This window comes from Lysinibacillus sp. NPDC097868 (genome assembly GCF_044761135.1).
GTDB lineage: Bacteria > Bacillota > Bacilli > Bacillales_A > Planococcaceae > Lysinibacillus.
The window spans coordinates 375,304-423,836 of sequence record NZ_JBIWBS010000002.1; the positions used below are offsets into that span (position 1 = coordinate 375,304).

Sequence of the window (48,533 nt, forward strand, 5' to 3'; positions counted from 1 at the left end):
TAATATGGTGAAATCTCCATAATTGATACCTCTTTCATAGATGTAATTAAAACTATTATACCAATTCATATGTTTTGTACATGAATAAAAAATACTAATTAAGTGAATAAATCGGGAATTTTTGCTAATAATCTACTTGAAGCTGAATGTTTGTCATACAATAGTCAAAATTGATATGATAAGTAAGAAGGAAGGTGATTGGGATGACAAGTTTAAAACAAGTAATAGAAGTGACTGAGGCAGCAGCTTTTCATATTAATGAAATGATGGAGCATAATGAGGAGCAAGGTTCTTTTTTACGCGTAGCTGTTAATGGTGGCGGATGTAGTGGTCTATCGTATGGAATGCATTTTGATAAAGAGAAAAAAGAAGACGATTTTGAAGATGTACAATATGGTTTAACGATTCTTGTTTCCCGCGAAGATGCGCCTATTTTAATGGGAACAAAAATTGACTATAAACAATCGCTTATGGGCGGTGGCTTCACCATCGATAACCCAAATGCAATCGCATCTTGCGGCTGTGGCACAAGCTTTAAAGCGGCAAAGCGTGAAGGTACGCCTGAAGTTTGTGATTAATTAAACCTTTTGAAGTAGCATTGTTAAAAAAGGAATGTAGATACTAAGCCTTTTTAATTTGTATGTTGCAACAACATCACAAATTGGGGAGGCTTTTTTGTATGGATTTTGAAAAGAAGTGATGCACTTCTATTGGTAAAAGGACAAGGTGGAAAGAGCATTGATCTAGCGCTGTATTTTCCGAGGATATCCCGAAGTTGTAAAATTAGTGGTCGGTTTCTTCAACAATAATATTAAAATAATCTAGGTTTTTGATGATTTCAAGTGAAAGCAAGTAATCAGTCATTTTGAGTATCAGTTAATCAGCGAATTATGTAAATATAATATCTATATATGGATCAATAAAACTTCTATATATTTGTGTTAAGTCTATAGGTAAATTAGTATAAGCAAAAAATTGAAGACTTTCTGATTCCTTGTAGTCGATCTGCATTTCGCCATTAAATTCCATTGTGTAATAAACAGCTGTTACAGAATATAAATCATCACCATTTGATACTTTTAAAGAGTATTCTGATCCTGAGAAAACATTCAGTAATTTTAGGTTGTGGACTAATAATCCGGTTTCTTCGAAAACTTCTCTTTTGGCTACTTCTTCAAAACTTTCTCATAAATCCATTAAGCCCCCTGGTAAGCCCCAAGTACCATCATTTTTTTGGAGCAATAACTCATTTTTATCATTTAATATAATGACAACCGAACCTGGCAATATTATTGGTTTATGACCTACATAATGTCTAAGATATTTAAAATACTCCATGTATTAACCGCCTTTTTGAGTTGTATGCATAAACGATTCGTCTTTAAAGAGTGGGAAGTCGCTCCGTTTATAATAATAGAGACATATAATACTCATCTACATATTGATCGTTAATATATAAAGAGTGTCTTTTAACTCCTTCAATTTCAAATCCCATTTTTGTGTATAAATGAACGGCAACTTCATTTAATGCTATAACGGTTAAATCTAGTCGGTGCAATCCCACTTGTTGTGCCCATGCCATTACATGCGTAAAAAGAGCTTTTCCTATGCCTTGGCCACGACTTTCACTATGTACGCCAATTACTATATTTGCTCGATGTGCTATACGCTGAGGCTTTTCATTTTGGACAATTAAATAACCTACAATTCTTTCATCTACACATGCCACAAAAACTCCTGATTTCTCATTACTATGAGTTGCATCAATAAATTTAGCGAACTTTTCAGGATGCACTACTCTTTCTTGAGGAGAAAATAACATAAAACCAGATTCTTCTGCATTTGTCATTACACTTACTATTTTTTCACCCTCACTGGATAAGGCTTTTCTTACTTCAACCATGAATACTCCCCACCTTTTTCTAACTTTAATATGAGTGTATGATTAATTTCTTTTTTTCTACAAATAATTGTAGCACTTTAAATGATAATTCAGTATATATATGGAAAATTATTAGGGGGAATTATTGTTATATTCATATTAACTATCTGAAGTTGAGGTAAGTCTAGGGTTTTTGAATAATAAAAATGTTTGTTAGAGTAGTTTTAATTGAGGTAAATTAGTACGAAAAAAAAGAAGCCTCGATTATCTTCTTAATTGTGGGCTTCTTTATGTACCTTTAAGGAATGTTTAGCTAAGTTTAGCTAATACATCTTCATAAATTTCTTCTGAAGGTTTATCGAGTGCAATGGAAAATTCGGAAAATATAGTTTCTTGTAAAGAGTGCAATAATTTTTCTTCTTGATTTGGGAATTTTTTTTCGTTTGCCTCATATTCAAATTTTTTGCGTAGCAATGTATTTAAAAGGTTCGCCTGTTTTTGCCGATCACCTGTTTTAATAATTTCTACGTGAAATCTCATCCGATGTGTGTTTTGTTCAATCCATTCAATACCGGGAGACGTAAATGAACTTAAAATTCTAATGGCATCATCTTTTTTAATAATATCTCTAAGCTGTTTTTTTGCATTATCGATAGGAGTACGAATTGTTAATTTTGAATCGTTTAGTGGTTGTAAAACGTAGTAAGTTTTAGTAATGTCGCTAAAGGTTTGTTCACAAATATCTTCAACTGAACAAAGTCCATGTGATGAATAAATGACTACATCGCCAACATTGTACATGTATAATCCCTCCATCAAACATCATTGTCAACTTGGTTGACTAAATTAATTGTAAACAATAAAAGAACTTTTGTCAACTTAGTTGACGACTGGGTCGTTTTTTTGTATAGTAATTACGAAATTATGGAATGAAGGTGAACGAGTTGAAGGACGAATTGCAAAATCGAGATGTCATTGATTTGTTGAGCGAACGTCATGAAATACTTCGACGACTTGCTGAAGAGAAATGGAATAAATATAATACAATCCATATATCTAACTCAGAATGGCACATTTTAAGTAAAATATATAAAAACCAACCTACTATTTCAGAGGTAACGAAAGTTGTCGATTTTTCCCGTCAGGCTACACACAAATTTATTAAAAGTTTAGAAGCAAAAGGCTTGGTAGAGGTTAGCAATGCTGAGCATAGTAAAAAACACAAATTGATCCGAATGACGAATTTCGGTGAAGTTTGCTATGAACAAAACGAACGTAACAAAGCGGAAATTGAACAGCAATTGGTTCGCACAATTGGAGAAGAATCAGTAACGAAATTAAAAAATATATTACAACTTAATTGGAGTATTGAGCAGTTAGAGGCGTAAGAGCGGGTAGTTTTAAACAATGAACACCTACTATTTCTTAATTCTTCAAATTGTCGACAAAAGGAATCAAGAAGTTTATTCTTGATTCCTTTTGTCTTTTTTATTACCTATCCAGTTGATGGAGCGGAGGGCGGCGACCTCATGCGGGAAAGTACAGAACGTTAGACGCAACAAACCACGCGTAAGCGAGGGTTGCGGCTTACGTATGTGCCCACCGAAAGCGTAGTGAATTTTAACGATTTAGAGTCAGCCGATTACTAAGTGCCAGGCACTCAAACAAGGCACTCAAACAATTAGAATGCGATACTAGTTGATTGGAGCGGAAGGCGGTGACTCCTGCGTGAACAGCACAATACGTAAGTCGCAGGCACCTCCCTTGCTAGCGAGGGTTGTGGATTACGGTGTGCCCGCGGAAAGCGTCTGTCCATAGCGGAAATCAACGGTAATAGTAGTCATCTACAGTTATTTGAATTCATCTTTTTCCATCTACGCACCCTTTTTTATAAATTATTGCTTCTAAGAATAGAAATGAAAAAGCTATAATATGGACATAGAGGTGAATGGATATGAAAAAAGATCGTAGCAAAGTTTGGTTAGGCGTTGCGGGTTGCACTGTCAATGATATTGGGCAATGGCTCGTTGTAAAAAAAGCCTATAGTGGTTTAAAAGGACGATGGTCATTACCAGCTGGTTTTGTTAATGCAGGAGAAACAGTTGATGAGGCAGTTGTTCGAGAATTGAAAGAAGAAACTGGCATCGATTGTTATGTTTCGGGCTTAATCGGCTTTCGTACAGGTGTTATTCGCGGTGAAATTAGTGATAATATGGCTATTTTTTATTGCAAGATGAAGGATGAACAACAACAGCTCTTTATTCAAGAAAATGAAATATTAGAGGCCAAATGGCTGTATCCTAGTGAGCTGGCACAGGATGAAATGACATCTGTTATGTTAAAGGAAATGGTGTCTAATCAATTTGAACAGCATCAATTAGATGCAATTGATGGTATCAATCCAGGCGACGTGTTTGGTTACTCCTCCTATCGACTATTTTTTAAAAAATAATATGGTGAATAATAGCAGGTTGCTTTTACTAGAAGTTGGTTTTTTACTAAAATATGTCGAACATGCGAAATGAAGGATATGTTCATTGAAAGCACCCTCATAATCATGTAAACTAATGAGAGGAAAACGGAGGTTATACATACATGGGTGGTTCAGTTTCAATCGTGCAGTTAATCATTTCAATTGTGTTATTTTTCGTCATGTTTTTTGGTATCGGATTTCTATTGAATATGTTACTGCGGATGACTTGGTTAATGGCAGTTGTATATCCAATTGTAGTTGTCTTTATTGTTGATGATGTAAGCTTTTTAGATTATATTTTTAAACCTGGTTCAGCCTTTCCAGCGCTGTTAGATAAATTGCAAGCACTACAAGTAGTAGATATTTCGATTTTATCCGGTGGCTTTGCAGGGGCAATAGTAGCAGGAATTGTTATGATTTATTTAAGAAAAAGTGGATATCGGATGTTTTAACTTTAAAAAGACAAAATGGATATATAAAAGGAGCTGGTTCGAGGATGTGAACCAACTCTTTTTTTATTGAATGAATTGATAGGTGATGATAGCGATAAAGATGCCTGTTAATGCTCCGAAGAACACCTCGCTACGCTTATGACCAAGCAAAGTTTTCAACTCTTCCATTTTTTCTTGCCCATCCATCTGTGGCCAATCTTTAATATCACGTAGCAACGTCTGAAAATCTTTGCGAAGTTGATTTAATACAACTGCGTGTTGCCCTGCTTGGAAACGAACACCACTTGCATCATACATAACAATGAACGAAAACATTGCGGCTATCGCAAAAACAGGTGAATCCAAACCTGTTTCATACGCTATCGATGTTGTTAATCCCGTAACAGAAGCAGAGTGAGAGCTAGGCATTCCTCCTGTGGATGTAAATAGGCCCCACTTTATTTGTCTCGTCATTAAAAAGTGTATAGGAATTTTTACAAACTGTGCAAAGAGAACAGAAAAGAGGGCGACGAGTAGAGGGGTATTTTGAAGTATCGCCAAATCATCACAACCTTCACTTATAATTGCTTTTATTATAACATTCATTATTTTCTAAAAGAAGAAATAGCTAAATATTACGCGCTTTTTTGAAAGTTAGGTATAATAAGAATATTGAATGGAGGAATAATTATGCATATTGTTAAAGAAGCAAAAACATTTGAATCGATTTCTACAGAAGTATTAGTTGTAGGGGTTACAAAACATCGTGAACAAATGCAAGATTGGGCAAGTTTTTCGGCGTTTTATGGAGAATCACTAAATGTCTGGCTTAGTGCAGGTGATGTTTCGACTGAATTAAAATCTATAACTAAATTGCCATTCGTGAAGGAACATGACAATTTAAAACGTATTTTATTTGTTGGCTTAGATGAGCGTAAAAACTTAACAGAAGGTGACTTACGTGCTGCCTTTGGGTTAGTCGGTAAAGAGCTTAAAGCATTAAAAGTAAAAGACTATTCAATTTGGCTTGAATCATTTACAACAGAAGCAATAACTGTAGATGATGTTGCATTTTTAGCGGGTGAAGGAACAACGCTAGGCTATTATTCTATTCCTCATTATAAAACAACTTCAAATGAAGTAGATAAACGTATTGAAGCAGTAAATTTAGTGACTACTGCTGAGGATTTAGATGAAGTTGTGGCTAGCTTTGAAGTCGGTATCATTTATGCAGATGCAGTTAACGAAGCGCGTAGCTTAATTAATCTACCACCAAATCTATTAACTGCAACAGACTTAGCAAATTATGCACAGTCCCTTGCAATCGACTATGATTTTGAAGTGGAAATTTTAGATAAAGCACAACTTGAGGAACTAGGTATGGGCGGTATTTTAAGTGTCAATCAAGGCTCATATGAGGAACCTCGTTTAATCACGTTAAAATATAAAGCAACAGAAGACTTCGCTGATCCAATTGGTCTTGTTGGTAAAGGCGTTACGTATGATACGGGTGGTTATTCATTAAAACCTAAAGATTCTATGGTTGGTATGAAAGGCGATATGGGCGGTGCAGCAGCAGTGCTTGGTGCTATGAGAATTATCGGTGAATTACGCCCTAATAAAAACGTAGTTGCAGTTATTGGATCTACTGATAATATGGTATCTGATACAGCCTTTAAACCTGATGATGTAATTACAACGTATAGCGGTAAAACGGTTGAGATTTTAAATACTGATGCTGAAGGACGTTTAGTTTTGGCAGATGCTACTACATATGCTAAACAACAAGGAGCAACAGCACTTATCGATGTTGCTACTTTAACAGGTGGTGTTATTACAGCACTTGGCCTAGATAAAACGGGTGCACTTTCTAATGATGATGAATTCTATGCTAGTTTCATGGAAGCAGCACAAGAGACAGATGAATTTGTATGGCGTATGCCATTAACAGAAAGTGATAAAAAACGGATTCGTAAATCAGATGTTGCCGATTTGAACAACTCTCCTGGTCGCGATGGTCATATGATTTTCGGTGGTGGCTTCGTAGGCGAATTTGTTGGTGATTTACCTTGGATTCATTTAGATATTGCAGGTACATCGGATACAGTAGCCGCACATGATTTAGGACCAAAAGGTGGTACGGGTGTCATGGTGCGTACATTAGCAAACTTTGTGCAACGTTTAGGTGAAGAAAAATAGAGTAGGCAAAGGACTCGCGGGGTATGTATCTCCCTTCATACGATAGAGAAGAAGGGAGGGAGCCTATGCGAAATTTCGGAGGTTATCCAGGAGGCTTTGGTGGCGGTGGCTTCTTTTGGCCAATAGGTGCACCATTTTTTGGAGGGTTATTAGGGGGTTTTCTTGGGTCACAATTTAACCAATATCCATACTACCCGAATTATCCTAACTATCGTCCATATCCACCAGGTCCATATTACGGACCACGTAGACGACCATATCCACGGTATAGACCATACTAATTTGATTTCTATGAATGAACAAAAGCTCAGCTTGTGGCTTGACCCAAAAATAAAAAGTATGCTAGGAGTACACGCTCCTCGCATATTTTTTTTGTATTGTTAACTTTTATTGCTCTGTTTTAACGTCTAGCATTTTTAAAATGAATAAAACAACTGTTGACAGAATATACTAAATTGTTTATTATCCTTATTATATTACTAAGAATTGAAAATGGAAGCTGACTAGCAAACTAGAGGCTCTTATTATTCACAGGCATTGCTTTGCCTATGGATAGTATGAGTCTCTTTTTTTATCTATAGAAAGGAGTGACATGACATGGGGAAGGTGTACATTGTAGGAGCCGGTCCGGGCGATATTGATTTGATTACACTAAGAGGATTACGCTGCATTGAACAGGCTGATGTCATCTTATACGACAGACTGATTAATAAGGACTTATTAGCGTATGCGAAAAAAAGTGCCAAGTTGATATTTTGTGGAAAGTTACCAAATCGACATGCCATGATTCAGGATCATATTAATCATTCCCTCGTAAGCTATGCACAGCAAGGCTTTATTGTCACAAGGTTAAAAGGGGGTGACCCATTCGTTTTTGGAAGAGGTGCTGAGGAAGCAGAAGTGCTTGCAAAACATCATATACCATTTGAAATCGTACCTGGAATCACCTCGGGTATAGCCGCGCCAGCTTATGCGGGTATTCCTGTTACACATCGGGATTTAAGTTCAAGCTTTGCAATGGTCACTGGGCATATGCGAGAGGGAAAAGATGATGCTATTCAATGGGAAAGTCTTGCTAAAGGAATAGATACGCTTGCGATTTATATGGGGGTTGGAAATTTACCTTATATCCAACAGCAGTTAATGAAATACGGACGTGACGAGCAAACGCCTGTCGCACTTATTCATTGGGGAACATGTCAGCAACAAAAAACTGTCATTGGAACATTAGGGAATATTGTGGATGTGGCACAGCAAGAAAATATTCAAAATCCAAGCATGATTGTAATTGGTGAAGTGGTGACATTACGGGAAAAAATCCAATGGTTTGAGGAGACTTGTCCTGAAATGCCTTTAAAAGAAATTTCAGTATAGGGAAGTGTTTTGATGCAGGCTATTTTATATGTGGCACATGGTAGTCGTGTAAAGGCTGGTGTGGAGCAAGCAGTTGCATTTTTACAACGTGTGCAACAGGACATTGATTTACCGATTCAGGAAATTTGTTTTTTAGAGCTAGCCCAGCCAACGATTGCACAAGGTATAGAAAATTGCGTACGCCAAGGGGCTACAGCCATTGCAATCATGCCAATTCTTTTGTTAGCTGCTCAGCATGCGAAGCACGATATCCCTCAGGAGATTGAAAAGGCAAAAAAGCGATACTCAACAGTACGCTTTACATACGGAGAGCCACTTGGAGTACATGAGCTATTAATTGACACACTACAAACGCGAATTTTAGAAACAGAGCTTTATGCTAGCAATGCAAGCGTATTACTCATTGGTCGTGGCAGTAGTGATCCAGCAGTTAGAGAGGATTTAGCTAAAATTGCGTTACGATTACGTGAAAAATATGGTTATGTAGCAGTCGATACGTGCTTTTTATACGGAGCGGGTCCGAGCTTGGAAGGGTGGATAAAGCAAAGGCAACAATTCAATCATCGTGTATTTATCGTGCCGTATTTATTGTTTACTGGCATTTTACGTCAAAGTATTGCCAAGCAATTGCAAGGGTATGAGGAAAACAACATGATTTTATGTAATAGCTTGGGCTATGACGACAATGTAAGGAAAGTATTAGTAGAACGTATCGTTCAATTAGTACAACTAAATTATTTGGAGGAAGGGTGTTTTTCGTAATGGTAGATAAGAGAAAAGAAAATGTCAATCTAGCATTAGATAATGTCCAACAAATTTTAAATACAGTTAACCATGGTTCGATTACTTTAATTGTACAAAATTATTACGTTGTACAAATTGAAAAGAAAGAAAAAATAAGACTTAGATAATTTTAAATTATACGTGAGGTGGCATAGTTTGAAACTGCAAGTAATTAACAGTCCTTTTAATGAGGAGCAGGTGAAACTTTTAAATGAGCTTCTACCTAATTTAACAAGAGAACAAAAAATTTGGCTAAATGGTTACTTAAGTGCGCCACTAGCAATCATTGATACAAACGTAGTAGAAGAAGCAAAATTGTCAGTTAGCCCAACAACGAAAACAGTAACACTGTTATATGGTTCACAAACAGGAAATAGCCAAGGCTTAGCAGAAAAATATGCAGCTGCATTAAAAGCCAATGATGTTGAGGTGACAGTTACATCTTTAGCGAAGTTTAAGCCGAATAATTTAAAGAAAATAACGAATCTATTGCTCGTAGTAAGTACGCATGGTGAAGGGGAACCACCCGATCAAGCAATTCAATTTTATGAATTTTTACACAGTAAACGTGCACCCAAACTAGAGCATCTGCACTTTTCCGTATTGGCATTAGGGGATAGCTCATATGAATTTTTCTGTAAAACAGGTCAGGATTTTGACGCGCAATTTGAAAAGTTAGGCGCAACACGTATCGTTCCACGAACAGACTGTGATGTTGATTACGATGAACCGGCTGCCAAATGGTTTACGGATGTTCAACAGGCATTGATACAGCATACAGATACAGCGATTAAAACGGAGCAAATTCAAATATTAGAAGGAGATGCTACATATTCCCGTAAAAATCCGTATGATGCTGAAGTATTGGAAAATATCAATTTAAATGGTCGTGGCTCTAATAAAGAAACGCGTCATATCGAGTTATCGATTGAAGGAGCAAATTTTCATTTTCAGCCTGGAGATAGCATTGGTATTCTTCCAGAAAATGATGAAATATTAGTGCATGCATTAATAACAGCATTACAGTTTAATCCCCAGGCACAAGTAACTGTATTTGATGAAGCAATGCATTTAAAAGATGCGCTTCAAAAAAAGTTAGAAATTACGGTTTTATCAAAACCTCTTTTACAAAAAATAAGCGCATATACGGTGCATAAGGAATTTGCAAAGCTATGTGAAAGTTCTACAGCTTGGAAGGACTATGCAAGAGGAAGAGATTTACTAGATATCGCTGAAGATTTTGCTCCATTTACTTGGGATGCACAACAGTTTGTTGACCTTCTTCGCAAAATACCAGCTAGACTTTACTCCATCGCGAGTAGCCAATTGGCAAATAGTGATGAGGTCCATTTAACAATAGGAAAAGTAAGCTATGAAACGAATGACCGAGTGCGTTTTGGGGTGTGCTCCGGAAGTGTTGCAGGGCACGTCAAGATTGGGGATACATTGCCGATTTATGTTCATAAAAATCCTAACTTTAGATTGCCTGAACAAGCGGACACACCGATTATTATGATTGGCGCTGGTACAGGAGTTGCGCCGTATCGTGCATTTTTAGAGGAGCGAGAGGAATTAGGTATATCAGGAAAATCTTGGTTAATTTTTGGCGATCAGCATTTTGTGACTGATTTCCTTTATCAAACAGATTGGCAGCGTTGGCTTGCTTCAGGAACATTAGCTCAAATGGATATAGCCTTTTCTCGTGATACAGATAAAAAAATATATGTCCAACATAAAATCGAGGAAAAGGCACAAGCATTTTATGAATGGCTTGAGCAAGGGGCTATTATTTACGTATGTGGCGATGAAAAATCGATGGCAGCTGATGTTGATCAAACAATTCGTCAAATTATTGAGCAGCAAGGAAACAAAACACCTGAGGAAGCGAAAGCTTATATCAATGATTTGAAACAGCAAAAGCGCTACCAACGTGACGTTTATTAGTAAAGGAGCGAAAAAGATGACTGGAAAAATTATTTTACCTCCACAACCGGGGACACCTAGTGATGTAGAGCGTATTAAAAGCGATAGTAATTACTTACGTGGGACACTTGAACGGACTATGAACGATCCATTAAGCTCAGGAATTCCTGAGGATGACAATAGATTAATGAAATTTCACGGAAGTTACTTACAGGATGACAGAGATTTGCGAAATGAACGGCAACGTCAAAAACTAGAACCAGCGTACCAGTTTATGGTGAGAGTAAGAACACCTGGTGGGGCTGCAACACCTGCACAGTGGCTTGTGATGGATGAGATGGCTAGAAAATATGGCAATGGTTCATTAAAATTAACGACACGTCAGGCATTTCAAGTACATGGCATATTAAAATGGAATGTTAAAAAATATATGCAAGAAATTAATGACGTACTGTTGGATTCACTCGCTGCATGTGGAGATGTGAATCGAAATGTGATGTGTAATGTCAATCCGAACCAATCGGCGTTACACGAGGAAATTTACAATTGGTCAGCAAAGTTAAGTGAGCATTTATTGCCAAGAACACGTGCCTATCACGAGCTATGGCTTGATGGCGAAAAAGTAGTAGATAGCCAAGAGGAAGAAATCGAGCCTATTTACGGTGCACAATATTTACCGCGTAAATTTAAAATTGGGATGGCAATTCCACCAAGCAATGATGTCGATGTTTATTCCCAAGATATTGGTTTTATCGCGATTATTGAAGAAGACCAGCTAGTAGGCTTTAACGTAGCTGTTGGAGGAGGTATGGGGATGTCACATGGTGACCATGAAACATATCCACAGCTTGCTCGTATTATTGGTTTTATTACACCTGATAAATTGCTTGAAACGGCGGAGAAAATTATTACGATTCAGCGTGATTATGGTAATCGTTCAGTTCGTAAAAATGCACGTTTTAAATATACCATTGATGCGCGAGGACTCGACTGGTTTAAAGCAGAATTACATCGTCGTTTAGGATGGGAACTGCAAGAGGAGCGTCCATTTACATTTGAACGTACTGGTGATGAATTTGGATGGATTAAAGGTGCTGATGGCAAATGGCATTACACAATATTTATTCAAAATGGGCGTATTAAAGATTTTGAGGATTACGAGCTGTTAACTGGTTTACGAGAAATTGCCAAAGTGCATACTGGAGATTTTCGTTTAACACCAAATCAAAACTTAATGATTAGTAATGTATCGCAACAGAAGAAGAAGCAAATAGCTACGCTTATTGAGCAGTATAAGCTTACAGATGGCGCGCATTACTCAGCACTGCGCCGCAATTCAATTGCTTGTGTATCGTTACCTACTTGTGGTTTAGCAATGGCAGAGGCAGAGCGCTATTTACCTTCACTCATTACGAAAATTGATACGATTATTGATGAAGCAGGTTTACATGACACTGAAATTGTTATTCGTATGTCTGGTTGTCCAAATGGCTGCTCACGTGCAGCAATGGGCGAAATAGGCTTTATCGGCAAAGGTCCAGGAAAGTACAATATGTATCTTGGCGCTAGCTTTACAGGTAATCGTTTGAATAAAATTTATCGTGAAAATATAGGGGAAGAAGAAATTTTAGCGGAGTTACGTCCAATTCTTTTGCATTTTGCAAAGGACCGTATAGAGGGTGAGCATTTCGGAGACTTTGTTATTCGTGCGGGCTATGTAACAGCAGTCTTTGATGGACGAGAATTTCATAACTAAAATATATGGAATGTAGAAAAAGTGTTAGATTGACTGCCATCAATCTAACACTTTTTATGCTGTGTCGTTGTTGTACGCTACGGCGGTGCTTTCCGCGGGCACACCGTAAGCCGCAACCCACGCTAACGCGCAGCTTGTTGCGTCTTACGTTGCGTGCGTTCCCGCAGGAGTCACCGCCTTCGCTACCAACAACTAGTACTCTCTGCTAATTTATTTCTTCCAAAAGAAAGAATTGCTGATCCCAGACCATCTACCACTTTTTAGCTATGCCGTTGTTGTCCGCTACGGCGGTGCTTTCCGCGGGCACACCGTAAGCCGCAACCCACGCTAACGCGCGGCTTGTTGCGTCTTACGTTGCGTGCGTTCCCGCAGGAGTCACTGCCTTCGCTACCAACAACTAGTACTCTCTGCTAAGTTATTTCTTCCAAAAGAAAGAATTGCTGATCCCAGACCATCTACCACTTTTTAGCTATGCCGTTGTTGTCCGCTACGGCGGTGCTTTCCGCGGGCACACCGTAAGCCGCAACCCACGCTAACGCGCGGCTTGTTGCGTCTTACGTTGCGTGCGTTCCCGCAGGAGTCACTGCCTTCGCTACCAACAACTAGTACTCTCTGCTAATTTATTATTCTTTCAAAAGTAAGAATTGATAATTTTTAACATAATTGAATAGCAATAGTTAGTGAATAGCTTTGTATCTTTTTATAAAATTTGAGTGAGCCTTGTTTTTTAAATAGAAAAATCTTCTGGAATAAATACTTTTAATTGTTTTGGTCGTACAAATACATTGTCGCCTACTTTTAGTTGAAGATTTGTAAACTGATCTTTTGTCAGCTCTGCCTCTAAAAATTCATCAATATCAAGACGGCGCAGTTCAATTTGTACAATTGGTCCTAGCAAATGTATGTGGCTTATTTGAGCAGGAACAGTGCCTGACACCGCTGTTTTTTCAATTTGTATATCGTGTGGTCGAACGTAGCCTACAGCATCATCCTGCGTATGAGCATGCGTGTCTGGCACATCAATGGCAAATTCTCCATGTGTCAGCTTTCCGTTATGTAAACGCCCTTTGAAGAGGTTGACATTACCTAAGAAATCATAGACAAATGGACTTTTAGGGTGGGTGTAAACTTCATCTGGACTGCCAATTTGCTCAATTTTACCGTTGTTCATCACGACAATTCGATCAGCCACATCAAGCGCTTCCTCTTGGTCATGCGTCACAAAAATACTCGTTATTTGAAAATCATCATGTAGCTTTCGCAACCAACGCCGTAATTCCTTACGCACTTTAGCATCAAGTGCACCGAATGGTTCATCTAATAAAAGTACTTTAGGTTCGACAGCGAGAGCGCGAGCGAGTGCGACACGTTGACGTTGTCCACCAGATAGCTGAGTTGGATAACGATCCGAGAAATTTTCTAGTTTAACAAGTCGTAGTAATGTCATTACTTTATCGGTTATTTCTGCTTTGGATGGTCTTGTTTTACGTGGCCGTACTTTCAGCCCATAAGCTACATTATCAAAAACAGTCATATGGCGAAAAAGCGCATAATGTTGGAAAACAAAGCCTACATTACGTTCCTTTGGATGACGATTAGTAATCATTTGGCCGTCAAATAAAATTTCGCCAACATCGGAGGCTTCTAGTCCTGCAATCACACGTAGTAATGACGTTTTGCCAGAGCCAGAAGGACCGAGCAGTGCTACCAATTCACCAGATTGGATATCGATGGATACATCTTGTAGTGCTTGAAAGGAACCAAATTTCTTTGATACATTTTGTATTTGTATACTCAAGCAAGTATACCCCCTTTAAACTGATTTTGATTTCCAAGCAACAATATCTTTTATAATAAGCGTAATAATGGCTAGCACACTCATCAATGACGCAACAGCAAAGGCTGCTGAAAATTGATATTCATTGTATAAAATTTCGATATGAAGCGGCATTGTATTCGTCATGCCACGAATATGACCTGATACAACAGAAACAGCTCCGAATTCGCCAATTGCACGAGCATTACATAAAATCAAACCATAAAATAATCCCCATTTAATATTTGGTAATGTGACATACCAAAAGGTTTTAAAGCCATTAGCGCCGAGAGAAATAGAGGCTTCTTCTTCCGATGTCCCTTGTGCCTGCATTAATGGCACGAGCTCTCTTGCTACAAAGGGCAATGTGACAAAAATGGTAGCAAGCACAATGCCCGGCAAAGCAAAAACGATCTTAATATCATTGGCAAATAGCCAGTTCCCAAACAGACCTTGTGCACCGAATAGCAATATAAAAACTAAACCTGCGATAACTGGTGACACAGCAAAAGGTAGGTCAATCACTGTAAGTAATAGATTTTTTCCCTTGTAGTTAAATTTCGTTAGTGTCCAAGCTGCCATAATGCCGAAGATTGCATTTAAAGGAACTGCGATTGCCACTACTGTTAAGGTTAGTTTTATAGCAGCTAATGCATCTGGATGAGTAATTGCGTCAAAATAGACGTCTGCTCCTTTTTGAAAGGCTGTTATAAAAATTGATACGAGAGGAAGAACGATAAAACATGCTAAAAAAGCAAGCGCAATAAATGTTAATACATAACGAACAATGCGAGGCTCCTGTAGGGCAGCGGGCTTTGCCGTTGCAATGTGTGATTCAGGAGCAATAGGTTCGATTACCGTAGACTGATCCATAAATACCTCCTAATGTACAAAGCGACGATTTGCCAGCCACTGTATTAAATTAATGGTGAACAATAAGACAAATGATGTAATCAGCATGACGGCAGCAATAGACGTAGCGCCTGCATAGTCATATTGTTCAAGCTTTGTCATAATGATTAACGGTGTAATTTCCGTCTTCATCGGCATATTCCCAGCAATAAAGACAACTGATCCATATTCCCCTAGGGCACGTGCAAAGGCTAACGAAAAGCCTGTTAAAATGGCAGGTGCTAGTTCAGGGAAAATAATTTTTATGACTGTTTGGAGCCTTGTTGCTCCAAGACTTGCTGAGGCTTCTTCGACTTCAGTACTAATGTTTTGTAAAACAGGTTGCACAGTGCGCACTACAAAAGGAAGTCCAATAAAGGTTAGTGCAATAATGATACCAAGTGGTGTAAAAGCGATTTTAAAATCGAAAAATTGACCGATCCAACCATTCGGGGCATAAAGAGATGTTAAAGCAATTCCTGCTACTGCTGTAGGTAAAGCAAATGGTAAATCTACAAGACCGTCAATGATGCGCTTAAACGGAAAATGGTAACGCACGAGTACCCAAGCGATAATGGTGCCAAAGACAACATTAAGTAAACCAGCAGCTAGTGCTGTGCCGAAACTGAGCTTATAGGAGGCAACTGCACGAGGATCGGTTATAATTGTCACGAATTCAGCCCAACTCAAGGACATCGTCTGAATAAAAATCATTGCTAAAGGCAAGAGCACAAGCAAACTAACGTATAGCATTGTATAACCAAGAGAAAGATGGAAGCCGGGAATAACACGTGCCGGCTTCTTTTTTAATGTTAGGCTACTCATCATATGCCTCCTTATTGTGGAACGTAAATTTCATCGAACGTGCCACCGTCTTTAAAATGCTTCGACTGTGCTTCTGCCCAACCGCCAAAGTCTTCAATTGAAATGAGCTCAAGCTTTGGAAATTGATCTTGGTATTTTGCTAATATTTCTTCATTGCGTGGTCGATAGTAGTTTTTTGCAGCAATTTCTTGCCCAATATCGCTATATAAATGTTGTAAGTATGCTTCTGCCACTTCGCGCGTCCCTTTTTTATCTACAATTTTGTCAACAATTGCAACAGGAGGCTCTGCTAAAATACTCAATGAAGGTGTAACGATTTCAAATTCATCTTCCCCTAATTCATTGCGTGATAAATAAGCTTCATTTTCCCAAGCAATTAACACATCACCTATTTTTCGTTCAACAAACGTCGTCGTTGCGCCGCGAGCCCCAGAATCAAGTACCTCTACATTGCTATACAACGCCTTCATGAAATCCTTTATTTGCTTCTCGTCATTGTTATACAACTTTGCAGCAAATCCCCAGGCAGCTAAGTAATTCCAACGTGCACCGCCTGAAGTTTTTGGGTTTGGTGTGATGACTGATACATCATCTTTTGTTAAATCACTCCAGTCTTCTATAGCTTTTGGATTGCCTTTTCGTACTAAAAAAACAATTGTAGAAGTGTAGGGTGTAGAATTATTTTCAAATTCAGTTTGCCAGTCTTTGTTTAGCAGATCGCGAGCTTGGGCGATTTCATCAATATCATAGGCGAGTGCTAGTGTCACAACATCGGCCTCTTGACCATCAATGACCGCTCGCCCTTGTTTACCCGAGCCACCATGCGATTGATGAATCTTCACATCTTGACCTGTTTCGTCTTTCCACTTTGCGATAAAGTCTTTATTAAATTCATCATAAAGCTCCCGCGTTGGATCATAAGAAACATTTAGTAGCTCAACTGACTTTTTTGTGTCTTCCGTACTTGTATCGTTGTCTGTGGATGTGCTATTACATCCTGTTAACATTAAAGTTAAGCCAGATAAGAGTACAAATGATTGAAAAATATGCTTTCTTTTTTTCATCAAAAATCTCCCCTTTTTTCTCAAAAGAACACAAAAGACCATCTCTCAAAAAACGTGTACAAACACATTTTGAGTAGATGGCCTTCAGATCCTCTGATCAGCATTTTTGTTATTAATTAGCTTAGTACCACATTAAACATATATTTCCTATTAGTCAACAAGGAATTATGAAAAAAATTCTTTTTTTCAGATAATTAGCTGTTGTGCAGACGGTGAGTAGCAAAAGACAAATTATTTGAATAAAATTATTTGTAAATGCTGAGCGTGACATTCAAATGGGAGATAAAATGATACTGCTGAAATAAGTTTAGTTTTTTTATAAAACCTAGTTGACTGCTAGGTGTAATTTAGTATATATTTGGTAATAAGAAGTATGATTGCTAAATGAGGTACAAGATTACTAGTTTACAATCATCCATAAAAGCTGGCTAGTCAAACTAGAGGCGTTTTAACGAAGGCACAATGCAATTGTTGTGTCTGTTGTTAAAACGCCTTTTGCTATATCCGAAAATGTTTCGAGGGGGATTACATGTTAACGTATGCAACTTGGCAGGAGCCAACGGTTAATTTTGGAGTGGATGAATCCTTTAAAGGTGCAGTAGAGGTTTTACAATGGAGCTATGCACAATATGGCGATAACATCGTTTATGCCTGTAGCTTTGGTATAGAGGGAATCGTATTAATCGATCTTATCTCAAAGGTTAAGCCAAACGCTACTATCGTTTTTTTAGACACAGATGTCCATTTTAAAGAAACATATGAAACGATTGAACGCGTAAAGCAAAAATATCCACAGCTCAATATAATTTTGCAGAAACCTAAGCTTACACTTGATGAACAAAAGGCTCAATATGGAGATGAATTATGGAAGTCCAATCCTAATAAGTGCTGCGATATTCGAAAAATTAAGCCATTACATGAGGCATTATCAGGAGCTACAGCTTGGATTTCAGGTTTGCGCAGGGAACAATCCCCGACACGACAGCAGACGAATTTTATCAATCGTGATGATAAATTTAAGTCGATTAAAATTTGTCCGCTCATTCATTGGTCGTGGAAAGATGTATGGCGTTATGTTTCAAAGCATGATTTAACTTACAATCCGTTACACGATCAAGGCTATCCGAGCATTGGCTGTGAACACTGTACACAACCAGCCTTTACAATGGATGACCTACGCGCAGGCAGATGGCAAGGATCTGCTAAAACTGAATGTGGGCTACATGAATAGGGGCGTTTAAATTATGCTGGAATATATTGCAATAGCCATTAGTTTATTTTTTGCAATGAATATTGGTGCAAGTGGAGCAGCCGCTTCAATGGGTGTAGCCTACGGAGCGGGGGCAATTAAAAAAGCTTGGCATGCACTACTAATTTGTGCAGTAGGGGTTTTTGCAGGCGCGATTCTAGGTGGTGGGGAAGTTGTAAAGACAATAAGCTCAGGAATTATGCCACAAGAGTATATTACGGTGAAAATCGTCATGATTATATTAATTTCTGCCACAAGCTCATTGTTTCTTGCCAATCTATTAGGCATTCCATTATCGACAAGTGAAGTAACCGTAGGGGCAGTAGTCGGTGTAGGAATTGCCTATCGCGTGCTCTATGTCAAATCATTGCTTGTCATTATGTCCTTTTGGGTAATCGTTCCTCTAATAGCATTTGTCATTGCACTTGTATTTGGTAAGGTACTAAATAAATTTCAAGGAAAGGGATTATTAGCAAACCATCCGTTGTTAACAGTGCTACTCGTGCTTGCAGGGTTTTTTGAAGCCTTCTCAGCAGGTATGAACAATGTTGCTAATGCAGTTGGCCCACTTGTTGGTGCTGGGATGATAACTGTCTCAAATGGCATTTGGCTTGGGGGTGCATTTGTTGCTATAGGAGCGATGCTATTAGGAAAACGTGTACTCGAAACGAATGGGAAAAAAATTGTACGTTTTGAGAAAGCTGAGGGCATTCTAATTTCAAGTACAGGTGCATTGCTTGTCGGAATCAGTTCGCTGTTTGGATTACCCGTTCCGTTAACTCAAGTAACGTCCTCTTCTATCATAGGTATAGGAATGGCGAAAAGCGGAAAACAAATTTTTCATAAACATATCGTCAAAAAAATTATGTGTATTTGGATTGTTTCACCTATTTTTTCATTAGCGATTTCTTATAGTCTCATTCAGTTATTTATGAAGAAAGATTTATATGCGATTGTAATAATGGGAAGCGTCATAATCGGAACGCTTGGTGCAATTAGTTTAATGAGAACAATGCGTGAAGAGGAACGGTCAATTTACGATGCAGGTGAAGGCATTTAACTATAAAACATACTATTCAAATTAATTTAGGGGGAATAAAAATGACGCTACAACCACATGGCGGTACTTTAGTGCAAGCCTATAATCCACAGAAATCGGTAGTACATATTAAAAAGGAGATTGAATTGGATGCAATTGCGTTAAGTGATTTAGAGTTAATTGCAATCGGTGGATATAGCCCAATCGATGGTTTTTTAACTAAAAGTGATTATGAATCTGTCGTTGAACATACAAGATTAGCCTCTGGAATTGTGTGGAGTATTCCTATTACACTTCCTGTTAACACCGAAGCCGCAGCAACATTACAGCCAGGGGATGAAGCGAAATTAGTATATGGCAATGAAATTTATGGTGTCATTGATATCACTGATATATATGAGCCAGATAAACAAAAAGAGGCACTACTCATTTACGGTACACAGGATTTAGCGCATCCTGGTGTGAAAAAGCTCCATGAGCGGCATGCAATATATGTTGGAGGGAAAATTACATTAATAAAGCGTCTTGAGCAAAAATTCCCTACTTACTCATTCGATCCAAAGGAAACACGTCAGCTGTTTAAGGAAAAGGGATGGCAAACAATTGTGGGCTTCCAAACACGTAATCCTGTTCATCGTGCACATGAATATATCCAAAAGGCGGCATTAGAAACAATCGATGGCTTATTTTTAAATCCGTTAGTAGGTGAAACGAAGTCGGATGATGTATCAGCAGCTATACGTATGGAGAGCTATAAGGTTCTTTTAGAAAATTACTATCCTCAAAATCGTGTGCAATTAGGCGTCTTTCCAGCAGCAATGCGTTATGCAGGGCCAAAGGAAGCCATTTTTCATGCACTTGTGCGAAAAAATTACGGCTGCACCCATTTTATTGTAGGACGTGATCACGCTGGGGTAGGTGATTATTATGGAACATACGATGCACAAAAAATCTTTGAACAATTTACAGAAGATGAACTTGGTATTGTTCCTTTAAAGTTCGAACATAGCTTCTATTGCACTAAATGTGAAGGTATGGCTACAACAAAAACATGCCCGCATGATAGTGCATCACATGTTATTTTATCCGGTACGAAAGTGCGGGAAATGCTTCGGAATGGGGAAGTTCCTCCAAGTACATTTAGTCGTAAAGAGGTTGTCGATGTACTTATTAAAGGAATGCGTGAGGAGGTGTTAAAATGAGTTCCAATATCGTATGGCATGAGTCATCCATTACAAAAGAAGAACGTCGCACTCAAAACAAACATCAAAGCTTTATTTTATGGTTTACAGGGCTATCCGCTTCTGGGAAATCATCAGTAGCAAATGCCCTTGCCCGGGCCCTATTTGATCGAGGGAACCAGGCATTCGTACTGGATGGCGATAATGTACGACATGGTTTAAATAATGATTTAGGCTTTGACGAAGTAAGCCGTAAGGAAAATATAAGGCGTATCGGGGAAGTTTCCAAGCTTTTTGTGGAAGGCGGTCAAATTGTGCTCACGGCATTTATTTCACCTTATAGAGAAGATCGCCAAGTTGTTCGTAAGCTAGTGGAAGTGGGAGAATTTTTAGAAGTGTATGTGAGATGCTCCGTAGAAACATGTGAACAACGCGATCCAAAAGGTCTTTATAAAAAAGCGCGCAATGCTGAAATTGCTAATTTTACAGGTATTAGTGCGCCATACGAAGAACCTGAACATCCAGAATTTATTTTGGATACGGAGCGCTACTCTATTGAGGAATGTGTAGAGCAGTTAACGTCGTTTTTAACGGAAAAAGGCTATATTTAAAACTCGCCGGGAAAGTCCCCTAAATCGCCGATAAAACAGGGGGGAATCGCCGGAAAAGTCCCCAGAATCGCCAGTAAAACTAGAGAAATCGCCAGTAAAAGCCAGTGAATCGCCAGTAAACCTGCGTAAAGCAACCGCTGTAGCATCAACAGCATAACAAAAAAGTGTTAGATTGATTGCAGTCAATCTAACACTTTTTATTTTTGTCTCAGCCTCTTATTTGATACCTTGTTCTTTTTTCATTTTATCAATTTCAGGAGCTAGCTCGTCACGGACTGTTCCCTTCCAAGGTTTAACACCTGCTATATAGGACGAACGGGTCATGATATGTCCACCGACAGGGCCTGTAATAAAGAGAAACAATATACCGAGTAAAATACGAGGGTTAAAATGATCCTCAATAAGCCAAAAGTGAAAGAATACGCCAATCAATACACACATAACACCGAGTGTAGCACTTTTAGAAGCAGCATGTGCACGTGTATACAAATCAGGTAATCGAATTAGCCCTATAGCTGTTACGACGATAAATAGTACCCCGATAGAAATGAACAGAATAACTATAGTATTAGCGAGAATTGTCACGTTTAATGATATCTCCTTTCTCTATGAATTTAGAGAAAGCAACAGTACCGATGAACGATAAAATCGCTAACAATAATACAATTTCTAAAAAGAAGCTCGTTTCCACTAAAATTGAAAATAAAGCGATTAATGAAATTAGTGACACCCCTAAGGAATCTAGTGCTACAACGCGATCGGACGCGGATGGCCCTTTCACCATACGGAAAATCACGGCTATCATTGATAAGCAAATCACTACGATCGCTGCAATAATAAACGTCATCATGATTTACTCACCTCCAAAATGGCTTTTTCAAAAGAATCACGAATGGATGCAATAGCATCGTCTACATCACTAATATCAATAGCATGGACATACAATGTTTTTGCATCATCCGATACATGAACGACAACGGTTCCTGGTGTTAAAGTAATGAGACTCGATAACAATGTAATTTCCCAATCTTCTTTCAGGACAGTAGGGTAAGCAAAGAAGGCAGGTTGCATATCTAGCTTAGGCTTTAATACAACTTTCAGTACTTGAATATTTGCTAATATTAACTCCTTAAAGAAGAGGACAGTAAGTTTAATAATTGCCCATATACGGAATACATAGAGCCGTTTAAAAAAGAATCGTCTCATAATCACGAGCAATATAATACCGAGAATGAAGCCTACTATAAAGCCTGTTGCTGTATAGTTAGATGAAAGAAACATCCAAACGAAGGCAAGAGCAAAGTTTAAAATAATTTGAAATGCCATAGCTCTAATCCTCCTTCATTACAGCATCTATATAAATAGATGGGTCATTTAATAGTTTTGCAGCATCATCCATAAACGGTGTAATCCACTCTGAACCAACACCGTATGCTACTGTAATAAGCACTAATACGACAGTTGGCACAAAAAGGGTAGTGTATACTTTTTTATCGACAGTACCCGTTGTCGTTTTTTCCTCTCCCCAGAAGGCATAAAGGAAAATACGAATAACAGAAAGTAGAACAAGTAAAGATGAGGCTAAAATAAAAATACTACTCCACAAGCTACCAGCCTCAAAGCCCCCTTGAACTATTAACAACTTTCCAACAAAACCACTAAGTGGAGGAATCCCTGCTAGTCCAAAGGCAGCTATTAAATAAAACCAGCCTAGCACAGGGTACTTTTTCATAAGACCGCCCATTTTACGTAAATCTGATGTGCCTGTAATGTAGATTACAATACCAATCAGCATAAAGAGGGCTGCCTTTATAAGCATGTCATGGATTAAGTAGAACATCGCACCCTTTAACGCCACTTCATTCATTTGAGATACACCAAATAAAATGACACCTACTGCAATAACAATGTTATAGATAATAATGAGTTTGACATCGAAATAGGCAAGTGCCCCGATACAGCCTGCAATAATCGTTCCAATTGCTAGTATCATCAGCAAATGATGTGTATACGATAAATCATGTACGAAAAATAATGTGTATGTGCGTGTAATCGCGTAAACGCCAACTTTTGTTAGAAGTGCACCAAATAGTGTTAACACAGGAATCGGTGCAGCTGCATAAGAAGTTGGAAGCCAGAAGTAAAGCGGGAATATCGCCGCTTTTAATCCAAATACCATTAAAAACAATACAGCAATAACGGTTATGATACCTGGCTGATTAATCTCGCTAATTTTCACTGCAATGTCTGCCATATTTAATGTGCCTACAACTGAGTAAAGGAAAGCTACGGTAATAACAAACAATGCCGAAGATATGACATTAATTAAAATATATTTAATGGAGCCTTTAAGTTGTCCTTTTTCTCCACCTAGTACAATGAGTAAATATGACGCCATTAATAATACTTCAAAGAATACGAATAAGTTAAAAATATCCCCTGTCGTAAATGCGCCATTCACACCTGTTAAAATAAACATAATACCAGGGTAATAGAAAAAGCGTTCACGTTCCTTTGTAATAGAACCAAAGCCATACCAAACAACGAAGAATGCAATGAGTAATGTCGTTGTTACTAACAGTGCAGACATCATATCAGAAACCATTGTTATACCATAGGGTACAGGCCAATCTCCGAATGTAACTTTCTGCAGACCATCATTTTTTACTTTCAATAAGAGTGAAACGGCTGATATGAAAGCAAGTAGAATGCCTAATAAAGCAAACGTACGTTGATATTTTAAATTTTTTTGCCCAAACATTAATATCATGCCGAAGAAAAACGGAATGATGATTGGTAGTAAAAGGAAGTTATTCATCCTCATCACTTCCTCTCATTAAGCTAATATCATCTGTCTCTAGCTCCTGATATGAGCGATATGCAAGTACAAGGAAGAAAGCCGTTACCCCAAAGCTAATAACGATAGCTGTTAAAATTAAAGCTTGTGGTAAAGGATCAGCAAACGTTTTGGCACCTTCTTTTAAAACAGGAGGAGCCTCCCCTGTAAGTCCACCCATTGTTAAAATGAGTAAATGTGCACCGTGGCTTAGAAGCCCAGTACCGATAATAATGCGTAATAAGCTTTTCGATAATATTAAATAAACCGCTGCCATAAACAAAAAGCCAATGACAAACGCCATAATTATTTCCATTATTCATCCTCTCCAATCGTTTGAATAATGGTCATCGTAACGCCAACAACAACCAAGTAAACACCGCTGTCAAAAAGCATTGCAGTGTGTAAGGATTGCTTACCTAGAAGCGGTAGTTCGAAATAATCAAAGAAATGTGTGAAAAATGGTTTCCCCAAAAACATAGGGAATGCTGCTGTTGCAAGTGCCAATAATAAGCCCGTTGCAGTTAAATACGTATAGTTGATCGGTAAAACGTTGCGTACAGTGTTTAAATCAAAGGCAAGTACTAAGAGCACGATGGCACTGGATGTTAAAAGTCCTCCAACAAAGCCTCCACCTGGTGTATAATGACCAGCTAAAAAAATATGAATGGAGAAGAAGAAAATAATGAAGAATACAATTTTAGCTGTAAATTGTATTATCACATCATTTGTTTTCATGCGATTTCTCCTTTCTATTCATACGCAGCTTGATCATTGCTAAAATTGCCATTCCAGCAATACCTAACACTGTAATTTCAAATAATGTATCGAAGCCACGATAGTCTACTAAAATAACATTTACAATGTTCCCGCCACCCGCTAATGAATAGACGGTTTCTTCGTAATATTTTGAGATAGTCGGGACAAGCTTTTGAGAATGTGCCGATAAGGCTATAAGCGTCACCATCACACCAACTGCGATTGAAATAACCGCACGATTCAACTGAAAGCGCATGCGTTCCTCACGTTTGCCGAGCTTCGGAAGATGATAAAACGCCAATAAAAATAATGCGACAGAAATCGTTTCAATAACTAACTGTGTTAATGCTAAATCAGGTGCATTATAAATAACGAAAAATAATGCAACAGTGTATCCGACAGAGCCAAGTCCAATGATTGCTGTAAGACGTGACTTCGCAAAAATAGTAATCGTTGTGCCAATAATTAACACGACAATTAAAATTAATTGGTAAGATCGAATTGGGGCCGCACCTTCAAAGGATAATGAAAAGGCATCTTTGACAAATAAGGTCCCAATTGAAATAACAGCAATAGCACTAAACATGTACAGTAGATAGTGGCGCATAGAACCAGTCATATAAAGACGCGATACACGATTTAATCCGACGTCTAAACCAAGCATTGTTTTGTCATATGCATTATTAAGCGTAAAAGCGCGTGGGAATAGGTTATAGATGCTTTGCCATTTAGGTAAGGCCACAAATAGTAAGACGCCTATAATGACAATACCGATCGTCATGATTAATTCTGGTGTTAGACCCCCATGCCAGGCAGCCACGTGAATATTGATATCTTTAGGGACATCATATAAAAACGGCTGAATGGCTTGTACTGCAGGCTTTACAAACGTATCCCCAATTATATTAGGGATGAAGAAAATAATGACTACTAATGATGCTAAAATCATCGGTGATATTAGCATACCAATTGGAGCCTCATGTGGTTTATGAGCGTAAAGCTCTGGTTTATATTTTCCTGTAAATGTTCTAAATACAAAGTAGAAACTATAAATAAACGTAAAAATACTCGCTACCCAAGCAACGATAGGGAAAAGAACGCCCCATGTATCAAAACCAAAAAATTCAAAATTTTGAAGTGCTAACATAGCAGTTAAGAACATTTCCTTACTTAGGAAACCATTAAATGGAGGTAATCCTGCCATCGAGAAGCTGCCAATTGCCGCCACTGTAAAGCTAAGAGGCATAATGCTCATTAATCCCCCAAGTTTACGGATATCACGAGTACCTGTTTCATGATCGATAATCCCTGCTATCATAAATAAGCTACCTTTAAATGTTGCGTGGTTAATAAGGTGGAAAATGGCTGCAAAGGCCGCATATTTAAATACTGAATCAGCTGCACCGTTTACATGAAATGCAACTGCCCCAGCGCCTAGTAAGGACATAATTAATCCAAGCTGACTGACAGTAGAAAACGCTAGAATTCCTTTTAAATCGGTTTGCTTTACTGCAAAAAACGAACCCCAGAATAGCGTTAACAGACCTACTCCTGTAACAAGCCATACCCATAGCTCAGAAGCTGCAAAAATTGGTGTAAAGCGAGCAACTAAGTAAATTCCTGCTTTTACCATTGTTGCAGAGTGTAAATATGCGCTGACTGGTGTCGGTGCTTCCATTGCATCAGGTAACCAAATGTAGAATGGGAATTGTGCAGATTTTGTAAATGCGCCTAGGAGTAATAAAACGAGTGCCCATGTGAACAATGGATGTTGCACTAAGTTTGGTGCCATTGCAATAAGTTCACGAATTGAATATGTTCCACCCATTAAATAAAGAAGGATAAATCCTCCTAACATCATTAAGCCGCCGAAGACTGTAATCATCATGGATTTTAGTGCACCGAAGCGAGAAGCATCACGTGTGTACCAATAACCAATAAGTAGGAATGATGAAATCGACGTTAACTCCCAGAAGAAGTACAAAGTAATTAAATGGTCAGATTGTACAACACCGAGCATTGCGGTCATAAATAATAATAAGTAAACATAAAAATTATGTAGTTTTTCTTTATGTTTATCTAAGTAAAAAATGGAGTAAAGCACAACGAGCGAGCCAATTCCTGTAATGAGTAACGAAAATAGTAAGCTAAGTCCATCCAAATATGATACGACAGAAATATCGAGCGATGGAATCCAAGGTATTCCATCATAAAACACTTCTCCTTGGGCAACTCTCGCTATATAAGTAGCATAAATAACTGCGAGTGTTGCAGGTACTGCAAGAACAAACCAGCCTGTGTGAATATTTTTAACGCTTTTATATATAAAAGGCACAAATATTGCAGCAAGCATCGGGATGAAAATATAGAGTACTTGTAACAAAAAAATCCTCCTTTATGCAGGTAAGTGTAATAATTATAACGTACTTTCGTAGGGAATGCATATGGACTAACAGGATTTAACTTGGATAGCAGGAGAATTTTAGCTATATTATAAATAGGAAGTTATCAAAAAAAACAGAGGAAAAAATTTTTTATGAGGAACCCTTACATATATGGTTATTTACCATTAATTACAATTTTATTGTTTAGTTTAACGTTCGGCATGTATGCAGTAGGCGAAGCATTACAATTATTTCAAGCAATCGGTGTTTATTCAGGAATGCGTGAATTTTTATCGGATTTTGAATTACGGCTATTATTGCTTGTGGTATTTGCTGTTATTTTTTTTATGGCAATTTCTGCACTTAAATTAGTTGGAGAAACAATTCATGAACTAGGTATGTTGTTTTTTTCAAAAGATAATGAAGGGGCAGCAGTAAGCCAAGCACGTGGAGGCTATGTCATTCTATTTATTGGAGCTATGTGTTCTGTCTTTGCTATTCAATCCATTTATGCATTAGCAGGTATATTCGTATTAACGATTTTTGTCTATTTCATTTATCTTATTTATAAAATGAGCCTTTTTATGTCTATGGGTGGCACGATTGGATTACTAATATTTGAACTTTTCATGTGGACAATATTATTTTCGTTATTAGTTTATGTGATTTTAAAATTGTATAACGGTGTACTGGCAAGTCTACCTTTTGCGAAATAAAGAAAGTGCCAGTCACTCAAACAATTCTGAATTCTACCAGTGATATATTTTAATAGCCAAGTAAAAACCCACGTAACCTCTTACGGGAATACATGCAAAGTAAGCCACAACAAATCGCGCGAAAGCGATGGTTGCGGCTTACGAAGTGCCCGTTGAAAGCGAAGTGGGTTTTTACGCTATAAGAAGTCGTTATTTGCTAGGAAACTTTACTCTAGTAAAACATTAAATAGCTTGTGATGAATTTTATACGCTTCTAGTTTTTCCATTGGTTGAGGTTTATCATAGCCAAGCCAGACGGCAGCTGTATACTGATCATTTAAACCGGCTAGCCAATAATCGCGGTAATCATTTGTCGTGCCTGTTTTAGCACCAACATAGTTACTATTATTATAAACACCTTGTCCTGTACCATTTGTTACAACTTCTGTTAGTATCTCTCGCATATATTTTACCGTTTTGGGTGACCATATTTGATCACGTTCCGTATCCCAGCTATATAGTACAGTGCCATCATTTGCTGTCACCTTACGAATACTATGGGCAAGGACATATGAGCCGTCAATAAAGCTTGTGTAGGCATCTGCTAACTCCAGAGCCGTGACACCATATGTTAATCCACCTAATGATGCGGCATACGTATGATCCTTTGCAACGATGGAGCGGAAATGGAAGCGATCAAGGTAACTAAATGCCGTTTCGACTCCAACAGCATTAAAAAGGCGAAGAGCAGAAGTATTATAACTATTACGGAAAGCTGTTCGAATAGTCACTTCCCCATATTTATACCCCCCATAGTTTTGAGGGCAAAAAGAACCGACACAATAACTACCACCGTTCACGATGGAATCTGGCGTGTTTGTTGTCGTTTCAAAAAAAGGTGCATAGACAGCAAGTGGCTTAAATGCTGAACCTGGCTGTCTTGGTCCTTGAAAAGCTCGATGATAATCAAATTTCTCGTAATTTTTACCGGCATATAGACTGACGATTTCACGAGAGGTGTTATTAATTACAGCTCCTGCTGCTTGCAATTGGCCACTTCCTAATATAGCCGTCATTTGATCTTCATCATGATTCTGTTTAGTTGGATCAAGAGCCGTATAAATGGTTAAACCATTCTGGAACAAAGTATTGAGACGATTGTCTAGTTGTGCTTGAATCGATTTTTTTTCTTCTTCACTTTGCGTATTTTGAAGTCGATCCCTGTAGCCTTCTTTCTCGGCTACAAGCCAGCGTAGCTCTTGCAGTACGTAAGTGCTATACATAGGATAGCTTTGCATCTTATTTTTTACATTTAATATTACTGGTGCTGCTTTATAAGAAGCTGCATCTTCTTTTGTAATAGCACCACTCGCTGCTAGTGTGTCGAGTAGCCGTTCCTGTCTTGCCTTTGTTTCATCGAAATTTTTTAATGGATTATAAAGCGATGGATTGTTTGGAATAGCAGAAATAAAAGCTATTTCAGCAATCGTTAAATCTTGAATAGGTTTTTGAAAATAATAGGTCGCTGCACTTCCTATACCATATACTTGATTGCTAAAATAAGATTCATTTAAATACATAGTTAAAATAGCATCTTTATCGTATTTTTTTTCAAGCTCGTAGGCATAAAATAATTCCGTCAATTTTCGTTCGTACGTTTTTTCGTCAGATAAATAGCGCATTCGAACAAGCTGTTGGGTAATGGTACTGCCTCCTTGCGAAGTAGCATTGGCATTAGAGTTAGCGACAACAGCACGAATAATGGCACTAAGATCGAAACCGATATGATCATAAAAGTCGGCATCCTCACTAGCAATAAAAATTTCCTGGGCAATTTGCGGAATTTCTTGCAGTGTTAAAGGCTGTCTCCATTCGACATATTCTTCACTAAAGGCTTGATCATCTTGATCTATTAATGTGACGGGAAGCTGAACCTGTACTTCAGGTACATTAATCGTTTCCTCAATTTGTTGTTCATGGGCTTGGGCAGTTTTTAACTCTGTTCGTATATTCGTACTAATCCACCAAATGGTAGGTAAACATAGAGTAATAATAATAAAACCAAAAACTTTTTTCATAAATGCCTCCAACTTTGAAAATAAGTCTTTCAACAGAATAGCATATTTTGGATGTATTCCAAATACTCGTTGAGACCTATTTACACAATACGAAACAATAAAAAGAATTAGCAAAGATAGCCCGTTTCTTCCATCATCATTTTGGGTTATACTACCATAGGTATCAAACAGAAGTTTCTTCGTTTTCAAAAATATAATTGGCTGAACGATTGTAAAATTACAAAATTCGTCAATACTTAGGTGGAGAAAACGGCTAGGAAGTATGTTAGACTAATATGAGGTCAGGAATGATCTAGGATGATCATTTCATTGAAACTGAAATTTTACATTTAAAGGAGAGACTCCAATGTTTCCACAATTAACAACAGAAGTACAAGAAGGCGAAGTACTAGTAGAAATGAAAACAACTTTAGGTGCGCTAAAAATTAAATTATTTCCAAAACAAGCACCAAAAACAGTTGAAAATTTCTTAGGGCATGCAAAATCAGGTTATTACGATGGAATCATTTTCCACCGTGTTATTCAAGATTTCATGATTCAAGGCGGTGACCCAACTGGTACTGGTATGGGCGGTGAGTCAATTTGGGGTAACTCATTTGAAGATGAGTTTTCTGATGAATTATTCAACCTACGTGGTGCACTTTCAATGGCTAACGCTGGTCCAAACACAAACGGTTCTCAATTCTTTATCGTACAAATGAAGCACCTTCCAAGTGATATGCTACGCCAACTTCAAGGTGCTGGTTTCCCAGAAGAAATTATTGAAGCATATGCACAAAACGGTGGAACACCATGGTTAGACCATAAACACTCTGTATTCGGTCATGTTGTAGAGGGTATGGACATCGTTGATAAAATTGCTGATGTAGCAAAAGATAACCGCGATAAACCGCTTGAAGATGTTAAAATTGAGTCAATTACAGTTTTTGAATAATAATTGTAAGGACGTGTAGAAAATATGGAACATTTAATGTATCAATTTTTATATTTCCCTGAAGATAAAACAGCTTATATTCCAGCAGCTTTTGAATTTTTAATCATGCTTATTTTATGTATAGGTGTATTTATGATTTTCCGTAAAATCTCTAAAAAGCAGGAATTAAAATCTAAGGAAATCGAAACACGTATTTTAGCTGAACGAAATAGCACAAACAATCAACAAAATGTGTAAGTAAAGGCACTCTGCATAAGCATGTCTCAGACTATAGGCAAACTGGAAAAAATTTCGGTTTGTCTATAGTCTTTTTATATATAGATTAATACATAAATCACCCATGCATTCATATAGCGCAAAAAACCACTTCGCCTTACACTGTGTGCTGTTCCCGCAGGAGACTACGTGGTTTTTTTGGGGGGTGAAAAATTCAGAATTGTTTGAGTGCCTGACACTTAAATGACAAAGGCATCAAGAGCAAACTCTTGATGCCTTTTAGATTAAAAGTAATTATAGTGACAATGCTAGCTTAAAGCGAGCAACTGCATCTTTTACAGTATCAAATGAACAGGCTACGTTCATACGTAGGAAGCCACGGCCTTCTTCGCCATATTTTGAACCAGGCTCTAATGCAAGTTTTCCAACTTCAAGCAATTGCTTCATTAACTCTTTTTCATCCATTCCTAATTGACGACAATCAATCCACAGTAAGTATGTGCCTTGGGGCTTAGCAATGTGTATGCCAGGCAATTGCGTTAACTCAGTAATGACATAATCCATGTTATTAGAAATATAAAGAAGTAATTCTTCTAGCCACGGTAAACTTTCAGTGTAAGCTGCTTGCAGTGCAATAGGAGCAAAGCTGTTTAAGGAGCCTTGTCCACTCGCCATATTGACAGCCTCTAATTGAAGGCGTTTTTTCTTATCAGTAACAATGATATATGAGACTTGGATACCTGCAAGGTTAAATGTTTTTGTCGGTGCCATACACGTAATTACACGATCGATTTCATCACCTGCAATTTTTGCAAGGGGTGTATGCTTGGCACCATCTAACATTAAATCTGCGTGGATTTCATCTGAAATAATCAGAACGTCATACTTTGCACAAAGACGAATAATCTCTTTTAGTGTGGCTTCGTCCCATACATAACCACCTGGATTATGAGGGTTACACAATATGTAAGCTTTAATGTCTTGAGCAAGTGCTTGTTCGAATGCCTCAAAATCATAGACAAATGTCCCGTCTTGTTCTACTAACGGACAAGTTATCACTTCACGACCATTACTTTTTGGGATATTAAAAAATGGAGGATAGACAGGTGTTGAAATAAGTACCTTATCTCCTAAATTTGTCATTGCTGTTAGAATATTTGCTAATGCTGACACGACGCCGTGGCTAAAAGAAATAGAATCTTTTTCAATGTGCCAATTATAACGTTTATATTGCCAGTCTACGATCGACTGTTTTACTTCCTCACTTACAAAGCCATAGCCGAAGATTGCACCTTCAGCATGTTTTTGTAGTGCCTTTGAAACAGCTAATGGTGGAGCAAAGTCCATGTCTGCTATCCACATTGGTAATATTTCTGTAGTATCGTTTAGGCCATAAATTTTCTCCATTGCGTCCCATTTTACTGAGTTCGTATAGCGACGTTTTAAAGTTTGATCGAAAATAGACAAGCAAATCACTCTTTTCTTTTTTTTTTACTATGGTATCATACCTATTAAGATTAAAGGATAATAGGTGAGTATTTTGGAAAATATAAAAATGAATCGAGCAGCTGTACATCTGCTAGCGGAGTGGGATCCTTTCCACATCGGTGCTGAGAATTATGATACAGAAACAGCAGATGTTGTTGCAGCATTACAAGGTATTGATGACCCATCAGCACTTGCAAAGGTCATTCAAGAAACTTACGAGCACTCGTTTGAGCAATGGATTCCAATTGAAGATTGTGTTGCCATTTCATACAAACTAATTGCCATTAAGTTTGAAGCAAAATGCATTATTTAAACGACATATAATGTTTTTTTATTGGAAAGAGCGTATGGGGCGAGCATATATGCCACAAGATCTCTTTCCTTATAAAAGTGAGGTTGTCTTAAATACCTTAGACAACCTCATTTTCTTATTAAAACAATGGTAAAATCCCTTGAATGAAAATAAGGAAAATCGCAATTGGTGATACGTAGCGAATCAACAAGTACCAAATGTTAAACATAAGACTTGAGGAAGCAAGCTCTTTTCGGGAAATATCTTTTGTATAGTAATAGCCTGCAAAAATAGAAATCAGTAATGCACCAATTGGCATGCCGACACTATTTGTAATAAAGTCTACAAAATCAAAAATTGAGCGATCTAATATTTTTACGTCCGATAGAATTCCGAAAGATAAGGCACTCGGAATACCAAAGACGAAAATAATAATACCGCCAATCCATGCAATTTTTTTACGCTTTTCTGGCTTGTCTCCGATGGCGATAGCTACTACAATTTCTAACATAGAAATGGAAGAAGTCACCGTAGCAAACAGTAAAAGAATAAAGAAAATTGTTAGGAATAGACCACCGAGTGGTAATTGTTCAAAAACGGCAGGTAAAATAATAAAAACAAGCCCTGGACCTTGGTCAGGTGTATAGCCTAGTGCGAACACGGCTGGGAAAATAACTAAACCTGCAAGTAGCGAAATAATAATATTCATAGAGGCTACATTGATGGCTGAATTACCAATCTTTTCGGTTTTCGGGAGATATGAAGCGTACGTAATCATAACGGCAATACCAACACTTAGAGAAAAGAATGCTTGTCCAAGTGCTTTTAAAAATGTTTCAGCATTTAAGTAAGACCAGTCAGGTACAAACATAAATTTTACGCCTTCCATTGCACCATCAAGTGTTAAGGAACGGATAACTAACACAATGAAGAAAATGAATAATAGTGGCATCATCCACGTACTAGCCTTTTCAATCCCACCTTTAATGCCTCCCGACACAATGGCAATTGTTAAAAGTAAAAATAATCCTTGTACAAGAATAGCTTCAAATGGACTAGAGATGATTTTGCTAAATAAATCAGCGTAATTCCCTTCACTACCATTACTTGATAATTGGAAAGTCAATGAACGCCCTAAATAACTTAAAATCCAACCGCCAACTACACTATAGAAGGACAGTATTAAACCAGCAATAATCATGCCGCCCCATCCTATTAAAAACCATGGTTTTCCTGGCGCTTGCTCTTTGAACGACGTAACAGCATCTTTTTGCCCACGACGGCCAATCATAAATTCTGCAATTAACACCGGTAAGCCGATGAAAAATGTACATAAAATAAATAATAAAATAAATACACTTCCACCGTTCGTTCCCGCCATATATGGGAATTTCCAAATAGCTCCTAATCCAATGGCACTTCCGGCAGCAGCTAAAATAAAACCAATTTTTGATGTGAATTGATCTCTAGATGACACGAAAAATAAAGCCTCCTTATACTAAAGTTATATTTTACCGTAAAAACGACATAACACAAGTCAAATTTCTGAAAATTGATTATAGATACTTTTTTTCTAGCTACTTCTAAATGGGAATAAAAGCTTTCGTGCCACAGTGTAATCTTAACAGCGCAAAAGACCGATTCTATTGGATTTATCAGCGCAAAACTATGCGCTATAACCAAATCAGTTAAAATGTAACAATTAGGAAGAATAGGTCGTTACATATAAAAGGAGGGATAACGAGTGAATGAGTCCGAATTAATCGAACGAGCACAACATGGTGATAAAGAAGCCTATATTGAACTAATTCGCATCCATCAGCGAACAGTAGAAAAATTTGCCTTTCAATGTGGCGTACATAGTAGTGATTTGGCGGATGTTGCACAAGAAGTATTTGTTAAGCTGTACCGCTTTTTACATCAATTTAAGCAGGATCGTTTTACTACATGGCTTTATAAAGTCACGCTCAACGCTACGCGTGATTATTATCGCAGGGAGCAACGGGAGCAGGCAAAGGAGGAGCTGTTAAATGCACAGCCCCAACATCATAGTCCCTCGGCTGAAAAGCACGTATTAAATTTTGAAGAAGATCGATTATTGCACAATAACATTCAAGCATTGGATGAAAAATATCGCTATCCACTTGTCTTGTTTTACTTTCATGAGTTGAAGTATGAGGAAATTGCAGAGGTACTTGGTATTTCATTGTCGGCGGTCAAAGTGCGAATTTTACGCGCAAAGGAAAAGCTCAAAGTCTCTTTGACACAGGATGGGAGTGTTGAAAATGGATGACAAACAATTTGACAAACGTATGGCATTATTAAAAAAATCATACGACCGAATGGAACAAAAATTAAATCCTGCTGATGTTTTCAAGCAAATTGAAGAAGAAGAAGCACTCACAAAGCAAACGATTACCACTCAAAAGAAGTCCTCCCCGAAATGGCAAAAGCCAGCAGTGTGGCTAGCGAGTATTGCAAGCGTATTACTAGTTGGTTTTTTAGTGACGCTCTATACAATGAAACAGCAAGAAAATACCCAAACGGAAGCCCTGCAAAATATTCCTTTAAAAGAGGCTGAAGAGAACGATGCAGTCGACTATATAACGAAAAAATATAATAGTCGAAAAGAGGATATTAGAAGAGAATTAAAAGTTTCGAAAGATGAACTGCAAGCATTTGAATTTATTCAAACAGCAGATACAATGTTAGATTTTTATATAGCAAATAATTTGCATTCGTCATCAATTGATAGTGATAGTGCACAAAATGTAGATGAATACGTTTTATATTTTTTAATGACTCCTAAAAGGGCTATAGAGTCGATAAAAACATATAACAATTTAACTTTTGATGAATCGTATGAGGTTTATATCCAATACGTTATTTCTGTAGAAGAGTTGGAAAATTTTTATAGCAAGCTACTTGAACCTTACCAATCACTACTGAAGAATGCTGATGATAAGCAATATACATCTGATTTAAAAGCCATTATTGAAGCGGCAAACAATCAATATATGGAGCTGAAAATGGATGAAAAAGGCTCGTTTTATTTTAAAGCGAATCCGGTAGATGGAGAGTTTGCACCAGCTTATATAAATCAATTACATCCGGATGTTTTTGGGTATTTTGAATATTTAAAAACGGGTTATTTATTATTAGCGGATGATTTACGTTATTCACGAGAAGAAACAGCAAAATCGCTTAAAATAATGGAACGTTCGTTACTTGCAGATGTCAATGCCGGTTCGCCCAATTACAAACTATTACAAGAAACCTTTAAAAATACGTGGGTGGCATTATTGCAAGGTACTAAAAAATATCCTGTCCTAGCGGAAGATGGGCAAGCTGATAAGAAATATATAACATTTTTACAGGAAGTAGCCTCGGGTAAGTATGGTGAGGTCATGAAAAAGAAAGCAGCTAATATCTTTAAGGAATTCCAGCAAAATAATCATTCTGAAACACTAGCGCAACTGGCTTCCTATGATATATGGACAATACTTTTACAGACACGGGAAGAAACAGCAGGTTATATTAACGATAGTGATTTTAGTGTGATTGATATGGATGATTCTCGCATAGCGCAAATTAAGGGAATATATGAGCAGTATAAAAAACAAAATGATGTTTTAAATCAACTTCGACCGATAAATATTGCTTCGCTATACTTATATGCCATATCCATTGGTGATGAATCGCTGCAAAAAACTTTATTAATGCCAGATGCAGATGCTGATATGAATACGAGTATGTTATTACAAACAATGAAAAGTTTAGACATATTTAGTCAGCTAGGTGAATACGATGGGATTTATCCAATTGTAGCTGCTCGCGTTGCAATCAGTGAACAGGATAAGTACGGAAGGCAATTCCTAATAAAATTTTCGAAACAAGAGGAAGGCTATTATCGTATTACAGAGATCATTGATTAGTGGGACGAATTTTTGCTCCAGATATTGACGTATGTTATAATTTAACGTGATATATACGTAGCAAACATATAGAAAGTGGGCAAAGGTTATGGCAAAAAAATATGAATTAGGAGACGTATTGACCGGAAAAGTTACAGGTATTCAACCGTACGGTGCATTTGTAGCACTTGATGACGATACACAAGGGCTCGTGCATATTTCTGAAATTACGTACGGCTTTGTAAAAGACGTCAGTGAGTTTTTATCAGTAGGGCAAGAGGTTGAAGTGAAGGTACTTGAAATCGATGAAGCGGCCGAAAAAATTAGTTTATCGATCCGAGCCTTACAAGAGCGCCCAGCAGCAATAAGAAAAAAAGATGCACCACCACGGAAATCTCTACAGGATCGTGTAGATGAATCCGATGCAAACGGCTTTAATTCCCTAAAAGATAAACTACAGGACTGGATCGAGCAGTCAGGACATTAAAAAACGAGGATGCTTCCATGTGAAGGCATCCTCGTTTTTTTTTATAACCATTTTAAGAATTAAGATTAGTCCTTTTTCATCTTCCGTATGCGATACTGCAAGTTTTGGCGGCTCATGCCAAGCGCACCAGCAGCCTTTGTTATATTACCCTCATATAGATTTAAGACATTTTGCACATAATAGGATTCGGCTTCCCGTAAATAAGCATCAAGCGGCATGACATCATTTTGCTGTTGGAACATAAAAAATTCAGGTTCGCGTTCAGTTGTGTCTTGGCTCTGCACCTTAAATCGAAAATGAACAGGGAGTAAATCGAACGTAACAGTCGATTCAGTTGTCATAAATGAGACGATTTCATCAAGCAAGAGTTCAAGTTCTTTTAGATTCCCTGGCCAATCATACTGTAAGAATAATGCTTGGACATCAGGTGCTAGTTCTGTTACGTTTGATGCAAATCGCTCACGATGGCGACTGAAATAATCATCAACAAACGGTAAAATATCTTCTTTTCGGTCTGTTAAATTTGGAATGGTGATGGACATTGTTGCAAAGAAATAATACAAAGATTTTAAAAGCTTTTTCTCCGCTATAAGTGTAATTGGATCGCTACCAACACTGCCAATCAGCATATATTTTGATTGTGGAAGCGACTGTAATAATTCTAGTAATTGCTCCTGAACATGTAGACTTAAAAAATCAATGCGTTCAAAGAAAAATGTATATGCTTTGTCATCCTGTAAAAGCTCTTGCATTTTATCTAGCACTGATTTCGCTGAACGTCGACTAAATAGTGTAACAAAAGCTTCAGTATCAGATGAAGCAGCATGATGAATACTTTCTGCAACCAAATCCTTTCCTGTACCAGACTCCCCGATGAGTAATATAGGTAATTTTACCGCGGCAGCTTTTTTAGCATTAACGATAACTTGTTGCATCGTCTCTGAAACGGCCGTAATCATATCAAATGTTAGAGGCTCACCATATCGACGGAGAGGTTGATACACTAATTTTTCTAAAGATGTTATATCACGTGCAAATTCAATTGCACCGATTAGTTGATTGTTTTTAAAAAGCGGAAATGTATCGTTAATCGTTGTAATTTCATGACCATTTTTATTCCAATAGGTTTGTTTCACATTCATTTCTTGTAAGCCTGTTTGTAATACCCGCATCAAAGTACTTTCATGTTGACGGAAGGAAAACAACTCAATAATTGAACGATCTGCTAATTCATCAAAATGAAATCCTTCAATTTCTTTCATTTTTGAATTATAGATAATTGTTTTACCTGTTACGTCAATCGCATGTATACCAACGGATACATTAGTTGCAATAAACTCATAAAAAGGTAATAAGGGTTCAGAATTTTTCATAAAATGTGCACCTCAAAAATTTTTTACTTGAAATATGCAACGAAATTTTGCATTATAATAAGTGTAAGAATATTTTATACGCAAAAATATTTTGCGTCAATGTTTTTTGCACACTAAATTTTTACAGCTCACAAAAGGAGGATATAGTATGATTCCATACAAACACGAACCATTTACAGATTTTTCTCAAGAGGCAAACTACAACGCTTATTTAGAGGCATTAAATAAAGTTGAAGGCTATTTAGGTCAAGACTATCCACTAATTATTGGCGGAGAACGTATTACAACAGAAGATAAAATTGTTTCATATAACCCAGCAAAGAAAACAGAAGTAATTGGACGCGTTTCAAAAGCAAGCAGAGAATTAGCTGAAAAAGCTATGCAAGCAGCAGATGAAACATTTAAAACTTGGAAAAAAGTTGACCCAGCTATTCGTGCTGACGTGTTATTCAAAGCAGCAGCAATTATCCGTCGCCGTAAACATGAATTCTCAGCACTTTTAACAAAAGAAGCTGGTAAACCTTGGAACGAAGCAGATGCTGATACAGCAGAAGCAATTGATTTCCTTGAATACTATGGTCGCCAAATGTTACGTATTAAAGACGGCCAACCAGTAGAAAGCCGTCCAGGCGAATACAATCGTTATGATTATATTCCATTAGGTATTGGTATTGTAATTTCACCATGGAACTTCCCATTCGCTATTATGGCTGGTACTACAGTAGCAGCTTTAGTAACAGGGAACACAGTATTATTAAAACCAGCTTCAACAACACCAGTTGTTGCTTATAAATTTATCGAAGTTTTAGAAGAAGCGGGATTACCTGCTGGTGCAGTTAACTATGTACCAGGTTCAGGTGCGGAAGTTGGGGATTACTTAGTAGATCATCCGAAAACACGCTTCATCAGCTTCACAGGTTCTCGTGATGTAGGCTTACGTATTAACCAACGTGCAGCAACACATAACGATGGTCAAATTTGGATTAAACGTGTTATCGCTGAAATGGGCGGTAAAGATACAATCGTTGTCGATAAAGAAGCAGATTTAGAGCTTGCAGCACAATCAATCGTAAAATCAGCTTTCGGCTTCTCAGGTCAAAAATGTTCAGCATGTTCTCGTGCAGTTATCGTAGAAGATGTATATGATACAGTTGTTAACCGTGTAGCTGAGCTTACAAATGCGTTAACAGTTGGTGACCCAGCTGACAACAGCAACTTCATGGCTACAGTAATTGACCAAGCAGCATTCAATAAAATTACTGAATACATTGAAATTGGTAAAGGAGAAGGTCGCCTTGTAGCAGGTGGTACAGCTGATGATTCAGTTGGTTACTTCGTCAATCCAACAGTATTCGCTGACGTAGATCGTTCTGCTCGTATCATGAAAGAAGAAATTTTCGGACCAGTTGTAGCAATTGCAAAAGCAAAAGATTTCGATGAAGCAATTGAAATTGCAAACGACACAGAATACGGCTTAACAGGTGCAGTTATTACTAACAACCGTATGAACTTAGAAAAAGCTCGTGAAGACTTCCATGTTGGTAACTTATACTTCAACCGTGGTTGTACAGGTGCTATCGTTGGTTACCAACCATTTGGTGGCTTCAACATGTCAGGTACTGACTCAAAAGCTGGTGGCCCTGACTACCTACAACTTCATATGCAAGCAAAAACAACTTCAGAAATGCTTTAATTTTTACTGATTTGTGTGGCGCAAAACCACATGTTCAAAGATGGGCTGAAAGATGGGCTGTTTAAATAAGAAGAAAAAGCTAGCAAAGCCTCGTAGATTGTAAAACCTACGAGGCGTGCGGCTTAATTAATAGGTGAACAATTTTTTTCTTTTGTTTCTATTAAATAGCTCTTTTATCAGATCTTATAAACCGTCCTATCTTTATAGATTTACATTTTAGTTAGTAGGGAGAGAATGCTATATGTCAAAATCACAACAAGTTATTGAACAAACACAAAATTACGGTGCTGCAAACTATCATCCACTGCCAATCGTTATTGCAGAGGCTGAAGGTGCTTGGGTTAAAGATCCAGAAGGAAACAAATACTTAGATATGTTATCAGCATATTCTGCAGTGAATCAGGGGCATCGCCATCCGAAAATTATCGCTGCATTAAAAGAACAAGCTGATAAAGTAACATTAACTTCTCGTGCATTTTACAGTGAAAATTTAGGTGAATGGTATGAGCTAGTAGGGAAATTAACAAACAAACAAATGGTTTTACCTATGAATACAGGTGCAGAAGCTGTAGAAACTGCATTTAAAGCTGCTCGTCGTTGGGCATATGATGTAAAAGGTGTAGAAGAAGGTAAAGCAGAGCTTATCGCTTGTAACGGGAACTTCCACGGACGTACGATGCTAGCTGTATCTTTATCATCTGACGAAGAATACCGCCGTGGTTTCGGACCGATGTTACCAAATATTAAACTTATTGATTACGGTAATTTAGAAGCATTAAAAGCTGCAATTACTCCAAATACAGCAGCATTTTTAATTGAGCCTATTCAAGGTGAAGCTGGTATTGTTATTCCACCAGAAGGCTTCTTAAAAGCTGCACGTGAATTATGCCGTGAAAATAATGTTTTATTTATTGCGGATGAAATTCAAGCTGGTTTAGCACGTACAGGTAAAATGTTTGCATGTGATTGGGAAGAAGTAGAGCCTGATATGTACATCTTAGGTAAAGCATTAGGTGGCGGTGTATTCCCAATTTCTTGTGTCGCTGCTAATCGTGAAATTTTAGGTGTCTTCAATCCAGGTTCTCACGGTTCAACTTTCGGAGGAAATCCTTTAGCATGTGCTGTTTCTATCGCATCTATTAAAGTACTATTAGATGAAAAATTAGCAGAGCGCTCACAACAACTTGGTGAATATTTCAAAGGTAAATTACGTGAAATTAACAACCCGGTTATTAAAGACGTTCGTGGTCGTGGTTTATTCATCGGTATGGAACTAACAGAAGCTGCACGTCCGTATTGTGAAAAACTAAAAGAATTAGGTTTATTATGTAAAGAAACACATGATACTGTAATTCGTTTTGCTCCACCATTAGTTATTTCTCAAGAAGATTTAGATTGGTCTATTGCTCAAATTGAAAAAGTATTTAAACTTTAACAAAATGTTCACATTTTAATTCAGAAGTGTGTTACAATGATGCCGATATACAATCATTAAAAAAAACAAAGAGGCGATTTAAAATGTCTGAAAACTTAAATCTGTTCACATCAACTCAAGATGTTATTCAAGAAGCTCTTAATAAACTAGGCTATGACGAAGCAATGTATGAACTACTAAAAGAGCCGCTTCGTATGCTGCAAGTCCGCATTCCAGTTAAAATGGATGATGGAACTACAAAAGTATTTACTGGTTACCGTGCACAACATAATGATGCAGTAGGACCAACTAAAGGTGGAGTACGTTTCCATCCAGCTGTTTCCGAAGAGGAAGTTAAAGCGCTTTCAATGTGGATGACATTGAAATGTGGAATTGTAGATCTACCATACGGCGGAGGTAAAGGCGGTGTCATCTGTGACCCACGTCAAATGTCTATGGGCGAAATCGAACGTCTAAGCCGTGGTTATGTTCGCGCTGTTAGTCAAATCGTTGGGCCAACAAAAGATATTCCTGCTCCAGACGTATTTACGAATGCACAAATTATGGCATGGATGATGGATGAATACAGCCGTATGGACGAATTCAACTCTCCAGGTTTCATCACAGGTAAGCCACTTGTCCTTGGTGGTTCTCAAGGTCGTGACCGTGCAACTGCTCAAGGTGTAACAATCGTTATCGAAGAAGCTGCGAAAAAACGTGGTATCGACATTAAAGGTGCTCGCGTTGTAATCCAAGGTTTTGGTAACGCAGGTAGTTTCTTAGCTAAATTCATGAATGATTTAGGTGCTAAAGTAATTGGGATTTCAGATGCATATGGTGCACTTCATGATCCTGAAGGTTTAGATATCGACTACTTATTAGATCGTCGTGATAGCTTCGGAACAGTAACAACATTATTTGAAAATACAATTTCAAATAAAGATCTTTTAGAGCTTGATTGTGATATTTTAGTTCCAGCTGCAATTGAAAACCAAATCACTGCAGACAATGCGCATAATATTAAAGCAAACATTGTTGTTGAAGCAGCAAATGGTCCAACAACAGCAGAAGCGACTAAAATTTTAACAGAGCGAGGCATTTTACTTGTACCAGACGTATTAGCATCTGCTGGTGGTGTTACAGTTTCTTACTTCGAATGGGTACAAAATAACCAAGGTTATTACTGGACAGAAGAAGAAGTAGAAGAACGCCTTTACAAAAAAATGGTTGAAGCATTTGACAATGTATATACAACTGCTACTACACGTAATATCAATATGCGCTTGGCAGCATATATGGTTGGTGTACGCCGTACTGCAGAAGCATCTCGCTTCCGTGGCTGGGTTTAATTAATAATAGATAATTAATAAAAAGACATTCCTAATTAGGGATGTCTTTTTTTGGTCTGCCATTGGTTTACGCTACGGGCTGGACTAACCGTTGCAAGCTGCAATCCTAATTGTTTGAGTGACTGGCACTAAGTAGTCGGCTTCTTAAATGTAAAAATCCTCTACGCTTTCCTTGGCATAGTGTAAGCAACAACCCTCGCTGTCGCGCGGTTTGTTGCTTCTTACAACTTATGCAGTTCCCGCAGAAGTCTAAGTGGATTTTTACTTGGATAGTCATAAAATGCATGATTAGCCTGGTGAATTGTTTGAGTGCCTGGTACCCGTCCCCACTCTCCGCTCCAAACAACTGAATAATAAGCATCAAGGCAAAATACCTGATGCCATTAGTTGACACTCTGTTATTTGGGAAGTTTTATTTTTTTGTTAAATGCTTGCGGACATGCTTTTGGGAATAAATTTTTTTAAGGTTAAAATTTCTTCTATGTTTTGCATTTTTAGGTTTATATCTTTGCTTTCTTCATTGTAATTATGAGAAAATCCAACTAGAAAGGGGCGAATTTAATGGATTCATTTACATTTTATAACCCAGTGAAATTACACTTTGGTGAAGATGCACTGGAAAAATTACCAAAAGAGTTAGAGCAATATGGTAGCAAGGTGCTAGTAGTTTATGGTGGGGGAAGTATAAAGAGTAACGGCGTGTACAACGCTGTTATTGAAAAACTACAACAAGCGGATAAAACGGTATTTGAATTGAGTGGCGTAGAGCCTAATCCACGTGTAGAAACAGCGCGAATTGGCATTGATATTTGTAAAAAAGAAGGTATTGATCTTGTTCTTGCTGTTGGTGGTGGCTCGGTCATTGACTGTTCTAAATTAATTGTAGCCGGTGCTAAATATGATGGCGACGCATGGGATATAGTTAAACGAAAAGTATTAATTCAAGATGCCTTACCACTTGGAACTGTTTTAACATTAGCTGCTACAGGCTCCGAAATGAATTCAGGCTCTGTTATTACTAATGCTGCAACGGAAGAAAAGTTAAGCTGGGGTAGTCCTGCTACGTTCCCTAAATTTTCTATTTTAAATCCAGCTTACACAGTATCAGTACCGAAAAACCATACAGTTTACGGTATGGTTGATATGATGTCTCATGTTTTGGAGCAATATTTCCACAACACGACGAATACGCCAGTTACAGATGAAATGTGTGAGGGTGTTTTACGAACTGTTATGACGACAGCACCTAAATTACTAAAAGATTTAGAGGATATTTCATTGCGTGAAACAATATTGCTAGCAGGGACGATTGGTTTAAACGGTTTCCTATCAATCGGCTCTCGTGGAGATTGGGCATCACATAATATCGAACATGCTGTTTCAGCAATTTACGATATTCCGCATGCTGGTGGTTTAGCAATTTTACAACCTCATTGGATGCGCTTAAATGTGCCAGTAAATCCAGAACGTTTTGCAGGTTTAGCAACTCGTGTTTTCGGTGTTGATACGACAGGAAAAACGGCAGAAGAAATTGCTTATGAAGGAATTGATCGTTTATCTGCTTTTTGGACTTCCTTGGATGCACCAAGCCGTCTAGCTGATTATGATATTGATGATTCGAAATTCAATCAAATCATTGAACATGCAATGCAAAATGGACCTTTTGGTAACTTTAATAAGCTACAGGAAGATGATGTTCGTACAATTTTACAAAACGCGTTATAGGTACATGAAAAAAAGCCAATTGCCTGCGTAGGCAATTGGCTTTTCTTCTATTGTTTGTTATAGGCGGTTGATGGTCGTTCGCCGACGTGTACCCAGTTTGCTTTACCGTCATCTTCATCAAATAAAATGGCTACTTTGGAGACACCCTTTTGACTTAGAATAACTTCTGTTAAATGATCACGGACATCATCTAGAAATGCAAGTGATAAATTAGCATCAGCTTCAGCGACTAATTCAACGTGTAAAAATTCGCCTTCTTTTACAACCTCTAAGCGTACAATATCTTTAATGTTAGGATCATCCATAACGAGATGAGCGATATGATTGAGCATTTCTTCATCTGTTTCACCAATAACGCCACGTGCATTATCTAAGAATACCTTTCCAACTACGTAAAACATCATACAGCCAATAATGATTGATACAAGTCCTTCGATTCTCGTCCAACCTGTAAAATGTGCAATTAAGATAGCGACAAAGGCTAAAACATTACCACCTGTTGCTACTAAATCTTCCATAAAGACTAATTTTGTCGCAGGTTTTGCACGATTCAAAAATCCGAATGCTTTTGGAATAGACATCATACCAGCTTTTTCTTGCCCTGCTTCGTGAAGTACCTCTACTGCTGCTTTTGCCAGAACTGTTCCTTCTAACACAATCCCGACCAATAAAACGCCAAGTGCTATTAACATTCCTTTTGATTCACCTGAAGGATGCATAAAATGATGCCAGCCTTCTTTTATAGTCTCGTAAGAAAGGATAGCTACAATAATAACGGCAAACAAGCATACTAGATTGACAATTCGACCAAAGCCTCCAGGGAATTTTTTTGTAGGAGCTTTTTTGGATAGCGCTGAACCAACATATACAAATAGTTGGTTTGCAGCATCTCCTAGTGAATGCATCATTTCGGCAAACATTGCGACATTACCTGTAAAGAAGAAGGCAATCCCTTTTATAATACCTAAAAATGCATTTACAACTGCAGCCATTAATGAAGGTTTATTACCTTCCTTGAGTAGTTTCAATATTTCTGTCATTAGAGAATCCTCCAGCTAGTTTAAAATTTCCATTTCGATTTTTTCAATATAAGGTAAGGTACGTAATGAACGATAAAACGACAGTAAGTTATCTGAGACAATTAACGATAAACGGAAATCTAATTCGTGTAACACCTGATTATTGCCTAAAGGAATGTCTTTTATACGAATGTTTTCAATCACAATATTGCTGTCTTTTAAAAATAGAAGGAACGATTCTGTATTACCATCGTCATCAATCTGAATTTTTAACGATACTTCTCGCATACGAATTCTCTTTGGTCCAATTTTCATAAGAAATGGAGACAATACTTCGATGCCGAAAACAATAATAATAACAGCCAGTGTAGCATCCATATAAAAGCCTGCACCAACAGCAATCCCGATACCAGCAGCTCCCCAAATCATTGCGGCAGTAGTTAAACCCGAAATGCTATCATTACCACGTCTTAAAATGACTCCTGCTCCAAGAAATCCGATGCCGCTTACTACTTGGGCTGCCAGACGTAGAGGATCCATAGTTATGTTAATATCTGCTCTTGGAGGTGTTGAGTATGCGGTCTCAATCGAGATAATTGTAAGTAAGCAGCTGAATGTAGCAATAACTAAACTGGTCTTTAATCCGACAGGTTTCTTTTTTAATTCCCTTTCAATTCCGATTACTAAACTTAATGTGGCTGCAATCACTAATTTTATGCCAACTTCATATGTAATCATATTCTCCAATAATGTTTCCAAACGCACCCCTCCATTAATATTTCGTATTGCTAAGAGATATGCAAGCTGTCATTATTATATGTACATTACTTTTTTGTATTGTACATCATGGAAGTTATGATGTATAAGCTTTTTTTTGGAGGTCGATTTCAATGAATGAACCAAAGATTCATCCGTATATCCCAATTTTTATTGGCGTTATTTCAGTTTCTTTATCAGCCATCTTTGTAAAATTAGCAAATGCGGAGTCAGGTGTTATTGCTTTTTATCGTATGTTGTTTTCTGTCATAATCATGGCACCGTTATTTTTCATGAAATATACAAAAGAATTAAAGCATCTATCTAACAGAGATTGGCTTTTTTCTTCAATTGCGGGGGTATTTTTAGCATTTCACTTTATTTTGTGGTTTGAATCATTAAATTACACATCTGTTGCAAGTTCAACTGTACTAGTGACACTTCAACCAATTTTTGCATTTGTTGGTACATACTTTTTCTTTAAAGAGGCTATTACTTTAAAAACCATTTTTGCTGGAGTAATTGCTATAGTTGGAAGTGTATTAATAAGCTGGGGAGATTTTAAGCTTAGTGGATCTGCATTCTATGGGGATATGCTTGCATTAATTGCTTGTGCACTTATTACAACTTATCTTTTATTTGGCCAGGATGTACGAAAACGACTTTCACTTGTGACATATACAATGATAGTTTACGTAGTAAGCACGATTACGTTGTTTTTCTATGTACTAATTAAAGGGGAATCATTCGGTCCTTACGCTTCAATGGATTGGATATGGTTTATTTTATTAGCCATTGTTCCAAATTTGTTAGGCCATACTTTATTTAATTGGTCTATTAAATATGTTAGTACGAATGTTGTATCAATTGCTATTCTATTCGAACCAATTGGAGCGGCTGTTTTAGCTCTTATTATTTTTAAAGAGTATTTAATCGCAACACAAATTATCGGTGGATTAGTTGTAATAGTGGGGATTCTATTATTTGTCGTGGACGACAAAAAGATTTTAAAGTTTTTTAAGAAAAAGGCTTGATTTTTATATTGCAATATTATATATTATTACTTGTCCTTAACAAGAAGGACAGCTTGAAAATAACAATTTCAAAAAAGTTGTTGACTTCTTGTTGATAACGAGCTATACTAATAAAGTCGCTAAAAACAAGCGATAACAAAATGAACCTTGAAAACTGAACAAGCAAAACGTAATCAATATAGTTTTTACTAACTAACATATGTTAGTGAACGAAACAAAATTTTGGACATCAAAATTGATGCCAGCAAAACAATTTGAGCTAATCAAATTTCTTTTATGGAGAGTTTGATCCTGGCTCAGGACGAACGCTGGCGGCGTGCCTAATACATGCAAGTCGAGCGGACAGATAAGGAGCTTGCTCCTTTGACGTCAGCGGCGGACGGGTGAGTAACACGTGGGCAACCTACCCTATAGTTTGGGATAACTCCGGGAAACCGGGGCTAATACCGAATAATTTGTTGTCTCTCATGAGACAATTCTAAAAGACGGCATCTCGCTGTCGCTATAGGATGGGCCCGCGGCGCATTAGCTAGTTGGTGAGGTAACGGCTCACCAAGGCGACGATGCGTAGCCGACCTGAGAGGGTGATC

At 37.7% G+C, this 48,533-nt stretch carries 49 protein-coding genes, 1 rRNA gene and 1 pseudogene (1 of these 51 running past the window's edge); 28 read left to right on the plus strand and 23 right to left on the minus strand.

What is annotated here, in order from left to right; all coding sequences use genetic code 11:
• Positions 1 to 20, minus strand: the beginning of a protein-coding gene (locus ACIQXJ_RS16630; RefSeq protein ID WP_403054986.1) for a DUF2225 domain-containing protein. The gene continues 673 nt to the left of window position 1, outside the view; 20 of the gene's 693 nt are visible here — the first part of the coding sequence; the start codon lies at positions 18 to 20; the stop codon falls past the left edge of the window.
• Between the two features lie 183 nt (positions 21 to 203).
• Between ACIQXJ_RS16630 and ACIQXJ_RS16635 the strand changes: the two genes are divergently transcribed.
• Positions 204 to 578, plus strand: coding sequence for a HesB/IscA family protein (locus ACIQXJ_RS16635; protein ID WP_403054984.1), 375 nt, complete (start codon positions 204 to 206; stop codon positions 576 to 578).
• Positions 579 to 888: 310 nt separating this feature from the next.
• Here ACIQXJ_RS16635 and ACIQXJ_RS16640 read toward each other — a convergent pair.
• The 4 genes and pseudogenes from ACIQXJ_RS16640 to ACIQXJ_RS16655 form a co-directional block, all read right to left on the minus strand.
• A pseudogene (locus ACIQXJ_RS16640) lies at positions 889 to 1,125 on the minus strand (NUDIX hydrolase); the annotation flags it as partial.
• Positions 1,126 to 1,185: 60 nt separating this feature from the next.
• Positions 1,186 to 1,338: an NUDIX hydrolase gene (locus ACIQXJ_RS16645; RefSeq protein ID WP_403054982.1), complete on the minus strand. Its 153-nt coding sequence runs from the start codon at positions 1,336 to 1,338 to the stop codon at positions 1,186 to 1,188.
• 67 nt (positions 1,339 to 1,405) lie between these two features.
• Positions 1,406 to 1,903, minus strand: coding sequence for a GNAT family N-acetyltransferase (locus ACIQXJ_RS16650; RefSeq protein ID WP_403054980.1), 498 nt, complete (start codon positions 1,901 to 1,903; stop codon positions 1,406 to 1,408).
• Positions 1,904 to 2,191: 288 nt separating this feature from the next.
• Positions 2,192 to 2,683, minus strand: a complete 492-nt coding sequence (locus ACIQXJ_RS16655) for a CarD family transcriptional regulator (protein ID WP_401012646.1) — start codon at positions 2,681 to 2,683, stop codon at positions 2,192 to 2,194.
• Positions 2,684 to 2,817: 134 nt separating this feature from the next.
• Between ACIQXJ_RS16655 and ACIQXJ_RS16660 the strand changes: the two genes are divergently transcribed.
• From ACIQXJ_RS16660 to ACIQXJ_RS16670, 3 genes are all read left to right on the plus strand, one after another.
• Positions 2,818 to 3,270, plus strand: coding sequence for a MarR family winged helix-turn-helix transcriptional regulator (locus tag ACIQXJ_RS16660; RefSeq protein WP_403055565.1), 453 nt, complete (start codon positions 2,818 to 2,820; stop codon positions 3,268 to 3,270).
• 566 nt (positions 3,271 to 3,836) lie between these two features.
• Positions 3,837 to 4,334 carry an NUDIX hydrolase gene (locus tag ACIQXJ_RS16665; RefSeq protein ID WP_403054978.1) on the plus strand — a complete coding sequence of 166 codons (498 nt, stop codon included), beginning with the start codon at positions 3,837 to 3,839 and terminating at the stop codon, positions 4,332 to 4,334.
• Positions 4,335 to 4,477: 143 nt separating this feature from the next.
• The gene (locus ACIQXJ_RS16670) at positions 4,478 to 4,807 is read left to right on the plus strand and encodes a YuiB family protein (protein WP_340822828.1); all 330 of its coding nucleotides are present in this window, start codon (positions 4,478 to 4,480) and stop codon (positions 4,805 to 4,807) included.
• Positions 4,808 to 4,870: 63 nt separating this feature from the next.
• Here the strand turns inward: ACIQXJ_RS16670 and ACIQXJ_RS16675 are convergent, their stop codons facing one another.
• The gene (locus ACIQXJ_RS16675) at positions 4,871 to 5,392 is read right to left on the minus strand and encodes a divergent PAP2 family protein (protein ID WP_401012645.1); all 522 of its coding nucleotides are present in this window, start codon (positions 5,390 to 5,392) and stop codon (positions 4,871 to 4,873) included.
• 84 nt (positions 5,393 to 5,476) lie between these two features.
• On the opposite strand from ACIQXJ_RS16675, the gene ACIQXJ_RS16680 reads away from it, so the two are divergent.
• The 7 genes from ACIQXJ_RS16680 (at position 5,477) to cysI (ending at position 12,821) form a co-directional block, all read left to right on the plus strand.
• Positions 5,477 to 6,985: a leucyl aminopeptidase gene (locus tag ACIQXJ_RS16680; RefSeq protein WP_403054976.1), complete on the plus strand. Its 1,509-nt coding sequence runs from the start codon at positions 5,477 to 5,479 to the stop codon at positions 6,983 to 6,985.
• Positions 6,986 to 7,050: 65 nt separating this feature from the next.
• Positions 7,051 to 7,266 carry a uroporphyrin-III methyltransferase gene (locus ACIQXJ_RS16685; protein WP_401012641.1) on the plus strand — a complete coding sequence of 72 codons (216 nt, stop codon included), beginning with the start codon at positions 7,051 to 7,053 and terminating at the stop codon, positions 7,264 to 7,266.
• A gap of 316 nt (positions 7,267 to 7,582) precedes the next feature.
• Positions 7,583 to 8,359 carry a uroporphyrinogen-III C-methyltransferase gene (cobA, locus tag ACIQXJ_RS16690; protein WP_403054974.1) on the plus strand — a complete coding sequence of 259 codons (777 nt, stop codon included), beginning with the start codon at positions 7,583 to 7,585 and terminating at the stop codon, positions 8,357 to 8,359.
• 12 nt (positions 8,360 to 8,371) lie between these two features.
• Positions 8,372 to 9,121, plus strand: coding sequence for a sirohydrochlorin chelatase (locus ACIQXJ_RS16695; protein WP_403054972.1), 750 nt, complete (start codon positions 8,372 to 8,374; stop codon positions 9,119 to 9,121).
• The gene (locus ACIQXJ_RS16700) at positions 9,121 to 9,270 is read left to right on the plus strand and encodes a DUF2292 domain-containing protein (protein WP_403054970.1); all 150 of its coding nucleotides are present in this window, start codon (positions 9,121 to 9,123) and stop codon (positions 9,268 to 9,270) included. The genes ACIQXJ_RS16695 and ACIQXJ_RS16700 overlap by 1 nt, the downstream gene beginning before the upstream one ends.
• A 28-nt stretch (positions 9,271 to 9,298) precedes the next feature.
• Positions 9,299 to 11,086, plus strand: a complete 1,788-nt coding sequence (locus tag ACIQXJ_RS16705; protein ID WP_403054968.1) for an assimilatory sulfite reductase (NADPH) flavoprotein subunit — start codon at positions 9,299 to 9,301, stop codon at positions 11,084 to 11,086.
• Between the two features lie 16 nt (positions 11,087 to 11,102).
• Positions 11,103 to 12,821 (plus strand): assimilatory sulfite reductase (NADPH) hemoprotein subunit, encoded by a 1,719-nt coding sequence (gene cysI, locus ACIQXJ_RS16710; protein WP_403054966.1) that lies wholly within the window; start codon positions 11,103 to 11,105, stop codon positions 12,819 to 12,821.
• A gap of 727 nt (positions 12,822 to 13,548) precedes the next feature.
• On the opposite strand, the gene ACIQXJ_RS16715 is transcribed toward cysI, so the two are convergent.
• From ACIQXJ_RS16715 to ACIQXJ_RS16730, 4 genes are read right to left on the minus strand one after another with little or no spacing between them, the layout of a single operon-like run.
• Positions 13,549 to 14,619: a sulfate/molybdate ABC transporter ATP-binding protein gene (locus ACIQXJ_RS16715; RefSeq protein WP_403054964.1), complete on the minus strand. Its 1,071-nt coding sequence runs from the start codon at positions 14,617 to 14,619 to the stop codon at positions 13,549 to 13,551.
• 15 nt (positions 14,620 to 14,634) lie between these two features.
• Positions 14,635 to 15,510 (minus strand): sulfate ABC transporter permease subunit CysW, encoded by an 876-nt coding sequence (gene cysW / locus ACIQXJ_RS16720; RefSeq protein ID WP_340822841.1) that lies wholly within the window; start codon positions 15,508 to 15,510, stop codon positions 14,635 to 14,637.
• Positions 15,511 to 15,519: 9 nt separating this feature from the next.
• On the minus strand, positions 15,520 to 16,353 hold the full coding sequence (gene cysT / locus ACIQXJ_RS16725) for a sulfate ABC transporter permease subunit CysT (RefSeq protein WP_401019699.1): 834 nt from the start codon (positions 16,351 to 16,353) through the stop codon (positions 15,520 to 15,522).
• Between the two features lie 11 nt (positions 16,354 to 16,364).
• Positions 16,365 to 17,417 carry a sulfate ABC transporter substrate-binding protein gene (locus tag ACIQXJ_RS16730; protein ID WP_403054962.1) on the minus strand — a complete coding sequence of 351 codons (1,053 nt, stop codon included), beginning with the start codon at positions 17,415 to 17,417 and terminating at the stop codon, positions 16,365 to 16,367.
• 529 nt (positions 17,418 to 17,946) lie between these two features.
• Here ACIQXJ_RS16730 and ACIQXJ_RS16735 point away from each other — a divergent pair.
• From ACIQXJ_RS16735 to cysC, 4 genes are read left to right on the plus strand one after another with little or no spacing between them, the layout of a single operon-like run.
• Entirely contained in the window at positions 17,947 to 18,648 is a 702-nt protein-coding gene (locus ACIQXJ_RS16735) for a phosphoadenylyl-sulfate reductase (RefSeq protein ID WP_403054960.1), read from the plus strand.
• A gap of 16 nt (positions 18,649 to 18,664) precedes the next feature.
• A complete protein-coding gene (locus ACIQXJ_RS16740; RefSeq protein ID WP_403055563.1) occupies positions 18,665 to 19,726 on the plus strand; it encodes a sulfate permease in 1,062 nt (353 codons plus the stop codon).
• A gap of 41 nt (positions 19,727 to 19,767) precedes the next feature.
• Positions 19,768 to 20,907, plus strand: a complete 1,140-nt coding sequence (gene sat / locus ACIQXJ_RS16745; RefSeq protein ID WP_403054958.1) for a sulfate adenylyltransferase — start codon at positions 19,768 to 19,770, stop codon at positions 20,905 to 20,907.
• Positions 20,904 to 21,497: an adenylyl-sulfate kinase gene (cysC, locus tag ACIQXJ_RS16750; protein ID WP_403054956.1), complete on the plus strand. Its 594-nt coding sequence runs from the start codon at positions 20,904 to 20,906 to the stop codon at positions 21,495 to 21,497. Before sat ends, cysC begins: the two co-directional genes overlap by 4 nt.
• Before the next feature lie 216 nt (positions 21,498 to 21,713).
• On the opposite strand, the gene mnhG is transcribed toward cysC, so the two are convergent.
• From mnhG to ACIQXJ_RS16785, 7 genes are read right to left on the minus strand one after another with little or no spacing between them, the layout of a single operon-like run.
• A complete protein-coding gene (mnhG, locus tag ACIQXJ_RS16755) occupies positions 21,714 to 22,082 on the minus strand; it encodes a monovalent cation/H(+) antiporter subunit G (protein ID WP_403054954.1) in 369 nt (122 codons plus the stop codon).
• Positions 22,066 to 22,347 (minus strand): Na(+)/H(+) antiporter subunit F1, encoded by a 282-nt coding sequence (locus tag ACIQXJ_RS16760; protein WP_139860686.1) that lies wholly within the window; start codon positions 22,345 to 22,347, stop codon positions 22,066 to 22,068. Before ACIQXJ_RS16760 ends, mnhG begins: the two co-directional genes overlap by 17 nt.
• Complete coding sequence (locus ACIQXJ_RS16765; protein WP_401012614.1) at positions 22,344 to 22,823, minus strand: Na+/H+ antiporter subunit E; 480 nt, start codon at positions 22,821 to 22,823, stop codon at positions 22,344 to 22,346. Before ACIQXJ_RS16765 ends, ACIQXJ_RS16760 begins: the two co-directional genes overlap by 4 nt.
• Before the next feature lie 4 nt (positions 22,824 to 22,827).
• Complete coding sequence (locus ACIQXJ_RS16770) at positions 22,828 to 24,315, minus strand: Na+/H+ antiporter subunit D (RefSeq protein ID WP_403054952.1); 1,488 nt, start codon at positions 24,313 to 24,315, stop codon at positions 22,828 to 22,830.
• Positions 24,308 to 24,649: a Na(+)/H(+) antiporter subunit C gene (locus ACIQXJ_RS16775; RefSeq protein ID WP_024364871.1), complete on the minus strand. Its 342-nt coding sequence runs from the start codon at positions 24,647 to 24,649 to the stop codon at positions 24,308 to 24,310. The genes ACIQXJ_RS16770 and ACIQXJ_RS16775 overlap by 8 nt, the downstream gene beginning before the upstream one ends.
• Positions 24,649 to 25,071, minus strand: a complete 423-nt coding sequence (locus tag ACIQXJ_RS16780; RefSeq protein WP_340822856.1) for a Na(+)/H(+) antiporter subunit B — start codon at positions 25,069 to 25,071, stop codon at positions 24,649 to 24,651. The genes ACIQXJ_RS16775 and ACIQXJ_RS16780 overlap by 1 nt, the downstream gene beginning before the upstream one ends.
• The gene (locus tag ACIQXJ_RS16785; RefSeq protein WP_403054950.1) at positions 25,058 to 27,475 is read right to left on the minus strand and encodes a Na+/H+ antiporter subunit A; all 2,418 of its coding nucleotides are present in this window, start codon (positions 27,473 to 27,475) and stop codon (positions 25,058 to 25,060) included. The genes ACIQXJ_RS16780 and ACIQXJ_RS16785 overlap by 14 nt, the downstream gene beginning before the upstream one ends.
• A gap of 153 nt (positions 27,476 to 27,628) precedes the next feature.
• On the opposite strand from ACIQXJ_RS16785, the gene ACIQXJ_RS16790 reads away from it, so the two are divergent.
• On the plus strand, positions 27,629 to 28,192 hold the full coding sequence (locus ACIQXJ_RS16790) for a DUF5366 family protein (RefSeq protein WP_403054948.1): 564 nt from the start codon (positions 27,629 to 27,631) through the stop codon (positions 28,190 to 28,192).
• 206 nt (positions 28,193 to 28,398) lie between these two features.
• On the opposite strand, the gene ACIQXJ_RS16795 is transcribed toward ACIQXJ_RS16790, so the two are convergent.
• Entirely contained in the window at positions 28,399 to 30,249 is a 1,851-nt protein-coding gene (locus tag ACIQXJ_RS16795) for a transglycosylase domain-containing protein (protein WP_403054946.1), read from the minus strand.
• Between the two features lie 346 nt (positions 30,250 to 30,595).
• Between ACIQXJ_RS16795 and ACIQXJ_RS16800 the strand changes: the two genes are divergently transcribed.
• Both ACIQXJ_RS16800 and ACIQXJ_RS16805 read left to right on the plus strand, forming a co-directional pair.
• Positions 30,596 to 31,183 carry a peptidylprolyl isomerase gene (locus tag ACIQXJ_RS16800; RefSeq protein ID WP_340822860.1) on the plus strand — a complete coding sequence of 196 codons (588 nt, stop codon included), beginning with the start codon at positions 30,596 to 30,598 and terminating at the stop codon, positions 31,181 to 31,183.
• 24 nt (positions 31,184 to 31,207) lie between these two features.
• A complete protein-coding gene (locus tag ACIQXJ_RS16805; protein WP_173479753.1) occupies positions 31,208 to 31,420 on the plus strand; it encodes a hypothetical protein in 213 nt (70 codons plus the stop codon).
• 273 nt (positions 31,421 to 31,693) lie between these two features.
• Here ACIQXJ_RS16805 and ACIQXJ_RS16810 read toward each other — a convergent pair whose 3' ends face one another.
• On the minus strand, positions 31,694 to 32,866 hold the full coding sequence (locus tag ACIQXJ_RS16810; RefSeq protein ID WP_403054944.1) for a MalY/PatB family protein: 1,173 nt from the start codon (positions 32,864 to 32,866) through the stop codon (positions 31,694 to 31,696).
• A 73-nt stretch (positions 32,867 to 32,939) separates the two neighbouring features.
• On the opposite strand from ACIQXJ_RS16810, the gene ACIQXJ_RS16815 reads away from it, so the two are divergent.
• Entirely contained in the window at positions 32,940 to 33,200 is a 261-nt protein-coding gene (locus tag ACIQXJ_RS16815; RefSeq protein WP_401012602.1) for a DUF1871 family protein, read from the plus strand.
• 118 nt (positions 33,201 to 33,318) lie between these two features.
• Here the strand turns inward: ACIQXJ_RS16815 and ACIQXJ_RS16820 are convergent, their stop codons facing one another.
• Positions 33,319 to 34,656: a sodium-dependent transporter gene (locus tag ACIQXJ_RS16820; RefSeq protein ID WP_403054942.1), complete on the minus strand. Its 1,338-nt coding sequence runs from the start codon at positions 34,654 to 34,656 to the stop codon at positions 33,319 to 33,321.
• Between the two features lie 267 nt (positions 34,657 to 34,923).
• Here ACIQXJ_RS16820 and ACIQXJ_RS16825 point away from each other — a divergent pair, with 267 nt between their 5' ends.
• From ACIQXJ_RS16825 to yugI, 3 genes are all read left to right on the plus strand, one after another.
• The gene (locus ACIQXJ_RS16825) at positions 34,924 to 35,472 is read left to right on the plus strand and encodes an RNA polymerase sigma factor (RefSeq protein ID WP_403054940.1); all 549 of its coding nucleotides are present in this window, start codon (positions 34,924 to 34,926) and stop codon (positions 35,470 to 35,472) included.
• On the plus strand, positions 35,465 to 37,114 hold the full coding sequence (locus ACIQXJ_RS16830) for a hypothetical protein (protein WP_403054938.1): 1,650 nt from the start codon (positions 35,465 to 35,467) through the stop codon (positions 37,112 to 37,114). Before ACIQXJ_RS16825 ends, ACIQXJ_RS16830 begins: the two co-directional genes overlap by 8 nt.
• Positions 37,115 to 37,202: 88 nt before the next feature.
• Positions 37,203 to 37,580 (plus strand): S1 domain-containing post-transcriptional regulator GSP13, encoded by a 378-nt coding sequence (gene yugI / locus ACIQXJ_RS16835; RefSeq protein WP_340822872.1) that lies wholly within the window; start codon positions 37,203 to 37,205, stop codon positions 37,578 to 37,580.
• A 65-nt stretch (positions 37,581 to 37,645) separates the two neighbouring features.
• Here yugI and ACIQXJ_RS16840 read toward each other — a convergent pair whose 3' ends face one another.
• Positions 37,646 to 38,953 (minus strand): AAA-type ATPase lid domain-containing protein, encoded by a 1,308-nt coding sequence (locus ACIQXJ_RS16840; protein ID WP_401012591.1) that lies wholly within the window; start codon positions 38,951 to 38,953, stop codon positions 37,646 to 37,648.
• Positions 38,954 to 39,101: 148 nt separating this feature from the next.
• Here ACIQXJ_RS16840 and pruA point away from each other — a divergent pair, with 148 nt between their 5' ends.
• The 4 genes from pruA (at position 39,102) to ACIQXJ_RS16860 (ending at position 45,134) form a co-directional block, all read left to right on the plus strand.
• Entirely contained in the window at positions 39,102 to 40,646 is a 1,545-nt protein-coding gene (gene pruA, locus ACIQXJ_RS16845; RefSeq protein ID WP_401012590.1) for an L-glutamate gamma-semialdehyde dehydrogenase, read from the plus strand.
• 241 nt (positions 40,647 to 40,887) lie between these two features.
• Entirely contained in the window at positions 40,888 to 42,081 is a 1,194-nt protein-coding gene (locus ACIQXJ_RS16850) for an ornithine--oxo-acid transaminase (RefSeq protein WP_403054936.1), read from the plus strand.
• A gap of 83 nt (positions 42,082 to 42,164) precedes the next feature.
• On the plus strand, positions 42,165 to 43,409 hold the full coding sequence (locus tag ACIQXJ_RS16855) for a Glu/Leu/Phe/Val family dehydrogenase (RefSeq protein ID WP_069509732.1): 1,245 nt from the start codon (positions 42,165 to 42,167) through the stop codon (positions 43,407 to 43,409).
• A 561-nt stretch (positions 43,410 to 43,970) separates the two neighbouring features.
• The gene (locus ACIQXJ_RS16860) at positions 43,971 to 45,134 is read left to right on the plus strand and encodes an iron-containing alcohol dehydrogenase (protein WP_403054934.1); all 1,164 of its coding nucleotides are present in this window, start codon (positions 43,971 to 43,973) and stop codon (positions 45,132 to 45,134) included.
• A 47-nt stretch (positions 45,135 to 45,181) separates the two neighbouring features.
• Here ACIQXJ_RS16860 and ACIQXJ_RS16865 read toward each other — a convergent pair whose 3' ends face one another.
• Both ACIQXJ_RS16865 and ACIQXJ_RS16870 read right to left on the minus strand, forming a co-directional pair.
• On the minus strand, positions 45,182 to 46,174 hold the full coding sequence (locus ACIQXJ_RS16865; protein ID WP_401012584.1) for a cation diffusion facilitator family transporter: 993 nt from the start codon (positions 46,172 to 46,174) through the stop codon (positions 45,182 to 45,184).
• Positions 46,175 to 46,189: 15 nt separating this feature from the next.
• Positions 46,190 to 46,912 carry an MgtC/SapB family protein gene (locus ACIQXJ_RS16870; RefSeq protein ID WP_401012582.1) on the minus strand — a complete coding sequence of 241 codons (723 nt, stop codon included), beginning with the start codon at positions 46,910 to 46,912 and terminating at the stop codon, positions 46,190 to 46,192.
• Between the two features lie 131 nt (positions 46,913 to 47,043).
• On the opposite strand from ACIQXJ_RS16870, the gene ACIQXJ_RS16875 reads away from it, so the two are divergent.
• A complete protein-coding gene (locus ACIQXJ_RS16875) occupies positions 47,044 to 47,943 on the plus strand; it encodes a DMT family transporter (RefSeq protein WP_403054932.1) in 900 nt (299 codons plus the stop codon).
• 273 nt (positions 47,944 to 48,216) lie between these two features.
• Positions 48,217 to 48,533 (plus strand): 16S ribosomal RNA (locus ACIQXJ_RS16880); the annotation flags it as partial.

Coding starts and splice junctions, on each gene's coding strand:
- ACIQXJ_RS16730 (WP_403054962.1), bottom strand. CDS start 17,417: ATGAAAAAAAGAAAGCATATTTTTCAATCATTTGTACTCTTATCTGGC.
- ACIQXJ_RS16860 (WP_403054934.1), top strand. CDS start 43,971: ATGGATTCATTTACATTTTATAACCCAGTGAAATTACACTTTGGTGAA.
- cysI (WP_403054966.1), top strand. CDS start 11,103: ATGACTGGAAAAATTATTTTACCTCCACAACCGGGGACACCTAGTGAT.
- ACIQXJ_RS16670 (WP_340822828.1), top strand. CDS start 4,478: ATGGGTGGTTCAGTTTCAATCGTGCAGTTAATCATTTCAATTGTGTTA.
- cysC (WP_403054956.1), top strand. CDS start 20,904: ATGAGTTCCAATATCGTATGGCATGAGTCATCCATTACAAAAGAAGAA.
- cysW (WP_340822841.1), bottom strand. CDS start 15,510: ATGGATCAGTCTACGGTAATCGAACCTATTGCTCCTGAATCACACATT.
- ACIQXJ_RS16635 (WP_403054984.1), top strand. CDS start 204: ATGACAAGTTTAAAACAAGTAATAGAAGTGACTGAGGCAGCAGCTTTT.
- ACIQXJ_RS16800 (WP_340822860.1), top strand. CDS start 30,596: ATGTTTCCACAATTAACAACAGAAGTACAAGAAGGCGAAGTACTAGTA.
- ACIQXJ_RS16765 (WP_401012614.1), bottom strand. CDS start 22,823: ATGGCATTTCAAATTATTTTAAACTTTGCTCTTGCCTTCGTTTGGATG.
- ACIQXJ_RS16685 (WP_401012641.1), top strand. CDS start 7,051: ATGCGAAATTTCGGAGGTTATCCAGGAGGCTTTGGTGGCGGTGGCTTC.
- ACIQXJ_RS16645 (WP_403054982.1), bottom strand. CDS start 1,338: ATGGAGTATTTTAAATATCTTAGACATTATGTAGGTCATAAACCAATA.
- ACIQXJ_RS16830 (WP_403054938.1), top strand. CDS start 35,465: ATGGATGACAAACAATTTGACAAACGTATGGCATTATTAAAAAAATCA.
- cysT (WP_401019699.1), bottom strand. CDS start 16,353: ATGAGTAGCCTAACATTAAAAAAGAAGCCGGCACGTGTTATTCCCGGC.
- ACIQXJ_RS16875 (WP_403054932.1), top strand. CDS start 47,044: ATGAATGAACCAAAGATTCATCCGTATATCCCAATTTTTATTGGCGTT.
- pruA (WP_401012590.1), top strand. CDS start 39,102: ATGATTCCATACAAACACGAACCATTTACAGATTTTTCTCAAGAGGCA.
- ACIQXJ_RS16790 (WP_403054948.1), top strand. CDS start 27,629: ATGAGGAACCCTTACATATATGGTTATTTACCATTAATTACAATTTTA.
- ACIQXJ_RS16655 (WP_401012646.1), bottom strand. CDS start 2,683: ATGTACAATGTTGGCGATGTAGTCATTTATTCATCACATGGACTTTGT.
- ACIQXJ_RS16855 (WP_069509732.1), top strand. CDS start 42,165: ATGTCTGAAAACTTAAATCTGTTCACATCAACTCAAGATGTTATTCAA.
- ACIQXJ_RS16805 (WP_173479753.1), top strand. CDS start 31,208: ATGGAACATTTAATGTATCAATTTTTATATTTCCCTGAAGATAAAACA.
- ACIQXJ_RS16680 (WP_403054976.1), top strand. CDS start 5,477: ATGCATATTGTTAAAGAAGCAAAAACATTTGAATCGATTTCTACAGAA.
- ACIQXJ_RS16865 (WP_401012584.1), bottom strand. CDS start 46,174: ATGACAGAAATATTGAAACTACTCAAGGAAGGTAATAAACCTTCATTA.
- ACIQXJ_RS16700 (WP_403054970.1), top strand. CDS start 9,121: ATGGTAGATAAGAGAAAAGAAAATGTCAATCTAGCATTAGATAATGTC.
- ACIQXJ_RS16775 (WP_024364871.1), bottom strand. CDS start 24,649: ATGGAAATAATTATGGCGTTTGTCATTGGCTTTTTGTTTATGGCAGCG.
- sat (WP_403054958.1), top strand. CDS start 19,768: ATGACGCTACAACCACATGGCGGTACTTTAGTGCAAGCCTATAATCCA.
- ACIQXJ_RS16850 (WP_403054936.1), top strand. CDS start 40,888: ATGTCAAAATCACAACAAGTTATTGAACAAACACAAAATTACGGTGCT.
- ACIQXJ_RS16695 (WP_403054972.1), top strand. CDS start 8,372: ATGCAGGCTATTTTATATGTGGCACATGGTAGTCGTGTAAAGGCTGGT.
- yugI (WP_340822872.1), top strand. CDS start 37,203: ATGGCAAAAAAATATGAATTAGGAGACGTATTGACCGGAAAAGTTACA.
- ACIQXJ_RS16675 (WP_401012645.1), bottom strand. CDS start 5,392: ATGAATGTTATAATAAAAGCAATTATAAGTGAAGGTTGTGATGATTTG.
- ACIQXJ_RS16840 (WP_401012591.1), bottom strand. CDS start 38,953: ATGAAAAATTCTGAACCCTTATTACCTTTTTATGAGTTTATTGCAACT.
- ACIQXJ_RS16760 (WP_139860686.1), bottom strand. CDS start 22,347: ATGATGACGTTTATTATTGCAGCGATCGTAGTGATTTGCTTATCAATG.
- cobA (WP_403054974.1), top strand. CDS start 7,583: ATGGGGAAGGTGTACATTGTAGGAGCCGGTCCGGGCGATATTGATTTG.
- ACIQXJ_RS16770 (WP_403054952.1), bottom strand. CDS start 24,315: ATGAATAACTTCCTTTTACTACCAATCATCATTCCGTTTTTCTTCGGC.
- ACIQXJ_RS16780 (WP_340822856.1), bottom strand. CDS start 25,071: ATGAAAACAAATGATGTGATAATACAATTTACAGCTAAAATTGTATTC.
- ACIQXJ_RS16665 (WP_403054978.1), top strand. CDS start 3,837: ATGAAAAAAGATCGTAGCAAAGTTTGGTTAGGCGTTGCGGGTTGCACT.
- ACIQXJ_RS16650 (WP_403054980.1), bottom strand. CDS start 1,903: ATGGTTGAAGTAAGAAAAGCCTTATCCAGTGAGGGTGAAAAAATAGTA.
- ACIQXJ_RS16795 (WP_403054946.1), bottom strand. CDS start 30,249: ATGAAAAAAGTTTTTGGTTTTATTATTATTACTCTATGTTTACCTACC.
- ACIQXJ_RS16735 (WP_403054960.1), top strand. CDS start 17,947: ATGTTAACGTATGCAACTTGGCAGGAGCCAACGGTTAATTTTGGAGTG.